Below are 57,671 nucleotides of genomic sequence, written 5' to 3'. Positions count from 1 at the left end.
GACGGTGATGCGGCCTCGCGCGGTGACGTAGGCGCCGCGGATCCCCGGGGGGACAACGGCGACGCTCCGCACGGGAACGGTGAGCGGCCCTGCTCCGGAGGACAGCAGTCGTGCGGTGGCGGGCAGGAGTGCGGCGGGGACCGGGGCGGTGACGGGTCCTGTGCCGCGGCGGGCTTGCAGCACGGGGTGGCGGCCGGGGACGGGGGCGTCTACAGCACGTCCGTGCCGGCGCTGGTCGCGGGCGGGATGCTGATCGCGGCTGCCTGCTGCGGTGCCGCGTACCGGCTGTGGGGCGGGTGGCCCCGTCGGCTGTGGGGCGGGAGGCCCGGCGCGGACGGATGACCGGTCCCCGGCCGGGTACTCCGGAGCGGCCACTCCGGCACCGTACGCACGACCCGGACCGGACAGCACACGGCACCACGGACTGCGCGGAGGCGGACATGCGGCGGACGGATCCCGGGGCCCACGGACCGGCGAACGGCAGTTCCACGGAGGAGAGCGGGCCGGCGTCACCCGAAGGCCACGGTCCCGTCCGCTACGGCCCGCCCCTGCCCGACGACGGGCTGCCCGTCCTGCCCGAGCTCGCCTCCGTCCTGGCCGCCGCCGCGAACCTGGGTGCGGAGGAGCCCGTCGGCGGCGGACCGGCGCTGCTGGACGCGGCCTGCGGCTACTGGGAACGCCGTGGGCTGCCCGCCCCGCCCGGCCGCGTGACCGCCGGACCCGGCGCCCCCGCCCTGCTGCTGGCGCTCACCGCGGCCCTCGGCGGCGACGTCCTGGTGCCGCGTCCCTGCGCCGCCTGGTGGGCGCCGTACGCCCGGCTCCTCGGCCGGCCCGTCTTCCACGTGGCCACCCCGGCCGAGTCCGGCGGTGCCCCCGACCCGTACGCGCTGCTGGAGACCGTGCGCCGGGTCCGGGACGAGGGCGGCGACCCCCGGCTGCTCGTGCTCTCCGTCGCCGACGACCCCACCGCCACCGTCGCCCCTCCCGAACTGCTGCACGAGACCGTCGAGGCCGCGACCGGCGCGGGACTGCACCTGGTCAGCGACGAGACCTGGCGCGACACCCTGCACGCCCCGGACGCGACGGTGCTGCTCAGCCCCGCCGAGATGCTCCCGGACCAGGTCACCGTCGTCACCGACCTGGCCGGTGCCCTGCTGCCGGCCGGCTGGCCGGCAGCCGTCGCCCGGTTCCCGGAGAGCGTCGGCGGCAGGGCCCTGCACGCGCGCGTGCTCGACATCCTCACGGCGGTGGGCGCCCGCCTCGCCGCACCGGTCGCGGTCGCCGCGCGGTACGCGCTCGAGGAGCCCGAGCCGGTCAGCGCGCGCCGGGAGGCCGTCGTACGGCTGCACGCGCGTGTCGCCGCCGCCGCACACGCCGCGGTCCTCGCCGGCGGCGCGCTGGCCCGTCCCCCGCAGGCCGGCCGCCACCTGTATGCCGACCTGGAACCGCTGCGCGCCGCGCTCGTCGGCCACGGGGTCGGCGACGCACAGGAGTTGGAGGACTTCCTCACCGCCCGGCTCGGCATGCCGGCACCCGGCGGCCACCGCTTCGGCGACGACCTCGGCGCGCTGCGCGTCCGGCTCGCCACCGGCCCGCTGCTGGGCGGCACCGACGCGGAACGCCTGGAATGCCTCACGTCACCCGCACCGTTGGAACTGCCACACGTGCAACGCGCGTTGATGTCCCTGGAGTCGGTACTCGACGATCTCCGCGACGACGCTCAGCGATGGGAGCCTCCTCGATGACGCAGCAGACGCATGAGTCAGGGCCCGCGACGACGACTGCCACCACGACGACTGCCACCACGACGACCGTTCCGACGGCGACCGTTCCGACGACGCCTGCTCCGACTACGCCTGCTCCGACAGTGAGCGTTCCGACGACGACCGCTCCGACCACGACTGCTCCACCCTCGACCGCTCCGACGACGACCGCCCTCACCACACCTGCCACGGCCCCCGCAGAAGCCGGTCCCGGCAGGGCCCCGGCTCCGTACGCGCCGCCGTTCCCGCCACTGGCCGACCCCCGACCGCTGGGCGAACTCCGGGTCTGGCCGCGGACCTTCCACGACCGCCTGACCGCCCCGCTGCCCGGCCTCAAGGCCATGGCCCGGTTCGCCCGCGAGGGCTCCGTGCGCCCCGGCCGCGAGGGCCTCGCCGACGTCGGCCGGCTGCCCTATGCACCCGGCCCGCTGCCCCGCACCGACGCCGGCACTGTCGCCGTCACCTGGGCGGGACACGCCAGTTGGGTCGTCCGCATCGGTGGCCTGACCGTCCTCACCGACCCGGTCTGGTCCCGCCGCATCCTCGGCACCCCCGCCCGCGTCACGCCGGTCGGCGTCCCCTGGGAGACCCTGCCGCACGTCGACGCGGTCGTCATCAGCCACAACCACTACGACCACCTGGACGCCCCCACCCTGCGCCGCCTCCCGCGCGACACCCCGGTGTTCGTGCCGGCCGGGCTCGGCCGCTGGTTCCGGCGCCGCCGCTTCACCACCGTCACCGAGCTGGACTGGTGGGAGGCGGCCGAACTGTCCGGGGTCCGCTTCGACTTCGTTCCCGCCCACCACTGGTCCAAGCGCACCCTCACCGACACCTGCCACAGCCTCTGGGGCGGCTGGGTTCTCACCGCCTCCGACGGCGGCCGCGTGTACTTCGCCGGCGACACGGGCTACGGCCACTGGTTCTCCCGCATCGGCCGCCGCTACCCCGGCATCGACCTTGCCCTGATGCCCATCGGCGCCTACAACCCCCGCTGGTGGCTCAGCGACGTCCACCTGGACCCCGAGGAGGCGGTCCGGGCGACGGAGGACCTGGGGGCCCGGCGGATGGCCCCGATGCACTGGGGCACCTTCATCCTCTCCGCGGAGCCGGTGCTGGAACCGCTGACGCGGGTACGGGCGGCTTGGGAGAAGGCGGGGTTGGGGCGAGAGGACCTGTGGGATCTGCCGGTCGGGGGATCGAGGGTTCTGGAGCGGACCTCAATCGGCAGCGCCGTCGCTTAGAGCGCCCCGGCAGGGGCGCGGGACACCGCGCGAGCCACCACGACGCACCCGCGCCCCGCGACGCACCGTCACCCGGCAGACCGGACCCGCCGCCACACACTCGGCGCCACACCGATGGCCACCGTCAGCCCCACCGCCGCCGCCACCCCTTCCCACGGCTCCGGGAACAACGACCCACCCAGGATCCCGATCACCTGATACGTCACCGCCCACGCCAGGCACGCCGCCACGTTCCCCCGCGCGAACCGCCGCAGCGGCCACTCCGCCAGCAGACACGCCAGCATGACGGGTATCCGGCCGGCCGGCACCAGCCGGGACAGCACCAGCACGGCGACCCCGTGCTCGGCCAGCTTCTCCTGCGCCTGTGCCAGCCGCTCCTCCGGCGCCCGCGCCCGGATCGCCTCCAGCCACCGCGACCCGTTCTTCGACCGCAGCCCCCGCCGTCCCAGCCAGTACAGCGCCGCATCCCCCAGGAAGGCCGCCAGCGACGCCGTCACGAACACCAGCGCCAGCGCGAACGGCGCCGTCTGGTGAAACGCCACCACCGCCGCCGAGCTCACCAGCGCCCCCGTCGGTATCACCGGCACCAACGCCCCGATCAGCACCAGCAGGAACAGCGTCGGATACCCGATCGCCTGCTGCGCGGACTCGGTCGACGTCGACGAGGTCGCCGCGGTGGAGCCGGCGGCGGCCGCCACGACCACCAGCAGTCTCACCGCGCGACCTCCAGCCGCACGCTCTCCCCGTGGCCGAGCCTGTGCACCGCCACCTGCGGCGCGTACTCGGCCGCGAGGCGCACGAACTCGTCGCCGGGCGCATGGAACTCGTGCGGGCGTACCCCGTCCATGCCGATCGGCCAGTACGTCCCGTAGTGCACCGGCACCGCGCTGCGCGGTCCCAGCAGCGCCAGCGCCCGCGCCGCCCGCCCGGCGTCCAGGTGGCCCTCCCCGAGGTACGGCCCCCATCCGCCGACCGGCAGCAGGGCCACGTCCACCGGACCGACCGCCTCGGCCATCCCGTCGAACAGCCCGGTGTCCCCGGCGAAGTACGTGCGCGCCGCGCCCTCGACGACGTATCCGAGGGCGGGGGAGCGGTGCGGTCCGACCGGCAGCCGGCGGCCGTCGTGCCGCGCGGGCACGGCCCGTACGACGAGGGGACCGACCGGTATCTCGTCGCCGACCTCCACCTCGGTGATCCGCAGCCGACGGAGGCGGCGGAGCGCGGGGACCGCCCGTGGTGCGCCCCGGGGCACAAGCAGGCGCGTGCCCGGGGCGAGCCCGGCGAGCGAGGGGGCGTGCAGATGGTCCGCGTGCAGGTGGGAGACGAGCACGAGGTCCGCGCGGCGGGCCTCGGGCGGCGGCGGGGCGCCCCGGCGGCGCCGGAGGTGGGCGAGCCGGCGCGCGAACAGAGGATCGGTGAGCAGGCGTGTGCCCGAATCCTCGATCGTGCAGGTGGCGTGACCCCACCAGGTGATCTCCACCGGCACCTCTTTGCCTCCTTCGCGCGACTCCCCGAAGCCTACGTGCAGGAGTAGGGTCGGCGGCGAAACCCGGAGGTGAGGGGGACGCCATGGGACAGGTGCGGGGTGCCTCCGGCGGGCTCGTGCCGGTGCGGGTGACCGCGATCGCGAGTCTGACACCGCTGGAGGAACTGGAGATCGACCCCTTCCTGGTCGACTCCCGCAGCCAGCACGCGATGTGCGCACGCTGGGCCGTCGAGCACGGCTACGTCATCGCCCGCGAGCTCCTGGTCCGCGGCCTGCGCCCCGACCACAGCGCCCTGTGGACCGGCGTCCGGCCCGGCCTCGACGTCTTCGTCGCCCCGAGCAGACGGGTCCTGGAGAGCGCGCTGTCGTCGGTCGAGGACTTCATGGCGGAGTGCGCGAGACGCGGGGTCCGGGTGGAGACGGTGGGCCGGGCCGAGCCGTACTACGACGCCCAGATGAAGGCCCGGGTCCACCGCAGGCTGTCGATGCCGACGGCGGGCTACGACGGACGCTAGGCGCCCCGCGGGTGGTCTCCGCAGGAGGGCTCCGCGGGTGGTGCCGCGATGTGGAGGGCTCCGCTGGTGGTGCCGCGATGTGCCGTGGATCGTCTGCGGCGCCGTCGTGGCCGGCCGCGCTCACGCGGCGGCGGCCGTACGGCGACACAGCCGCGGCCGCGCTCACGCGGCGGCGGCGGCCGTACGGCGACACAGCCCGCGCCCCCCGCCGGGCGCACCCCGCGGCGACGGCGGGGATCCGGCGGTGCCGCCCTCGGCAATCGACGTCGCACGCATCCGGTGCCCCTCCATGTGAAAGTGTTGACGCCGGTGGACCCGCAGCCGGCGGGGTCGTGGACGTGAGGTCGGTGGGGCGTGCGGTGGCGGCGGGTCGTCAGTCAGGTCGGACGGAGCGTCACGGTCTGGGCGGTGTCCACCGTCACCATGCTGGTCCTCGCCGGCCTCCTGCCGGACTTCCAGCTCCAGTCGCCCGACGGTGACAGCGCCACCCGGATCGCCATGACCGCCGCCCTCGGCGCCGGCGCCTTCGGTGTGCTCTCCGCCGTCGTCTGGCCGCTCCTCGTACGGCTGCTGCTGCTCGTGCCCGCCCTCGTCCTCGGCCTGCTGGTCTTCTTCCTCAACGGCTCGCTCCTCCTCGTCGCCCTGCGCATCAACCCCTCCGGGCAGAGCGAGGCCGCGCCGGAGACCGCCGTGATCGTGGCCGCCGTGATGTCCGCCGTCGCCTCCGCCACCGGCGGTGCCCTCGCCGTCCGCGACGACGACGCCTACGGCCACCGGCTCTCCCGCCTCGCCATCCGCCGCCGCAGATCCCAGCCGCCCTGCCCGGCCACCCCCGGCACCGTCTTCCTCCAACTCGACGGAGTCGGCCACGACGTGCTCACCGCCGCCGTCGCCAAGGGCCTGATGCCGACGGTGGCCGGCTGGCTGGGAAGGGTGCACGGGGAGCCCACCCACCGGCTCACCCCCTGGCGCACCGACTGGTCCAGCCAGACCGGCGCCAGCCAGCTCGGCATCCTGCACGGCTCCAACTTCGACGTCCCCGCCTTCCGCTGGTACGAGAAGGAGCACCGGGAGGTGATGGTCTGCAACCGGCCGACCAGCGCCGCCGAACTCCAGCGCCGGGCGATCGAGCGCACCGCCGACGGGGGACTGCTCACCCTGGACGGCGCCAGCCGCGGCAACCTCTTCAGCGGCGGCGCCGACGAACAGGCCCTCGTCCTGTCCATAGCCACCCGCCGCCGCGGCCGGGAGAACCGCTCCCGCGCCGGTTACTTCGCGTACTTCGCCGACCCGGCCAACGCCGTCCGCACCGCGCTCTCCTTCTTCGCCGAGGTCGCCCGCGAGATCGGCCAGTCCACCGCGGCCCGCCTCCGCAGGCAGCGCCCGCGCGTCGGGCGCGGCGGCCTCTACCCCTTCGTCCGCGCCTTCGCGACCGTCGTGGAACGGGACGTCGTCGTCGCCGCGGTCATGGGAGACCTGCTCGTCGGCCGCAGCGCCGTCTACGCCGACCTGGTCGCCTACGACGAGGTCGCCCACCACTCCGGCCCGCACAGCCGGGACACCGAGAAGGTCCTGCAACGCCTGGACCGCGCCCTCGCCCTGATCGAGAAGGCCGCTGAGCACGCCCCCCGGGAGTACCGGATCGTCGTCCTCTCCGACCACGGCCAGAGCCCCGGCGAGACCTTCCACACCCGCTACGGCCTCAGCCTCGGCGACCTGGTCCGGGCCGGCTGCGGACTGCACGTGCCGCGCAGGGCCGAGCGCACCCACAGCGGCACGGAGGCGCGGGCCGCGGTCCGTGCGGCGCTGCGCAGGCCGGTCGAGGAGAGCGGCGAGAAGCACCGGCCCACCCGCCGCTCGGAGCCGGTCGTGCTCGCCTCCGGCAACCTGGGCCTGGTCTCCTTCCCGGACGTACCGCACCGGATGACCAAGGAGGAGATCGACGCGCGCCATCCCGCGCTGCTGCCGACGCTCGCCAACCATCCCGGCGTCGGGTTCCTGCTGGTGCGCAGCGCGGAGCACGGTGGGGTGGTGCTCGGCGCCTACGGCGCGGAGATACCCCTCAACCGGCTGGACGGCTCCGCCGGACCGCTCGGCGTCTTCGGGCCGGGGGCCGCGGATGCCGTACGGCGCACGCACTCCTTTCCGCACACCGCCGACATCATGGTCAACTCGTGGTACGACCCGGAGAGCGGGGAGGTGCTGGCGTTCGAGGAGCAGATCGGGTCGCACGGGGGGCTGGGGGGCGCGCAGGGGCGGCCGTTCCTGCTGTCGCCGGTCTGTGTGTCCGAACCGGTGGGGGAGGGGCAGGAGCTCGTGGGGGCCGAGGCGGTGCACGGGGTGTTGCGGCGGTGGCTCATGGAGGCGGACGGGCCGCAAGTGCCGCTGGAGGAAGGCGAGAGAGCCGCGTAGTTCGTTCACCGCGCGGGCCGGTGGGGGCTGGTCGCGCAGTTCCGCCCCCAGCCTTCGGCCGGGGGTACCCCCGGCGCCCCTGACGGGGCGCTCTCGCCGGCCTCCAGATAAATCGGCTGCGTTCGTCATGTCCCCGGCTCACACTGTTCGAGTCCCACACCTCTCGAACACCCCCAAGGAGCAGCCTCTTGCAGGCAGCCGTGACCGTCACGCCCTCCCGTATCCCCGAACTCCTCCTCGGTCTCGCCACCGTCCGGCCCGTCTTCATCTGGGGCGCCCCCGGCATCGGGAAGTCCTCCCTGGTGCGGGAGTTCGCCGAATCGCTCGGGCTGGAGTGTGTGAGCCTGCTGGGTACGCAGCTCGCGCCCGAGGACCTGATCGGGGTTCCGCAGATCCGGGACGGGCGGTCCGTCTTCTGCCCGCCGGAGGCGATCGCGCGGGACGAGCCCTACTGCCTGTTCCTCGACGAACTGAACGCGGCCACCCCTGATGTGCAGAAGGCGTTCTACTCGCTGATCCTCGACCGGCGGATCGGGAACTACGAGCTGCCCAAGGGCTCGATCGTCATCGGCGCCGGCAACCGGGCCACCGACAACGCCCTCGCCCGGCCCATCGCCTCCGCGCTCGTCAACCGGCTGGCCCACGTCCACCTGGAGGCCTCCGCGCACGACTGGCTCGCCTGGGCCGCGGCGGGCGGCATCCATCCGTGGATCCTCGACCACCTCACCGACCGCCCCGACCACCTGTGGTCCAAGCCGCCGAAGACCGAGGAGCCGTTCTCCACCCCGCGCTCCTGGCACATGCTCTCCGACGCCCTGCACTCCTTCGGACCCGGGCTGGACGAGGAGACGCTGAAGGTCCTGGCGCACGGCATGCTGACCCCGGCGCACGCCACCGCCTTCTGCGGATACGTCAAGATCGTGCGCAGCCGGTTCGGGATCGAGGCGATCCTGAAGGGGGACGCGGGGTGGCCGCCCCGGATCGAGGACCGCGACCTGCTGTACTACCTCGCCGAGTCGTTCCGGGGACGGCTGGTCAAGGAACTGCCCGCCGACAGGGAGCACATGTCGGCGAACGGCCGGCAGACCGCCTACCGGGCCAAGTCGCTGCTCGTGCAGCTGGCCGAGATCTCCGTCGAGGTCGCCCAGACCGTCATCGCCTCCGACGCGGACGGCAACCCGGTGCTGCCCGCCTGGTTCCTGATCGAGGCGGCCCGTGACATGCCCCGGCTGGTGGAGGCCCGGCGGTGAGCCGAGCCGCGGCCGCGCGCAAGAAGCAGGACCCGGCCGCCGAGAACTTCGCGGCCGGTGTCGAGCTGCTGCGCGCCAATCCCGCCCTGCGGGCGGTGGAGTTCACGATCTGCCGACACGAGAAGTGCGAACTCGCCCCCCGGGAGGGCCTGGTGCGCGCGGACTCCGACGGGGTCCTGCACGCGCACGCCACCCGGCGTGCCGAACCCGCCGAGTGGGCCTGGGCGTTGGCGCACTGCACCATCCATCTGGGCTTCGGCCACCTCCCCGCCGCCACCGGCCCGCGCACCCAGCCGGACCGCTACGACCTCGCCGCCCGCTGCACCGTCGTCAACCGCTTCCTGGAGACCTTCCCGATCGGTGCGGCCCCCGACCACCTGCCCGCCTCCTACCCGGAGGGCGACGAGGAGCGGCTCGCCGCCGGCTGGCGCCGGACCGGCTCCGTCCCGGCCGCGTACGAGCGCGGCGGGACGAACGGCGGTGAGCCCGACCAGCTCCTCCTCTCCTGGAGCAAGTGGGCCGGTCAGGTCCCCGACTGGCAGGTGGGGTTCGCGCACGCGCTGACCCGCACCATGTCCCGGGCGATGGACCTGGCCGGCGGCCGCCGCGCCTCCATGTCCGGGCCGCCGACCCCGCTGCGCCCCTGGGAACAGGCGCTGAGCTGGTTCGTCTCCTCCTACCCGCTGCTCGGCGGCATCGCGGCCGGCATCAAGCTGGTCGCCGACGCCGAGCTGGCCCGCGCCCACGACATCGCCGTCGCCGCGGTCAACCCCGAGGCCGGCGAGATCTACGTCAACCCGCTGCGGACGATGGACGACGAGGAGTGGCGGTTCGTCCTCGCCCACGAGATGCTGCACGCCGCCCTGCGCCACGGCGACCGCCTCGGGACCCGCGACCCCTACCTCTTCAACATCGCCTGCGACTACGTCATCAACGGCTGGCTGGTCGAGATGCGCGTCGGCACCATGCCCGAAGGACTGCTGCACGACGCCGGGTTGCAGGGGCTCTCGGCCGAGGAGGTGTACGACCGGATCGCCGTCGACCTGAGGAGGATGCGGCGGCTGGCCACGCTGCGCGGCAAGGGGCGCGGTGACGTGCTGGGCGCGCCGCTCGGGCCGCCCGGTGCGTACGTGGACCTCGACGAGTTCTACCGCCGGGGCCTGTGCCAGGGGCTCGACCTGCACCAGACGCAGGACCGGGGCCTGCTGCCCGGCGGGCTGGTCGAGGAGATCCGCGCGCTCAGCCATCCGCCGCTGCCGTGGGACGCCCGGCTCGCCCGCTGGTTCGACGAGTTCGTGCCGCGCCCGGAGGCCGTACGGTCGTACGCCCGCCCCTCGCGCCGGCAGTCGTCCACCCCGGACATCCCGCGGGCCGGCCGGTACTTCCCGCCCGAGGAGGTCGCCCGCTGCACTTTCGGCGTGGTCCTCGACACCTCCGGATCCATGGACCGCACCCTGCTCGGCAAGGCGCTCGGCGCGATCGCCTCCTATGCCGAGGCCCGTGACGTACCGGCCGCACGCGTCGTCTTCTGCGACGCCGCGGCCCACGACGCCGGCTACCTCCCGACCACCGAGATCGCCGGCCGGGTCCGGGTGCACGGCCGCGGCGGTACGGTCCTGCAGCCCGGCATCGACCTGCTCCAGCGCGCGGACGACTTCCCGCCCACCGCGCCGGTCCTCGTGATCACCGACGGCTGGTGCGACGTCCTGCGGGTCCGCCGCGAGCACGCCTATCTGGTCCCGGACGGACGTCGCCTGCCGTTCACTCCCCGTGGGCCGGTCTTCCGGGTGCGCTGAGCCCGGATGTGATCGGATGGGGGCGAGCGAACCGGTTCATTCGCCTTCATCGCCGAAAGGAACAACCGTGGCTACCACGCGCACCGCACACACCGTCTGGGAAGGCAGCCTGACCGAGGGCAACGGTGTCATCACCTTCGACTCCTCCGGTATCGGCGAGCAGCCCGTCACGTGGGCCTCGCGCTCGCAGGAGGCGAACGGCAGGACCAGCCCCGAGGAGCTGATCGCGGCCGCCCACTCCAGCTGCTTCTCCATGGCGCTGTCGCACGCCCTGACCGGTGCCGGCACGCCGCCCACCAGGCTGGTCACCAACGCCGACGTCACCTTCCAGCCGGGCACCGGCATCACCGGCATCCACCTGACCGTCGAGGGCACCGTCCCCGGCCTGGACGCGGACGGCTTCGTCGCCGCCGCCGAGGACGCGAAGAAGAACTGCCCGGTCAGCCAGGCCCTGGCCGGCACCACCATCACCCTGGACGCGAAGCTCGCCTGAGCGCCGTACCCGCCGCGATGCCGCGCCACCCCGTCCGAGGGGGGCGCGGCATCGTCGTTCACGGGGTACCCGGCATTGACAACAGCTCGCTCAAGTTTTGTGCTGGAGTCGGGGCAGCGCCCGGGCGGAAAGGGGACGGACATGGCACGTGCGGTCGGTATCGACCTCGGTACGACGAACTCGGTGGTGGCCCTGCTGGAGGGCGGTGAGCCCACCGTCGTCGCCAATGCCGAGGGGGCGCGCACCACCCCGTCGGTCGTGGCCTTCGCGAAGAACGGCGACGTGCTGGTCGGCGAGGTCGCCAAGCGGCAGGCGGTGACCAACGTGGACCGCACGGCGCGCTCCGTCAAGCGGCACATGGGCGACGCGGCCTGGCGGTTCCCGGAGAGCGGGAGCGTCGACGGCACCCGCTTCCGGGCCCAGGAGCTCTCGGCGCGGGTGCTGCAGAAACTCAAGCGGGACACCGAGGCCTACCTCGGCGAGGACGTCAGCGACGCGGTGATCACCGTGCCCGCGTACTTCGACGACGCCCAGCGGCAGGCCACCAAGGAGGCCGGGGAGATCGCCGGCCTCAAGGTGCTGCGGATCATCAACGAGCCGACGGCCGCCGCGCTGGCCTACGGCCTGGACCGCGGCGAGGAGCAGACGGTCCTCGTCTTCGACCTCGGGGGCGGAACCTTCGACGTGTCGCTCCTGGAGATCGGCGACGGCGTGATCGAGGTCAAGGCCACCAACGGCGACACGCACCTGGGCGGCGACGACTGGGACCAGCGGATCGTCGACCACCTCGTGAAGCGGTTCAAGGGGCAGTACGGCATCGACCTGAGCAACGACAAGATGGCCGTGCAGCGGCTGCGCGAGGGCGCCGAGAAGGCGAAGATCGAGCTGTCGTCGTCGACGGAGACGTCCATCAACCTGCCGTACGTCACCGCCTCGGCGGAGGGGCCGCTCCACCTGGAGGAGAAGCTGACGCGAGCCCAGTTCCAGGAGCTCACGGCCGACTTGCTGGACCGCTGCAAGAAGCCCTTCCACCAGGCGGTCAAGGACGCGGGCGTGCAGGTGTCGGCGATCGACCACGTCATCCTGGTCGGCGGCTCCACCCGGATGCCCGCCGTCACCGACCTGGTCCGCGAACTCACCGGCAAGGACCCGCACAAGGGCGTCAACCCGGACGAGGTGGTCGCGGTCGGCGCCGCCCTCCAGGCGGGTGTCCTCCGCGGTGACGTCAAGGACGTGCTCCTCCTCGACGTCACCCCGCTGTCCCTGGGCATCGAGACCAAGGGCGGCATCATGACCAAGCTCATCGAACGCAACACCACGATCCCGACCCGGCGTTCGGAGATCTTCACGACCGCGGCCGACAACCAGCCCTCGGTGGGCATCCAGGTCTACCAGGGCGAACGTGAGATCGCCGCGTACAACAAGAAGCTGGGCGTCTTCGACCTCACCGGCCTGCCGCCCGCGCCGCGCGGGGTGCCGCAGATCGAGGTGGCCTTCGACATCGACGCGAACGGGATCATGCACGTCTCGGCGAAGGACCTGGCGACCGGCCGCGAGCAGAAGATGACCGTGACCGGTGGCTCGGCCCTCCCCAAGGACGACATCGACCGCATGATGCGGGAGGCCGAGCAGTACGCCGAGGAGGACCGCAAGCGCCGCGAGGCCGCGGAGACGCGGAACCAGGCCGAGCAGCTCGTCTACCAGACCGAGAAGTTCCTCCGGGAGAACGAGGAGCGGGTGCCCGGCGCCACGAAGGCCGAGGTGGAGACGGCGGTCACCGAGCTCAAGGCCCTGCTGGAGCGGGACGCCGACACCGGAGAGCTGCGCCAGGGGGTGGAGAAGCTGGCGAGCGTGAGCCAGCAGATGGGGCAGGCCATGTACGCGAACGCCTCAGCCTCCGGCGGTTCGGCCGACGAACAGCGGGCGCCTGAAGCCGACGAGGAGGGAGTGGTGGACGCCGAGATCGTGGACGACGAGAGGGGTGCGGCCGGGTGAGGCACCGCCGGGCCCCGCCGTCGTGGCCGAACGCCGTCGCGGCGGAGAGAAACCCTAGTTCTGCAGCTGCCTGGGGTCTCTCGACCGGTACACCACGTAAGGGCGGAACAGGTACTGGAGCGGGGCGCTGAACATGTGGACCAGGCGGGTGTAGGGGACCAGGGCGATGAGGACCATGCCGATGACCGCGTGGACCTGGTAGAGGACCGGGACGTCCGCCATCGGCGCCGTCTGCGGCCGGAGGATGAAGAGGCTGCGCGCCCAGGGGGCGACCGTGGCGCGGTAGTCGTAGCCGTCGCCGGAGGCGTGGCTCAGCTTCGCCGTCATGCCCAGCACGATCGCGGCGACCAGGAAGAGGTACATGACCTTGTCGTTCGCCGTCGTGGCGCGGAAGACGGGTGCCCGGGTGCGGCGGCGGGAGAGGAGGAGGGTCAGGCCGGCGACCGCGAGGACGCCGGCGAGCGCACCGCCGTAGAGGGAGAACAGGTGGTAGGTGTGTTCGCCGACGCCCAGCGACCGCGTCCAGGACGCCGGGACGAACAGGCCGACGACATGGCCGGCCAGGACGAACAGGATGCCGTAGTGGAAGACGGGGGAGGCGATGTCCAGCAGCCTCGACTCGTAGACCTGGGAGGAGCGGCTGGTCCAGCCGTACTTGTCGTAGCGGTAGCGCCAGACGAGGCCGGCGACCAGGAAGGCGAGGGCGACGTAGGGCAGGGCGCCCCACAGGAGGGCGGTCATGGGCGGGCTCCGCTGGGTGCGGTCGGCAGGGCGGCGCAGACCGCTTCCAGGACGCATGCGTAGGGCGTACCGAAGTCGGTGAGCCGACAGCGGAGTTGGGCCAGGCAGTCGCGGTGCTCGGTGAGCAGGTCGGTGTTGCCGGTGCGGGCCGTGAACTCCAGGACGGCGGGGAGGAAGTCGGGCAGCTCCTCACCGGTGAACTCCATGCCGTACGCCTTGTAGACGTCCTGGAACCGGACCAGGGACATGCCCCGGCGGCGGGTGTCGCCGTCGCGCCACCAGCTGAGGTAGAGGCTGTGCCGGTTCTTGAAGTCGAAGACCTGCACGTAGTGCGCGGCCAGCTCCTGCGGTGGGGTCACCGTGGCATGGTCGGTGAACTCCCGCAGCTGCGGGGCGGCTTCGCGCAGCAGCGGCAGCCGGGCGACGAAGTCGTCGTCCGGGTAGGTGAGACAGAGCGCCGCCGCCTGGTAGAACACCGCGTCCGAGGGCATCAGTCCTCCTTCGCCTCGTCGGGAGTGTCGGCGGCCTGCCGTCTGCGCAGGATGTGGAAGTTCTCCACCGACACCAGAGGGAGCAGTTTGCGTCCCGAGTCCTGGCCGAACGGGCCGTCGCCGCCCATGCCGGGGCCGCCGTCGAAGTCGAGGCTGCACCCGTCGGGCAGCACCGACTCCTCCAGGCGGCGGGCGTCGCCGACGGCCGCCGTCGGGATCACGTACCGGTCCTCGTACGTGGCGACCGCCAGCAGCCGGTACATCGCCTCGATCTCCTCCGGCCGCATCCCGACCGCGGCGGCGATCGCCGGGTCCGGCTCCTCGCCCAGGTTGAGCTCCCGCATGTGGGAGCGCATCGCCGCGAGCTTCTCCAGGCAGGCGCGGACCGGGGCGGGGTCGCCCGCGCTGAACAGCTCGGCCAGGTAGGCGAGCGGGATGCGCAGGGTGTCGATCGCGGCGAACAGGTTGTCGGCGTCCTCGCCGTCGTGGCCGGTCTCGGAGAGCGCGTCCACGACCGGGGACAGCGGCGGGATGTACCAGACCATGGGCAGCGTGCGGTACTCCGGGTGCAGGGGCAGCGCCACCCGGTACCTGCTGACCAGCGCGTGGACCGGGGAGCGACGGGCCGCCTCCGTCCAGTCGTCGGGGATGCCCGCCGCCGCGCAGGCCAGCCGCACGGCCGGGTCCTCCGGGTCGAGGAAGACGCCCAACTGGGCCTCGTACAACGCCTTCTCGTCCTTGGTCGCGGCCGCCGCCGTCACCTTGTCCGCGTCGTAGAGGACCACCCCGAGGTAGCGCAGCCGGCCCACGCAGGTCTCCGAGCAGACCGTCGGCAGGCCGGCCTCGATCCGCGGATGGCACAGCGTGCACTTCTCGGCCTTGCCGGTGGCGTGGTTGAAGTAGACCTTCTTGTACGGGCAGCCGGTCACGCACATCCGCCAGCCCCGGCACCGGTCCTGATCGACCAGCACGATGCCGTCCTCGGTCCCCTTGTACATCGCGCCGGAGGGACAGGAGGCCACGCAGGACGGGTTGAGGCAGTGCTCGCAGATGCGGGGGAGGTAGAACATGAAGGTCTGCTCGAACTCGAACCGCACCTTGTCCGACGCCTGCCTGCGGGCGCGCTCGACCATCGGGTCCAGGTCGCCGTGGGCGGGGGCGCCGGCCAGGTTGTCGCCCCAGTTCGAGGACCACCCGATCTTCATGGGCTTGCCGTCGAGCAGGGAGACCGGGCGGGCCACCGGGTAGTCGTCACCGAGCGGCGCGTCGGTGAGGTTGCGGCACTCGTACGTCCAGGGCTCGTAGTAGTCCTTGATCTCCGGGAGCCGCGGGTTGGCGAAGATTCCGGCGAGCTTGTGCAGCCGGCCGCCGGCTCTGAGCTTCAGCGCGCCGCGCCGGTTCAGTTCCCAGCCGCCGCGCCACCGCTCCTGGTCCTCGTAGCGGCGCGGGTAGCCCTGCCCCGGACGGGTCTCGACGTTGTTGAACCAGACGTACTCCATGCCCCGCCGGTTGGTCCAGGCCTGCTTGCAGGTGACCGAACAGGTGTGGCAGCCGATGCACTTGTCGAGGTTCATGACCATCGCGATCTGGGCCATCGGACGCATCAGTACTCGACCTCCTGGGCGCGGCGCCGGATCACCGTCACCTCGTCGCGCTGGTTGCCCGTCGGGCCCAGGTAGTTGAAGGCCCAGGACAGCTGGGCGTAACCCCCGATCAGGTGCGAGGGCTTGAGGAGGAGCGGGGTGAGCGAGTTGTGGATGCCGCCGCGCATGCCGGTGGTCTCCGTCCTCGGGACGGCCACCGTGCGCTCCTGGGCATGGTGCATGGAGATCGTGCCGGCCGGCATCCGGTGCGAGACGACCGCCCGCGCCACCACCACGTCGTCCCGGTTGACCGCCTCCACCCAGTCGTTGTCCCCGACCCCGATCGCGTCCGCGTCCTGCGGGGACATCCAGATGTTCTGGCCGCCCCGGGAGAGCGCGAGCATGAACAGGTCGTCCTGGTACTGGGAGTGGATCGACCACTTGTCGTGCGGGGTCAGACAGCGGACCGTCACCTCCTGCTGCCCGTCCGGGCCGAGGCGCGGTTCGCCGAACAGCCGGTTCATGTCCAGCGGCGGCCGGTAGACGGGCAGCGCCTCGCCGAGCTCGTGCATCCAGTCGTGGTCGAGGAAGAAGTGCTGGCGGCCGGTGAGCGTGTGCCAGGGCTTGAGGTGCTCGGTGTTGAGGGTGAACGCCGTGTACCTTCGGCCGCCGGACTCGCCGCCCGACCACTCCGGCGAGGTGATCACCGGCACCGGCGCGGCCTGCGTGTCGGCGTACGTGACCCGCCTGCCCTCGTGCTCGGCGGCCAGCTGGGCCATCCGCTGCCCGGTGCGCTGCTCCAGGGTGCGGAAACCCTGGGTGGCGAGACGGCCGTTGGTGGTGCCGGAGAGCGCGAGGACGGCATTGGCCGCCTTCACCGCCGTGTCGAGAGCGGGCCGGTCCTGATGTCCGGTACCGTTCAACTGCCGAAGCCGGGCCACCTCTTGAGCGGGATCGAGGGCGATTCCCTTCGCCGGCAGACCGAGTTGCTCCACCAGTGGGCCGAGCGCCGAGAACCTGGCGCCGACCGCCGGGTAGTCCCGCTCGACCACCACCAGGTTCGGCATGGTGCGTCCGGGCACCGGCTCGCACTCCCCGCGCTTCCAGTCCCGCACCACCCCGCCGGGCTGCGCGGTCTCACCCGGGGTGTCGTGCTGCAGCGGCGCCGCCACCAGGTCCCTGCGCACCCCGAGATGACGCACGGCCAGCTCGCTCAGCCGCTCCGCGAGCGCCTTGAAGGTGTCGAAATCGGTGCGCGCCTGCCAGGGCGGGTCCACGGCCGGGGTGAAGGCGTGCACGAAGGGATGCATGTCGGTCGACGACAGGTCGTGCTTCTCGTACCAGGTGGCGGCCGGCAGGACGACGTCCGACAGCAGGGTGGAGGAGGTCTGCCGGAAGTCCAGGGAGAGCAGGAGGTCGAGCTTGCCCTCCGGCGCCTCGTCCCGCCAGGTCACGTCCCGGGGGCGCCGGCCCGGGGGTGCCTCCTCGGCGCGCAGGGAGGAGTGCGTGCCGAGGAGGTGCTTGGTGAAGTACTCGGCGCCCTTCGCCGACGAACCGAAAAGGTTTGCCCGCCACAGGGTCAGGACGCGCGGCCAGTTCTCCGGGGCGTCCGGGTCCTCGCACGCGAACTTCAGGGTCCCCGCCCTGAGTTCGGTCACCGCCTCGGCCACGGGATCGCCTGACACCTCGCCGAGTGCGAGCGGATTACGGTCGAAGGTCGGGTACGACGGCATCCAGCCCGAGCGGGCCGACAGCGCCAGGCAGTCGGCGCCGGTCATCCCGGCGAACCTGCCCGCACCGAGCGGCGAGGCCAGGACGTCGGCGCCGAACCGGTCGTAGCGCCACTGGTCGGTGTTGAGGAACCAGTAGGCCGTGCCGATCATCTGGCGCGGCGGCCGGGACCAGTCGTTGGCGGAGGCCAGGCAGGCCCAGCCGGTGACCGGGCGGCACTTGTCCTGACCGACGTAGTGCGCCCAGCCGCCGCCGTTGCGGCCCTGGCAGCCGGTGAGCTGGAGCAGGGCCAGGAACGCGCGGTAGATGGTCTCGGAGTGGAACCAGTGGTTGGTCCCGGCGCCCGTCACGATCATGCAGCGGCCCTTGGAGCGTTCGGCGGTCCGCGCGAACTCCCGGGCGATCTTGACGCACTTGGCGGCCGGAACCGAGGTGTGCCGCTCCTGCCAGGCGGGGGTGCCCGGGGCGTCCGCGTCCTCGTAGTGGGTGGGCCAGGAGCCGGGCAGACCGTGGCGCCACACCCCGTACTGGGCGAGCAGGAGGTCGTAGACGGTGGTCACGAGGGGCCCGTCCGCACCGCCCAGCCGGGTCGCCGGCACCGCCCGTCGCAGCACGTCCCCGCGCCCCTCGCCGTGGTCGCCGCCGTCCGTGTCGAAGCGGGGGAGCAGCACCTCCACCCCGGCCGCGACCGCACTGCCGTACAGGGTCAACTGCGGTTCGATGTCACCCAGTTCCAGGTTCCAGCGGCCCTTGCCCGAGTCCGTCCAGCGGAAGCCGAGGGAGCCGTTCGGGACGACCGCGCGCCCGGAGGCGGCGTCCAGGACGACCGTCTTCCACTCGGCGCCGTCGCCCTCCTGGCCGAGGTCGGTGGCGCGCAGGAACTTGTCCGGCACGTACGCGCCGTCCCGCTCGGTGAGCGTCACCAGGAACGGCAGGTCGGTGAACTTCCGTACGTAGTCCGCGAAGAACGGGGTCTCGCGGTCGACGAAGAACTCCTTGAGGATCACGTGGCCCATCGCGAGGGCCAGCGCGCCGTCGGTGCCGGGGTGCGGGTGCAGCCACTCGTCGGCGAACTTGGCGTTGTCCGCGTAGTCGGGGGAGACCACCACGACCTTCTGGCCGCGGTAGCGGGCCTCCGCCATCCAGTGCGCGTCCGGGGTGCGGGTCACCGGGACGTTCGAGCCCCACATCATCAGGTAGGCCGCGTCCCACCAGTCACCGGACTCCGGCACGTCCGTCCGGTCGCCGAAGACCTGCGGCGAGGCCACCTGCAGGCCGGCGTACCAGTCGTAGGACGACAGCATCGGGGCGCCGATCAGGGAGTGGTAGCGGGCCCCGGCCGCGTGCGACACCATCGACATCGCGGGGACGGGGGAGAATCCGGCGATGCGGTCCGGGCCGTACGCCTTGATCGTGTGCACCTGCGCGGCGGCGACGATCTCCAGCGCTTCGTCCCAACTCGCCCGCACCAGCCCGCCCTTGCCGCGCGCCCGCTGGTAACGGCGGCGGCACTCGGGGTCGTTCTGGAGGTCCGCCCAGGCCAGCACCGGGTCCGCGAGCCGCCGCTTCGCCTCCCGGTACATCTCCAGGAGCACGCCCCGGACGTACGGGTGGCGGACGCGGGTCGGCGAGTACGTGTACCAGGAGAACGCGGCACTGCGCGGGCAGCCGCGGGGCTCGTACTCGGGGCGGTCGGGGCCGACCGACGGGTAGTCCGTCTCCTGGGTCTCCCAGGTGATGATCCCGTCCTTGACGAACACCTTCCAGCGGCACGAGCCGGTGCAGTTCACCCCGTGCGTGGAGCGCACCACCTTGTCGTGGCTCCACCGGTTCCGGTAGAAGGCGTCCGCCTCCCGGCCGCCGGTCAGGGCCACGCTGTGCAGATCCGGCGCGGGCGTACCGGGCCGGAAGAACCTGGCGGCGCTCAGCAGCGCCGCGCCCGGCTCCTTCGGTGGTGTCCGCGTGTCGGTCACGTCCGCTCCCTCGCTCACCCTTTGCTTCGACGCTAGGGGCGGGCGCTGGAACGCACCTGTTCAGGGCACCCGGACGGGTCAGACCTTGCGGGCGACACCGCCGTACACCGGCACGATGCCCTCCGCCTGGACGGCCACGTCCTGCGGCTCCGGACGCCAGCCGGAGACCGGGATCACTCCCGGGCCGAGCAGCTCCAGGCCCTCGAAGAAGCGGGAGAACGCGGGCAGCGCACGCGGGTGGAACGGCGTCCCGCTGCGCCGGAAGTTCGCGGCCGCCTGCTCGATCGCCTGCGGGCTGAGGTCGGGGGTGACCTGGGAGAGGATCAGGTGGCTGCCCGGCGCGAGCGCCTCGACGTACCTGCGCAGCAGGCCGTAGACGTCGTCGCCGTCCGGGTCGTCGTCGAGGTAGTGGGTCAGCGCCACCAGCGACAGCGCGACGGGCTCCTTGAAGTCCAGGGTCTCGGCGGCACGGGCCAGCAGGGTGTCGACGTCACGGACGTCGGCGTGCACGTACGCGGTGCTGCCCTCGTCCGTGCCCCGCAGCAGCGCCTCCGCGTGGCGCAGCACGATCGGGTCGTTGTCCGCGTACACCACCTTCGACTCCGCGGCCACCCCCTGCGCCACCTGGTGCAGGTTCGGCTCGGTCGGGATGCCCGTGCCGATGTCCAGGAACTGCCGGGTGCCGGACTCGGCGACGGTGCGCACCGCCCGCTGCATGAACCGGCGGTTGGCACGCGCCCCGCGCAGCACGGTGCCGTCCACGGCGAGGATCCGCCGGGCCAGCTCCTCGTCCACCGGGTAGTTGTCCTTGCCGCCCAGCCACCAGTCGTACACCCGCGCCGGATGCGGCCGGCTCGTGTCGATCGAGGTCGGGGCGGGCTCGGGTGCGGTCACGGTCTGTGCTCCTCGGATCAGAGTTTGTCGCGGTACTCGCGCAGCAGTTCCTCGGTCCGGTGTGCCGAGGCCGCGCGGGCCGTCATGTGGTCCAGGACCTCCCGGTGCGCCCCGACCTCGTCGCGGGAGTCCAGGTACAGGGCGCCGGTCAGGTACTCGGTGAAGACCATGTCGGGCAGCTCGGGCTCGGCGAACCGGAACAGCGTGAACGGCGCGTACGTCCCCGGGTGCGGGCCGCTCGCGAACTCGGCGATCTGGAGGGTTATCCGGTCCCGTTCGCCGTAGGCGAGAAGCTTGTCGATCTGCTCGCGCATCACCGCGCAGTCGGTGCTCACCGGCCGCCGCAGCACCGTCTCGTCCATGATCACCCACAGGTGGGGCGGATCGTGCTGCTCCAGCAGCCGCTGCCGGGTCATGCGCAGCGCCACGTGCCGCTCGACGGCCGCGGGATCGCTGTGGCCGATCGTCCCGGCCTCCATCACGGCCCGCGCGTACGCCTCGGTCTGCAGCAGGCCGGGCAGGAAGTGCGGCTCGTAGGAGCGGATGACCCGGGCGGCTCCCTCCAGGCTCACGTACAGGCTGAACCAGTCCGGGAGCACGTCGTGGAACCGCTGCCACCAGCCCGGCTGGTTGGCCTCCTCGGCCAGCCGCACGAACGCGGCCTGCTCCTCCTCGGCCACCCCGTACGTCTCCAGCAGCACCTGGAGGTACGGGATCTTCAGCGCGACCTCGGCCATCTCCATCCGCCGCACGGTCGCCTGCGCCACCCGCAGCACCCGTGCCGCCTCGTCCCGGCCCAGACCGGCCGCCTCGCGCAGCTCCTGCAGCCGCTTGCCGAGCACGACCTGCCCCACTGTGGGCGCAGCACGCCGCTCACTCACGCCACGCCTCCCCTACGTGCCCAAGTACGGGGAGCAGTGTGTCACGCGATGCCGCGTCGCACACCTGGTCGAGGTAACAACTTCCGTCAACTTACCAACGAGTTCAAGTACTTGGCGGTCGCCGGGTCCGCGGGCAGGAACGTCTCGATGGCCAGCTCGGCGACCGTCACGTCCATCGGGGTGTTGAACGTCGAGATCGACGACACGAACGACAGCACCCGGCCCGCGTGCTCGATCCGCATCGGCAGCGCGAAGTACGCGACGGGATCGGCGGGTTCACCGTCGTCCGTGCCGGCCGGCACCGGATAGGCGGCGACCTCCTCGTACAGCTCGCGCAGCGCATCGGAGCGATGCAGCGCGATCTGGCGTTCCATCTGTGCCAGCAGATGGCTGCGCCACTCACGCAGGTTGCGGACGCGCGGCGCCAGCCCCTCCGGATGCAGGGTCAGCCGCATCGCGTTCGGGGCGGGCGCGAGCAGCGACTCCGGGACGCCCTCCAGGAGCATGGCGATGCCCCGGTTGGCGGCGACCACCGTGTACGTGGCGTCCACGACCAGCGCCGGATACGGCTCGTAGCCCTGGATCAGCCGCTCCATGCCGTCGCGCAGCGCGTCCAGCGCCGGGTCGTCCAGCGGGGTCTCCGGGTAGTGCGGGGCGTAACCGGCCGCCAGCAGCAGCGCGTTGCGCTCCCGTACCGGCACGTCCAGGTGCTCGGCCAGGCGCAGCACCATCTCCTCGCTCGGCCGCGACCGGCCCGTCTCGACGAAGCTGATGTGCCGGGCCGAGGAGTCGGCACGCAGTGCCAGCTCAAGCTGGCTCATCCGCCGCCGCTCCCGCCACGCGCGCAGCAGGGGGCCGACGCCCTGGCCGTCGGGGGCGGTACGGGAGGCGGCGGGGCCGAAGGCGACGAGGGTCATGCCGACGACCGTAGCCGAGGACCCGGACACGCGACCGGCCTGGCCGCCAGGAAGGCCCGGCCGTGGCAGGCTGACCGCACGTACGCCACTCGCCCGCACCCGGGAAGGAAGCCGCACCATGGCCGTCGCACCGCTGTCGCAGAAGGAGATCGAGGACCGGCTGGCCGAGCTGCCCGGCTGGTCGCTGGCCACCGACCGGCTCGCCCGCGTCTACCGGCTCGACTCGCACTTCGCCGCCGCCGCCCTGGTCGTGCACATCGCCCGCATCCAGGACGAACTCGACCACCACTCCGACCTCACCCTCGGCTACAACACCGTCACCCTCACCGTGAACACCCACAGCGTGGGCGGCGCCGTCACCGCCAACGACTTCGAACTCGCCCACAGGGTGGAGGACATCGCCCCAGGCCACGGCGCACACTGAGCCATGTGCTCGACTACGACAAGGAAGCCGGGACCTACGACGCGACCCATGGCGGCGAGGCCCGCGCCGAGGCGGCCGCCCACGCCGTCCTGTCCCTGATCCCGGACAGCACCGGCAGCCTGGACGGTGCCGAAGACCGCCCCGCCCATCTCCTCGACCTCGCCTGCGGCACCGGCCTCGTCACCCGCAGGCTCGCCGCCGCCCGCCCCGCGCTCCGGGTGACCGGCGCGGACCGCGCACCCGGCATGACGCGGCTGGCGGCGGCCCGGCTGCCGGGCTCGGTCCTGCTCGCCGACAGCCGCCGACTCCCTTTCCCCGACGCCGTGTTCGACGCCGTCACGACCGTCTGGCTGCTCCACCTCATAGCGGACGGCACCGAGGTCCGCGCGGTCGTCGCCGAGTGTGCGCGGGTGCTGCGGCCCGGCGGGGTGTACGTCACCACCGTCGACAAGGCCGCGGCGCACGACGTCGGCAGCGACATCGACGCCGTCCTCGCCGCCCGCCCGCGCCGCCCGGCGTCCGACGCCGCCGCGGACGTGACCGCGTACGCCCTGGCGAGCTGCCTGCTGCCCGCCGGACAGGCCGCCTTCACCGGCGTCGGCCAGGGCCGCAGCCCCCGTTCCACCCTCGCCGACCTGCGGCGCGGCTGGTTCACGATGCTCCCGCCGGACGATCCCCGCGCCGACGGGTTCGCCGCTCGGCTGGCGGCCCTGCCCGACCAGGACCTCTGCCGCCCCGACCCCCGCTTCGCGGTACGGGCGTTCAGGAAACCGGCGGCCCGCTGACGTCAGTCGTCCAGTTCCGTCGCTTCGCAACCAACCAACCGGCCGTGGCGAGGCCGGGACGGCACCGAGGGCGCGTGCCCGGTGCGCACGCGCCCTCGGGTGTGTCAGGCGACGGTGCAGGTCCGGCCGCCCAGTTCGAAGGTCGTGGGTCCGGCGTTGGTGCCGGACCAGGTGCCCGTGAAGCCGAAGGAGACCGAGGAGCCGGCCGCCACCGTGCCGTTCCAGCTCACGTTCCTGGCCGTCACGGTCGCGCCGGACTGGGTCCAGTCGGCGTTCCAGAGCCGGCCGATGGTCTGGCCGCCGGGGAAGGACCAGCCGAGGGACCAGCCGTTCCATGCCGCGGAGCCCGTGTTGGTGAGCTTGACGTCCGCCTGGAAGCCGCCCGGCCACTGGTTGGTGACGGTGTAGGCGACCGTGCAGGCGCCGGAGGGGGTGGGATCGGTGCCTCCGCCACCACCCCCACCCCCACCCCCGCCCCCGCCGCCGCCTCCGCCGGTGTCGGACGTGTCGCCGTAGATCACGCCCCGGCCGTTGGTCGAGACGTAGACCCGGCCGTACACCCGCGGGTCACCCGTGATGGCCGCGCCCGTCCAACCCCACTGGTGGGCGTCGTCGTTGATACGGGTCCAGCTCGCGCCCTCGTCCGTGGAGCGGAAGATGCCGCGCACCGAGCCGATCCTCGCGCTCGTGTAGAGGGTCTGGTACGAGGCTCCCGTCGCGGCCTTCCCGAATCCGATCGTGTCGGCCTGCTCGACGTTCGTGAGCTTGGCGAAGGAGGCGCCGCCGTCGGTGGAGTGCCACAGCCCGTATGCGCCGTCCGTCGCACCGCCCGCCAGCCACACGTCGCCCTTCGTCCCCGGCAGGGCCTTGAAGCGTACGCTGTCACCGCTCGGCAGACCCGTCGCGGCGGAGGCCGTGAAGGTCGCGCCGCCGTCCGAACTGACGTAGAAACGTCCGGACTTGAAGCCGTAGAAGGTCTTCGGGTCGGCTCGGTCGGACTCGACGACGGCGCCCGCCGGGATTCCGCTCGACGCCGACCAGGACGAGCCGAAGCCGGTCGTGTACTGCACGCCGGTCCCCGCCGGACTCCACACGAACCGGCTCCCGTCCGAGGCGGCGGCGACCGTGCCGCCACCGCTCACCCCCGAAGGGTCCGTCCCGCCGAACCAGTCGGCGCCGTTGTCCGTGGAGAAGGCGATGTGCGGCCCGGAGTCCGGATTCCCCACCCGGACCACGGTGCCGGGGTTCGACTCGGCGAAGTCCAGGCTGGTCGTGGTCGTGAAGGTGGGGAAGGTGTACATCATCGACGGGACCTTGGTCAGGTCCGTGTGACGGAAGCCGCCGATGTCACCCAGCGCGCTGAAGAGCTGGGCGCCGCCGGACGGGGGAGCGGCCAGGTCGTTGACCGAGGTCTCCTCCAGACCCCGCACCATGGGCCTGACCGTGAACTGGCCGCCGCTGTCCCACTTCGTCAGGTCCTCGGTGCCGAACAGTGTCGCGCCCGTGCCGTACATCATCCGGTCCGAGTCGAACGGGTCGATCTCCAGCGACTCCGTCATCCACCCGAGTTTCGGGCTCTGTTCGGGCGGCGACGGGTTCGCGCCGAAGGTCAGCCAGGGGGAGGACGAGACGTCGATCGTGTACCGGTTCGAGCGGTTCGGGTACGACGTGTAGTCCCAGGCCCTGGACCAGGTCGCGCCGCTGTCCGTGGAGCGGAAGATCTGGGTGTCCGGCCACCACGAGCTGTACGCCGTCGCCATCACCGTGCCGGGGTGCTGGCGGTCGACCGTCAGGCCGGAGAAGCCGTAGGAGGTGTCGGCCTCCGCGACCGGGCTGATGTCCGTCCAGGTACCGGTCGCCGTCGCGTACCGCCACAACCGGCCCTTGCCGCCGTCGTAGGGACCGCCTTTGTCGCTGTAGGCGAGGTAGAGGTAGCCGTTCTTCGCGTCCAGCACGCCCTTGTGGGCGAGGTACCCGGTCGGCTGACCGGCGAGCCTCGTCCAGGTCGCGCCCGCGTCCGTCGAGCGGTACACCGCGTTGTCCTTGTCGGCGACCCCGACGTAGATCGTCTTCGTCGCCGTACCGGCCGTACCGGTCGACTCGTCGAAGGTGACCCACACGATGCCCTGGTTGTCGGAGGTGTAGCTGGTGGTGTCGGTCGGATCCTGCACGTAGTCGCCGACGTCGGGGAAGTTCGTCACCTGCGCCCAGGTCACCCCGGAGTCCGTCGACCGCCACAGTCCCTTGCCGCTGGGCGCGCCCAGGTACAGCACGCTGTCCTTGTGCGGGTCGATCGCCAGCCGCTCGCCCATGCCCCGCCCCGGCATGTTGCCGCCCAGCTTGAACGGCAGGTCGGTCTTCTGCCAGCTCGCGCCCCGGTCGGAGGAGCGCAGCACCGCGCCGTTCGTCGGGTCCCAGCTGTTGGTGTACGTCCCGACGGCCGCGTACACCTTGTCCGGGTCGACGGAGTCGGAGGCCAGGCTGACGACACCCGTGTGCCCCCACTCGTCCCAGCCGACCGAGTCCAGCAACGGCGTCCAGGTCTTCGTCGACTCCTGCCAGCGGTAGGCACCGCCGATGTCGGTACGGGCGTAGGCGAGGTTCTTCTCGGAGCGGTTGAACACGATGCCGGGGACGAATCCGCCGCCGTCGATCCGCGCGTTGCTCCAGGTGTAGGTGTCGGCGGCGACTGCGACCTGCGCGGTCTCATGCGCGGCGAGCGCGGGCGGGGTGCCCGCGAGCAGACCGGCCGCGAGGGCGAGTACAGCGGTGAGGGTGCGGGTTCTTCGCACGGGGTTCCTTTCCAGGAGGGCAAGCGCTTTCTCTCAGGTGTGGGAGATGCCGGGCGACCCCCTGTGCGGGTGGGGATCGACCGGCCGGTCGGCCCCGCCGTCAGGTGACGGGGCCGCGCACGCGGAACTCTTTCGGGCGGTTCCTGAGGGCACCCCGGCCGAAGGCTGGGGCAGGAACTGCGCGACCAGCCGAAACGGACCCGCAGCCGAACCACGGCCGTACCCTCGTCGCGCCCGGCGGGGACTATTCGAGAAGCTCCGCGTACGACCCCATGGCCAAGGCGATGTCCGCCTGGGCCCAGAACCGGTGGTACGTGAACACGGGCGCGGCCCCGCCCGCCAGATAGCTCTGGATCTTCGACCACGCGGGGTCGTTCTGGTAGAAGCTCCGCAGCGACGCGAACGTCGACGACGAACTGATCGCGTCCCCGTTCGGCATCTTCCCGCTCCACCCGCTCGGCACGTACACGCTGTCGTCGAAGCGGTTGTAGTCGGCCCGCGTCTCCGGCACCGCGATCCCCAGGCTGTCCTGGTAGTTGTTCCACATGCCGTCGAGCAGCGCCTTCGCCGTCGACTTGGCCGCGGCGTCACCGGACTTGGCGGCGTAGTACGTCAGCGTCTTCGCGTACGCGGCGGCGACGCCCACGTCGTTGGTGTAGTCGGAGACCGTGACGTGGAGGCCGCTGTTCGACCCGGGGTTCGACGCGTTCCAGGTGTCGGGCTGCCCCGACCACTGGAGCGTCGACGGGATCAGGTACGTCCCGTCCGGGTTGATCGTGGTCTTGGACAGCGCCCACGCCACCCACTTGTCGAGGATCGCCTTCGCCGTGGCGTTGCCGGTCTGCTGGTAGTACTCGGCGACCCGCTCCATCGACCAGGCCTGGAAACCGAACCACTGGTTGGACGGCGGGTCGTGGTAGACCGGCTCCCAGTCGTAGTACATGCCGTAGAAGGTCGACGTACCGGACGGCGGGCTCGCGTACCGCCCCTGCCAGCTGTTGGTCGCGCCGCCCGCGATGGCACCCTCGGACGACTGCAGCCAGCGGTAGAACTCCAGCTGCCGGGTCAGTGACGTGCCCCAGTCCGCCGCACCCGTGGCCGACTTGGGCTTCAGGTCGGCGTACGAGCTGAGCGCGTAGGCGGCCAACGGGTTCTGGTAGCCGCCGTGCACGTGGCTGGAGCCGATCCGCCAGGCCCACCCCGCGTTGGTGTCGGTCGCCCCGCCCCACGCGTAGTACCAGGAGAGCAGGTAGTCCGAGGCGTCCTTGCCGGTGCCGGCCGCGCAGGTCGTCGGGCCCACGCAGTTGCCGATCTTCTTGAAGTACTTGTCGTACATGGCGTAGCGCAGGTAGTCGCCCATCTTGGCGGCCTTGCCGACGGTCGCCGAGACGTCGCTGCCCTTGCCCTGCTGTTTGGCCCACACGTCCGCCCAGTACGCGGCCTGCACCGCACGCGCGTCGGCGTCCGGGGCGTCGGTGTACTTCCACTGCTTGGCGTAGGAGGAGTCGCCGGTGAACAGGTCCAGGTACCCGTTCTTTCCGCCGTACTTGAAGGCGTCGCAGGTCGGCTGCGGGACCGTCTCCCACACCGACTCCTGCGGACCGCGCTGGAAGGTGTTGATGTACGACGGGCCGTCCGCGGTGGGACCGGCCTCGCATCCGCCGCCCGGCGTGTCACCGTAGCCGTAGACGTTGTCGACGTCCTCCAGCCAGTGCATGCCGTACACGTCGTCCGTCCCGTAGGCGGACTTCAGTTCGGCCGCGATGGGATCCGATCCCACCGACACCGACGTGTCCAGCTTCGCCGGGTACTGGTCCGGCGTGTCCTCCTCGGGTGCGTAGGTGGCCGGTTTGGAAGCGTTGTAGAAGGAGTTGGTGGGCTGGTCGGCGTGGGTGGGGATCATGTACTTCTCCATGAGGGCCCACGCGCCGTTGAACTTGGACCAGTCGCCGGTGACCTTGCCGTACATGGCCTGCAGCCACAGGAGATAGCTGTACGCCTCCGAGGTGGTCTCGTGGCCCTGGTCCGGGGCCTCGACGATGAGCGTCTCCACCGAGTGGTAGGGGATGCCCTCGGGGGAGAAGTAGCCGTTCGCCGGGTTGGTGATCTTCCCGTAGAGGTCCAGGAACCGCGCGTCGTACGCGCTCGACGCGGCCAGCTCGGTCACGGTGACCGTGGCACCGGTGTAGCCGGACGCCGACGCGGTGAAGGTGGCGGTGCCGGTGCCGGCGGAGTCCGCGGCCACCGTCACGTTCTGCGCGGTGCTCCAGTTGGACGGCGTGAAGGTGAGCGACGATCCGGCGCTCACCGAAAGGCCGGTGTTGCCGGCCGTGCGGGCCACGGACACCGTCACGTTGGCGGTCGGCTGCTTCGACAGGCTCACCCCGAACCGGCCCGTCGCGCCCTGCTGGATGCCCAGCTGGGTAGGCGAGGCCACCACCGCGGGACCCGCGGCGACCGTGATGCCCACCGGTGCCGAGGACGCGGACGCGCCCAGACTGTCGTACGCCTTCGCCACCAGGGAGTGACTGCCTACGGCCAAACTGGAGACCGCGAGCGAGTACGGCGCCGACGTGTCGGTGCCCAGCAGCGTGGTGTCGTCGTAGAACTCCATCTTGCTGATCGTCGCGCCGTCGGCCGCCGCCGCGGTCGCCGCCAGCGGGATCGCGTCGCCCTGGGTGTAGACGGCGCCCGCGCTCGGGCTGGTCAGTACGGTGATGGGCGGCTGGTGTGCGCCGGCGCAGGTCGTGCCGTTGACGGCGAAGCCCGTGGGGGCCGCGTTGCCGCCCGTGTACGAGAACTGCGCGCCCGTCGACACCGCCGCGCCGGCCGCGATCGTGCCGTTGTACGACGCGTTCTGCACGGTGACCGAGGTGCCGGACTGGGACCAGGTGCCGTTCCAGCCGCTGACCAGCTTCTGGTTGCCGGTGTACGCGTAGGTCAGCGTCCAGCCGTCGATCGCGTCCGTACCGCGGTTGGTGAGGGTGAGGTCGGCGGTGAAGCCGGTGCCCCAGTCGTTGGTCTTGTAGTCCACGCTGCACTGGACGGTCGCCGCCTGGGCGGGAGTCGTGCCCGTCGCGAGCATGGACAGCGGCAGGGCGAGGGCCGCGACGACGGCCGTCCACAACCGTCGCACGGCTCCGCGCCTCCGCTCGGGATGCATGGCATATCCGGGTCGCATGTGCTGGTTCCTCCTTGCGCTTGCGGCTCGGGGAGAAGTCAAGGCTTGAACCAGTGGGAGCGCTCCCATAGTGGGGACGTGGCATGGTGCGGTCAAGGCCGTTGAAGAGTCGAAATGATTCGACGATCCCATTGCGGAAAAGGCAGGCAACTCCCCTGTTCTTCGCCCGCACTTGGCGCTACCTTCCTTCGCACCAGTGGGAGCGATTCCGTTCAGTCGACGCGTCCGTCACGACGCGCCCGAGCTGCAAGGAGTCGCTCATGCGACACCCCCCACGTTCAGTTCTTTTAGCCGTCACCGGTGCGGTCGCGCTCGTCGGCGCCGCACTGGTGCCGGTGGTGTCGGCGTCCGGTGCGACGCCGGCCTGCACCGTGGAGTACACGGTCACCAGCCAGTGGGACAGCGGTTTCCAGGGCTCCGTGACCATCACCAACAACATGGCCGCCGTGAGCAGTTGGAGCCTCGGCTTCGATTTCGCGAACGGTCAGAAGGTCACCCAGGGCTGGAGTGCCAAGTGGTCCCAGTCCGGTACGACGGTCACCGCCGTCAACGAGAGCTGGAACGGCTCCCTCGCCACCGGCGCCGGCGTCAGCGCAGGGTTCCTCGGCTCCTGGTCGGGGAGCAACGCGGTACCGACGGCGTTCAGGCTCAACGGCACGACCTGCAACGTCGATTCCGGGCCCACACCCACGCCGACTCCGACGCCGACGCCGACCGAGCCGCCCACCGGCGGGGCGGCCCCGGCCCTGCACGTCTCCGGGACCAAGCTCGTGGACGCCGCCGGCACGGCCCACCGCCTCCTCGGCGTGAACCGCTCCGGCGGCGAGTTCATGTGCGTGCAGGGCTACGGCATCTGGGACGGGCCGGTGGACGACGCGGCGATCAAGGCGATCGCCGACTGGAAGGCCAATGCCGTCCGCATCCCGCTCAACGAGGAGTGCTGGCTGGGCCTGTCCGACGTCAAACCGGAGTACGCGGGCGCCAACTACATCGACGCGGTGAAGGACCTGGTGGCCCGGGTCGAGTCGTACGGCCTCACGCCGATCCTCGAACTCCACTGGTCCTACGGGCAGTACACCGGGAACTCGGCCGGCTGCTCCGACGTGCACGCCACCTGCCAGAAGCCGATGCCGGACGCGCAGTACAGCCCGTCCTTCTGGTCCTCGGTGGCCGGCACCTTCAAGGACGACCAGGCGGCCGTGTTCGACCTGTTCAACGAGCCCTACCCGGACCGGGCGACCTCGACGGTCTCCCAGGCCTGGCAGTGCTGGCGGGACGGCGGCACCTGCCCCGGGATCGGCTACGAGGTGGCCGGGATGCAGGACCTGGTGGACGGCATCCGGGGCGCCGGCGCCAGGAACGTCATCATGATCGGCGGGCTCGCGTACTCCAACGACCTCAGCCAGTGGCTGGCGTACAAGCCCACCGACCCGGCCGGCAATCTCGTCGCCGCCTACCACGGCTACAACTTCAACACCTGTGCCAGTGAGAGCTGCTGGAACTCCACCCTCGCCCCGGTCGCGGCCCAGGTTCCGCTGGTCGCCGGGGAGATCGGCGAGAACACCTGCTCGCACGCGTTCGTCGACCAGGTCATGAAGTGGTTCGACGACCGCGGCCTCTCCTACCTGGGCTGGACCTGGAACACCTGGGACTGCTCCGCCGGCCCCTCCCTGATCTCCGACTACAGCGGTACGCCCACGGCGTACGGCGTCGGACTGCGCGACCACCTGCGGGCCATCAACCCGTGACCACCGCCACCGAAGAAGCACCTCCATCGAAGAAGCACGTCCACCGAAGAAGAAGGATCCCGCACTCATGAGTCGTACCAGAACAGCGGTTTTCGCCGCCCTGGCGCTCGTCGCCGGGGTGTCCGGGCCGGCCGTCGCCGTGACCCCGGCCGCGGAGGCGGCGATCTCCGCGATTCCCTGCACCGTCGACTACAAGATCCAGAACGACTGGGGCTCCGGCTTCACCGCCGCCGTCACGGTCACCAACAACTCGGCGGCGAAGTCGAGTTGGTCGGTGAAGTGGTCGTACGCCGGAAACCAGCAGGTGAGCAGCTACTGGAACACCAAGATCACCCAGAGCGGCTCGGCCGTCACCGCCGGCAACGAGTCCTACAACGGCACACTGGCGACGGGCGGTTCCGTCAGCTTCGGGTTCAACGGGACCTACAGCGGCACGAACGCCATTCCGACCTCCTTCACCCTCGACGGCGTGACCTGCAACGTCGACGACGGCACCGGAAGCGGTGGCGGCGGAGGCGGCAACGGCGGCGGCTCCGGGACCCGTGTCGACAACCCGTACTCCGGCGCCAAGGTGTACGTGAACCCGGAGTGGTCCGCGAAGGCCGCCGCCGAACCCGGCGGCACCCGCGTCTCCAACCAGCCCACCGGCGTCTGGCTCGACCGCATCGCCGCGATCAACGGCACCGGCACCAGCATGGGCCTGCGCGCCCACCTCGACGCGGCGCTCGCCCAGAAGGGCAGCGGCGAGGAAGTCGTCCAGCTGGTCATCTACGACCTGCCCGGACGCGACTGCGCGGCCCTCGCCTCCAACGGCGAGCTCGGCCCGACGGAGATCGACAAGTACAAGACGCAGTTCATCGACCCGATCGCGGCGATCCTCTCCGACAGCAAGTACGCCTCGCTGCGGATCGTCACCACCATCGAGATCGACTCGCTGCCCAACCTGGTCACCAACACCGGCAGCCGCGCCACCGCCACCGCCAACTGCAACACCATGCTGGCCAACGGCAACTACGTGAAGGGTGTCGGCTACGCCCTGGCGAAGCTCGGCGCGATCCCCAACGTCTACAACTACCTCGACGCCGGCCACCACGGCTGGCTCGGCTGGGACGACAACTTCGCCCCCGCCGCCCAGCTCTTCTACCAGGCCGCCAACGCCGAGGGCGCGACCGTCGACGACGTCCAGGGCTTCATCACCAACACGGCCAACTACAGCGCCCTGAAGGAGAACAACTTCACCGTCGACGACACGGTGAACGGCACCTCCGTCCGCCAGTCGAAGTGGGTCGACTGGAACCGCTACGTCGACGAGCTGTCCTTCGCCCAGGCCTTCCGCACCGAGCTGGTCTCGGTCGGCTTCAACTCCGGCATCGGCATGCTGATCGACACCTCCCGCAACGGCTGGGGCGGCAGTGCGCGGCCGACCGGCCCCGGCGCGAAGACCAGCGTGGACACGTACGTCGACGGCGGCCGCTACGACCGCCGGATCCACGTCGGCAACTGGTGCAACCAGGCCGGAGCTGGCCTCGGCGAGCGCCCGCAGGCCGGCCCGGCCGCCGGGATCGACGCCTACGTCTGGATGAAGCCGCCGGGTGAGTCCGACGGCTCCAGCAGCGCCATCCCGAACGACGAGGGCAAGGGCTTCGACCAGATGTGCGACCCGACGTACACGGGCAACGCGCGCAACGGCAACAACATGTCCGGCGCCCTGCCGAACGCTCCGCTGTCGGGGCACTGGTTCTCGGCGCAGTTCCAGCAGCTGATGGCGAACGCGTACCCGCCGTTGTCGTGACGGCCGGCTGAGGTGAGATCGCCGACTGCGGGCCGTGTGTGGCTGGTCGCGCAGTTCCTCCCCCAGCCTACGGCCGGGGGTGCCCCCAGCGCCCCTTTGGGGCGCGGGGGTTCAGGCTTCGGCGGATCGTGTGCTCCACCGCCGAGTAGTCGCCGTCCGCCCGCTCCAGCTCGTAGGGGACGGCCGGCATCAAGGGCGGCTGTGCCATGAAGCGGGGGCGGGTGCCGTGGTGGGGCTGGGCCGCGTGCACCAGGAAGGGGTGGCAGAGGTAGACGTCGCCCGGGCGGCCGGTGGCGTACGCGAGGGGGCGGTGCGCGGAGGCCTCGACGACCTGCGGGGCGATCTCCAGCATCGAGACGCCGTCCTCGCCGTACGGCTCCAGGACCGCCGGGATGTCGAGGTGCGAGCCGACCCGGATCCGGGTGGGCGCGTCCTGCTCGGTCACCTCGGAGAAGAGGAAGAGCATCAGCAGCGCGCGGTCGCGGGAGCGCAGGTTCGTGTAGTACCAGCGGGTCTCGACGCCGTCCGGGAGGTAGCTGCCCTCTATGTGCCACCCGGCGTCGTCCGGCTCCTGCGGGTGCGGGAACCGCAGCGGAAAGCTCCCCAGCGAGTACCGGGGGACCCAGCGGCCCTCGCCGACCAGCAGATCGAACGCCCTGTGCAGTTCCACGGAGTTGGCGGCCGCCGCGAACGGGCCCTGCGCCATGCCGCCCACCCACACCACGGGGTCCTTCCAGCTGCCCGGATCCTCCGGGTCGTACCCCGTCTCCCGCCACAGCAGCCGGGCGCAGTCCTCGGCGACGCGCGGCGGGAACGCGCCCTCGATCTTCACGAAACCGTGCGTCGTCGCACCCTGGCGGCATCCGGACGAGAGGCTGATCCCATGGCGCACGACCACCACCACGCGGACACCCGTAAGCACACCCACTCCCACGACCACAACCACGCCCACTCCGGCACCGACCTCGACTGGGCCGAGATGGCCGGGCACCTGGAGTCGCAGGCGGAGCTCTTCGCGCCCCTGTACGAGAGCGCGTTGAGCTGGCTCGGCAAGGAGGTCACCGAGCCGGGGCTGATCGTCGACGTCGGCAGTGGGCCGGGGGTGGTGTCGTGCCTGTTCGCCGAGGTGTTCCCGGGCGCGCGGGTGCTGGCCGTCGACGGCAGCGAGCCGCTCCTCGACCGGGCCCGGGCCCGCGCCGAGCGGTTGGCCGTGGGTGACCGCTTCGGTGTGCTCGCCGGTGAACTCCCGGAGGTGCTGGAAGAGTTGGACTACCCGGCGGACCTGCTGTGGGCCGGGCACAGCCTGCACCACCTCGGGGACCAGCGGGCCGCGCTCACCGCCTTCGCCGAGCGGCTGGCGCCCGGCGGCACGCTGGCCGTCCTCGAAGGGGGCCTGCCCAGCCGCTTCCTGCCCCGCGACATCGGCATCGGCCGGCCCGGGCTCCAGGCGCAGCTGGACGCGCTGCAGGAGGAGTGGTTCACGCGGATGCGCGCCGAACTGCCCGGCTCGGTCGCCGAGACCGAGGACTGGCCGACGCTGCTGTCCGCCGCCGGCCTCAAGTACGCCCGTACCCGCAGCTTCCTGCTCGACCTGCCCGCTCCCGCCTCGGACCGGGCCCGCGCCTACGCCGTCGAGATCTTCTCCCGGTTGCGCGACACCTTCACCGACGGACTCCACGCCGAGGACCGCGCCACCCTGGACCGCCTCCTCGACCCGGCCGACCCGGCGAGCCTGCACCGCAGGTCCGACCTGTTCGTCCTCGCTGTCCGCACGGTGCACACGGCGGTACGGCCCGTCTGACCGGAACGGCCCGGTACCGCACGGTACCGGGCCGTCCGCCCTCCCCGGGCTGTGGCGCGGCGCAAGCGCCTCGGTCAGTTGTTCGCCAGGAACTGCTTGGCCAGCGAGTCGCCGAGGGTCACCGCCGCGCTGTGACTCTCTATGGGGGACACCTTGGAGTTCTTGAACAGGATGTAGGTCACGCCGGAGTCCGCGCCGCCGGTCGCCGGGTCGGGGTCGATGCCGAGCGCCTTGGCGGTGGCGTACGAGGCCTCGCCGATGATCTTCGTGGGGCCGGTGTCGCCGACCACCGCGTACTCGACCTTGTTGTTGTAGATCACGGCGACCACGCCGCCGCCCTTGATGCCGGCACTGGAGTAGTTCCAGATGCTGCTGGAGCTGGGGACCACGATGTACGGCAGCGACTCGGCCTTCAGCGGCTTGCCGTCGGACTGGTGGAAGGCGGTGTCGTCCTGGTACCAGGGGTCGCGGTCCTCGTTGCAGTTGGTCGTGCGCTGCCCGTCGCAGTCGATGTCCATGTCGGCCTTCCAGAAGACCGCGCCGTTCTTGCCGCAGACGGGAATCGTGGCCGACGTCTCGTCGTCGGTCTTGTACTTGCCGCTGGAGATCTGGGAACAGGACTTCACCTTGGCGAGCAGGTCGGCCGCGCTGACCGAGCCCTCCTGGGCGGACTTCGGTGCGACGGCGCCGGACGCGCTCGCGGGCAGCACTCCGGCGGCGAGCAGTGCGGCCCCGGAGGCCGCGGCGAGGGTCAGTGTTCGGATGCGCAGTGTGGGGGGCCCTTCTGTTAGGAAAGTTTCCTGACCGGGTCGCGTACAAGGTGGACCCGGCTGCATGTCCGCGTCAACCCCTGGATGTCCACTCGGTGATTTCTCGCGCATTGCGGTGATATGAGCCCCGCGGAACACTGGTGGGGCAGGACATTCCGGATATTTGCGCAGGAGCCGTGCGGAGGTCGAGCGGTGGCTCCCGTGGCTCCTGGGAGGCGAGGGGTCATGTTCGTACGCACGGTGTACGTCACCGGCGATCCGGCCAAGCTCGAAGCGGCCGTCAGGGCACTGAACAGCGAAGGGCGCGAACTGCTCGAAGAACGTCCCGAGTACCGGGGCGCGGGCGTCTTCATCGACCGGGAGCTGGGCAAACTGCTCGCGGTGAGCTGGTGGGGCACCGAGGCGGCCCGGCGTAACAGCGACCAGGTGATGCGCCAGCGGCGCAGGCCGATGCTGGAACCGTTCGCCGGCACCGTCGCCGTCGAGAACTACGAGGTCGCCGTCTTCCACGCCGTGCAACAGCCGAGAACGGCCGGTGGCATGCGCTCCACCCGGGTGGAGTTCGACCCCGCCGACACGGACCTGTTCGCCGAGACCTTCCGCTCCTCGGCGGTGCCCCGGCTGGAAGCGCTGCCCGGCTTCGCCCGGTGCTCCTTGTTCGTCGCCCGGCAGCGGGGCCGGGGCATGGTCGGCTCGATCTTCGTCGACCGCGCGTCGATGGCCGCCTCACGCGCCGGCCAGGCCGAGGCCCGGCGCGCGGACGCGGCCAAGGCGCGCGTGACCGTGGTCGGCCTGGAGGAGTTCGAGGTCCTGCACGCGGACGTCCGCCCCGACTGACGGGCCCCGCGGGGGAGTCGGGAAACACGAACGGCCGCCCCGCCGTGTGGACGGCGGAACGGCCGCTCGCGGGCCGGGCTCGGGCTCAGCCCACGTCGAAGGTGGCCGGGTCCGGGCCGATGCGCCGGTCCTCGTTGAGCGCGCTGATCGCCGCGAGGTCCTCGGTGTCCAGGCTGAAGTCGAAGACCTGGATGTTCTCCCTGATCCGGGACGGGGTCACGGACTTCGGGATCACGACGTTGCCGAGCTGGACGTGCCAGCGCAGCACGACCTGGGCCGGAGTGCGGTTGTGCTTCTGCGCGATCGCGACGATCGCCGGCACCTCCAGGAGGCCCTTGCCCTGGCCGAGCGGTGACCAGGCCTCGGTGGCGATGCCCTGCTCCTCGTGGAACTCCCGGGACGCGTGCTGCTGCAGATGCGGGTGCAGTTCGATCTGGTTGACCGCCGGGATGACCGACGTCTCCGCGATCAGCCGCTCCAGGTGCTCCGGAAGGAAGTTGGAGACGCCGATCGCCTTGATGCGGCCGTCGGCGTGCAGCTTCTCGAACGCCTTGTACGAGTCGATGTACTTGCCCCGGCCCGGCAGCGGCCAGTGGATGAGGTACAGGTCCAGGTAGTCCAGGCCCAGCTTCGCCAGCGACGCGTCGAAGGCGCGCAGGGTGGCGTCGTACCCGTGGTCGGCGTTCCAGAGCTTGGTGGTGACGAAGATGTCCTCGCGCGGCACGCCGGACGCGGCGATCGCCTTGCCGGTGCCTTCTTCGTTGCCGTAGATCGCCGCTGTGTCGATGCTGCGGTACCCGGCCTCCAGCGCCGTGGCGACGGCCCGCTCGGCCTCGTCGTCCGGCACCTGCCACACGCCGAAGCCCAGCTGGGGCATCTCGACGCCGTTGTTGAGGATTTTCGGGGGGACCTTGCTGCTCACGAGCTCTCGATCCTTAGGTTGTCGACAGGTGGTACTCCCATCGTCAACGATCACCGGGCCCGACGCATTCCTGACCGCGGAATCTGCCGGAACTGGCCGGTGGCTCAGCCGCCGCGGGTGGAGATTGGCCGGAAATGCATCCGACGTTATGGGTCCGGACCATTGACCGCGGCCCGTCTCTGCCGAGACTCTGGTGCGCATCGTCGGACCTATCACTGAACCCGGTACAGGGATGTGAACATCCTTGTGGGTTTTCCGATCGATCCCTGTGAGAGGAGACCCCTCTCTCTGCACTCTGAGATCCCCCCAACCTCAGGAAAGCAGGTATCCACCCCATGAACGAGACGACCTCCGAGGACCGTCAGTCGGAGCCCGCCGCCCCGCAGACATCGGATGAAAAGGTCTGGCGAAGCCCTGGTTACCAGGTCGTGGAGACCGCCCTGGAAGTGACCGGCTACGCCCTCGGCGACCGCTGATCCGTCCTGGGTGAGCCATCATGACCGTCACCGCCGTCCACGCCGGGACGGCCGCCGACCCCTGGCCGGTCCCGGAGTTCACCGAACGGCTGCGCGCCGTCACCGCCGACCGCTACCACGACCGGCACCCCTTCAACCAGCGCATGCACCGGGGTGAGTTGACCCCGGCCGAACTGCGCCGCTGGATCACCAACCGCTTCCACTACCAGCGCCACATCCCCGTCAAGGACGCCCTGATCCTCGCCAAACTTGACCGGCCGGCACTGCGCCGTCCATGGCTGCGGCGCATCCGCGACCACGACGGCAACGCCGAGGGCGAGGGCGGCATCGAGCGCTGGCTGCGCCTCGGCGAGGCCGCCGGGGTCCCCCGCGAACAACTGTGGGACAGCTCCCGGGTGCTGCCCGGGGTGCGCTTCGCGGTCGAGGGGTACGTCACCTTCTGCCGGCTGCGCCCCGCCCTGGACGCGGTCGCCGCCTCCCTCACCGAACTGTCCGCGCCCGGTCTCATGCGCACCCGCATCACCGCCTTCGAACGCCACTACCCGTGGATCGACCCGGCCGGCCTCGGCTACTTCCGCACCCGCGTCGACCAGGGCGCCCGGGACGGCGCGGAGGCCCTCGCGCTGGTCCAGGCCTGGGCCCGCACCCGCGAGGAGCAGCAGCGCGCCGTGGCCGCGCTCGCCTACAAGTGCGAGGTGCTGTGGGCACTGCTCGACGCCGTCGACCGCGGGGACACCGGTGGCTGGGGCGACGCCCGGGACGGCGGCGGGCCATGACCTGGCGGCCCGTCCTCGCCCGCGCGGTCGTACTGCGCCACGACCGGGTCCGTGGCACGGACCTGTTGCTGCTGCCCGAGCGCGTGGTCGTGCTGCACGGCCGGGCGGGCGGGGTGCTCCGGCTGTGCGACGGCAGCCGGGCGGTCCCGGAGATCGTCGCCGAACTGGCCGAGGCGTTCCCGGGCGCCCCGGTCGCGGCCGAGGTCCCGGAGTTCCTGACGGCGTTACGGAAGGAGGGATGGCTGCGATGACGACCCCGGAGCCGGGCAGACCGGCGCCGCCCTGGGCGCTGCTCGCCGAACTCACCCACGCCTGTCCGCTGCGCTGCGGCTACTGCTCGAATCCTGTCCGACTGATCGGTCGGTCAGCGGAGCTGGAGACCGGGCAGTGGAGCGAGGTGTTCCGGCAGGCTGGTGAACTGGGCGTCGTCCAGACCCACCTGTCCGGTGGCGAGCCGCTGCTCAGACGTGATCTGACCGAGTTGGTCGGCGCCGCCGACACCGCCGGCCTGCACACCCAGCTCGTCACCAGCGGACTCGGGCTGAGCGAGCGGCGGCTGGCAGAGCTGGTCGGCGCCGGGCTGCGCGGTGTGCAGCTGTCCGTGCAGCACGCGGAGCCGACCGCCGCCGAACGCATCGCCGGCGCCCGCTCGTTCGCGGCAAAGGAGCGCGCGGCCCGGCTGATCCGGGCGGCGGGCCTGCCCTTCGGCCTGAACGTCGTCCTGCACCGGGGCAACCTGGACGCCGTCGAGGACCTGATCGCGCTCGGTGTGGCCTGGGGCGCGGACCGGATCGAGCTGGCCAACACCCAGTACCACGGCTGGGCGGCCCGCAACCGCGCCGCGCTGCTGCCGCTGCCCGGCCAGGTCGAGCGGGCCCGCGAGGCGGTCCTGCGCTGGCGCCGGCGCCTGGACGAACCGGAGCTGGTCTGGGTCGCCCCCGACCTCCTCACCGGCACGGCGAAACCCTGCATGGGCGGCTGGGGCCGGATCTCGCTCACCGTCACCCCCGACGGCACCGTCCTGCCCTGCCCGGCCGCGGCCACCCTGCCCGGCCTCGACCCGCCCCATGTCAGGGACCGTGAACTGGCCTGGATCTGGGCGGAGTCGAAGGCGTTCAACGCCTACCGGGGCGAGTCCTGGATGCGCGAGCCCTGCCGTGGCTGCGCCCTGCGCACCACCGACTTCGGCGGCTGCCGCTGCCAGGCGTACGCGCTCACCGGAGACGCCCGCAACACCGACCCGGCCTGCCGCCACGCCCCCGCCCACCACCTCGTACCCCGGCGCCGGACCTCCGAGGCCGCCGCCCCCAGAGAAGCCCTTGCAGAAGGAGGACCATGAAACGCCTGCGAGTCGCCCTCGCGGCCGTCGCCCTCACCACCGCCCCCCTGGTCGCGCTCCCTGCGGCCGTCCCCCCGCCCGCCCTCGCCGCGGCCGTCGCCCCGGCCAGGCCGGCCGCGGCCACCGACTGGTCCACCGCGGTCGTCGACTCCACCATGGCCCGCTACACCCCGAGCACCATCGGCGGCTGGTCCTACCCGGTCGGCCTCTACCTCTACGGCCAGTACCTCACCTACCGGCGCACCCACGACCCCCGCTACCTCACCTACATCAAGAACTACGTCGACCGGTTCGTGAAGAGCGACGGCTCCATCGACCAGTCCTTTAACAGCCTGGACAGCATGCAGGCGGGCCGGCTCCTGGTGATTCTGCACCACGAGACGGGCCAGGACCGCTATCGCAAGGCGGCCAAGAAGATCCGCGACCGTCTGAACACCTACCCGCGCACGAGCGACGGCGGCTTCTGGCACGCCGACACCAGCAGCCGCGCCCATCAACTCTGGGCGGACGGCGTCTACATGGTGAACCCGTTCCTCGTCGAGTACGGCAAGGAGTTCGGCGACAGTGCCTACACCGACGACGAGGCGGCGAAGCAGCTGTACGTCTACGGCAGTCATCTGCAGGTCGCGAACGGACTGCTCAAGCACGCCTACGACGAGTCGAAGACCGCCAGTTGGGCCGATCCGCAGACCGGCCTCGCCCCCGAGCACTGGTGCCGGGCCGTCGGCTGGTACTCCATGGCGATCGTCAATGTCCTGGACGCCATTCCGGCGAACCAGGCCCGGCGTCCCCAACTCCTGGCCATCTTCCGCAAGCTGGCCGCCGGTCTGGAGAAGTACCAGGACCCGGCGACCGGCCGCTGGTTCCAGGTGATGGACAAGGGAAACCGGTCCGACGACTGGACCGAGACCTCCTGCTCCAGCATGTTCACCTACGCCCTCTCCCGCGGCGTCCAGCAGGGCTACCTCGACCCGCACTACGCCACCGTCGCGCACCGCGGCTACCAGGGTGTGCTGGCAGAGCTCTCGGTCGGCTCCGACGGCCGCACCAACCTCGCCGACATCTCCATCGGCACCAACGTCGGCGACTACGCGTACTACATCGCACGTGACCGGGCCACCAACGACTTCCACGGTCTGGGCGCCTTCCTGATCATGAACGAACAACTGCGAGGTGACTGAGTGTCATGAGCACAACATCGAGGAGGGCTCTTCTCGGAGCCGCGCTCGCCGGAGCCGCGGGAGCGGCCGTCGGTCTGCCGGCCACCGCCGCACACGCGGCGTCCTGGCAGCTGAAGTGGCAGCCGTCGGCGAGCAGTGACGGCCTGGGCGCGTTCGAGACCGTCGAGGACGACCGCGCCGACTCCCACCCCGCCGGGCATCCGCACATCTTCGCCACCGGCAACAACTGGCGCTTCAACATGCACATGGTCGACCGCGACACCTCGACCGACCGCCAGCGCCAGGAGGTCACCGGCCTGCGCACGAGTTCCAGCAGCTACCTCAAGTGGAACCAGGGCCAGACCTGGCGGGTGACGTACTCGATGTACATCCCGAGCTCGCTGAAGGCGACCACCACCTTCACCCACATCATGCAGATGAAGCAGCCCGGCTCCGGCACCTCGCCGATCGTCACGCAGTCGCTGCGCCGGGTGAACGGCAAACAGACCATCGAGCTGAACCTCGCCACCGACGGCATCATCGTCGGCCGTGCCGACCTCGACCCGCTGCACGACACATGGACCGACGTCGACTTCCAGATCAAGGTCGGCAACGGCTCCGCGGGTTCGGTCCGCTGGATCCTCAAGTCCGGCGGCGCCACCGTGATCGACGTCTCGAAGACGGGCGTGGACACCTTCCTGGCCGACCGGGTGCGTCCGAAGTGGGGCATCTACCGCTCCCTGGGCGACACCTCGGGTTCGCTCCAGGACACCTATCTCCTGCTCACCAACCTCCGCGGCTACCAACAGGTGTGAGGAACCGCCACCATGAAACCCCCCACCGCCGAGCGGCGCAGTGCCGCCGCAATCATCCTGTTCGTCCTCGCCGTCGTCCTCGGCCTCTCCCACCCCGCGGCCCTCGCCGCCCCGCAGACCGCCGCACCGCGTGCCGGCGCCGTCTACGACGTGCGTGACTACGGCGCCAAGGGTGACGGTTCCACCAACGACAGCCCTGCCATCGACAAGGCCATCACGGCCGCGAACGCGGCCGGCGGCGGCACCGTCCGCTTCACCGCCGGCACCTACAAGTCCAAGAACACCCTCCACATGAAGAGCCATGTGACGCTCCAGCTCGACAAGGGCGCCACCCTCCAGGGCTCCAGCGCGGACACCTACGACAAGGCCGAGTCCAACCCGTACGACTCCTACCAGGACTACGGGCACAGCCACTTCCACGACGCGATGATCTACGGCGACAAGCTCACCGACATCGGCTTCGTCGGACAGGGCGTCATCGACGGCGCGGGCAACCTGATCACCGGCAACCCGAAGACCGGTGAGGCCGACAAGATCATCTCGCTGACCCGGTGCGACGGCCTGCGGCTCGGCGACGGCCTCACGCTGCGCCGCGGCGGCCACTTCGCGGCCCTCATCAACGGCTGCACCAACGTGACCTCCGACCACCTGACGATCGACACCGCGAGCGACCGCGACGGCTGGAACGTCATCTCCACCACCAACGCCACGATCACCAACGCCACCATCCACGCCAACGACGACGCCCTGGTCTTCAAGAGCGACTACGCGCTCGGCGCCAAGCTGCCCAACGGGCATGTGCGGGTGAGCGATTCGCTGCTCGGCGCCAAGTGCTGCAACGCCCTGATGTTCGGCTCGGAGACCTGCGGCGACTTCTCGGACTACCAGTTCGAGAACATCCGCATCGACGGCGCCGACAAGTCCGGTCTCGGCATGGTCTCCATGGACGGCTCGAAGATCTCCGACGTCCACTACCGCGACATCACGATGACGAACGTGCACTCGCCGATCATGGAGAAGATCGGCACCCGCAAACGCTGCGGCAACAGCCCGGGTGTCGGATCGATCAGTGATGTCACGTACGACAACATCACCGCCACCGGCAACAGCCCCTCCTTCAGCCCGACCCTGTGGGGCGAGTCCGGGCACCGCATCAACGGCGTCACCTTCAACAACGTCAACATCACGGTCCCCGGCGGCAACGGCACCATGTCCACGGGCGTGCCGAGCAACGACTCGACCGACTACAACCCGAAGAGCATCGGCACCCGGCCCGCCTACGGCTGGTACCTGCACAACGCAGACAACGTCCAGTTCACCGACAGCTCGGTCAAGTTCGCCTCGAACGACGGCCGGCCCGCGTTCGTCGCCAACGCGGCAAGCGGCATCCGGCTCACCCGGTTCACCGCGCAGAAGGGCAGCAACTCGCCCTTCGACGTGGGCTTCCAGGACGTCACCGGCGGCTGCCTGACGGACAGCCACAACACCTCCGGCGGCGCCCTGCGGGTCTCGGGAGGCCAGGACTGCGGCAGTAGTGCGGCAGTGAAGCCGCTCGACCTGGAGAACCCCCGCCAGGACTTCCTCCGCGCCTCCGTCGGCGGCCTGTTCCTGCACTGGGGCCTGCGCACCGCACCGGCCCACACCAGCTGCACCGCCTGGGAGAACGACGTCACCAACGGCGGCTGGACCCCCGACTACTGGGTGAAGGAGGCCCAGAAACTGCACACCCAGTACCTGGTCCTGGCCACCTTCCACAGCCGGCTGGGCTACGCCCGCCCCTGGCCCTCCAAGATCCCCGGCTCCTGCTCCACCAAGCGGGACTTCCTCGGGGAGCTGATCACCGCCGCCAAGGCCAAGGGCATGAAGGTCATCCTCTACATGACCAACGACCCGCAGTGGCACGACGAGGGCGGCCACGAGTGGCTCGACTCCGCCGCGTACTCCGCCTACAAGGGCAAGAACGTCGACCTGACCACCAACGACGGCTTCGGCCAGTTCAGTTACGACAACTTCTTCGAGGTCATGGACCGCTATCCCGACCTCGGGGGCTTCTGGATCGACAACGACAACTCCTACTGGGAGAGCCACAACCTCTACCAGCAGATCTACGACAAGCGCCCGAACTACACGCTCAGCAACAACAACGAAGACACGCCGATCATGGACATGATCAGCAATGAGCAGAAGACGGGCATGACGCCGTCCTACGACTACCCCCAGGCCGTCTACACCGCCCAGCCCCGCCTGACCGAGGCCGACTTCAAGCTGCCCTCGACCGGCGCCTGGTGGTACGACGGCTCCGACCCGTCCGTCGACAAGATGCTGACCCTCGGCCGCCTCGTCACCAACGTCGGCTCCTCGGTGAAGGCCCTGATGGCCGAGACCGCCCAGGTCAACGGGAAGTTCCCATCGAACCAGGCCGCCTTCAACAACTTCGCCGACTCCTACCTCGACCCCATCTGGGAGTCGTTGCACGGCACCGAGGGCGGCGGCTACATGTACGGCGGCCTCAAGCCCGGCGCCTGGAACGACGGCGCGTACGGCGTGACGACCATCGCCAAGGACGACGCGAACCGGCAGTACATCCACGTCCTGACCCCGCCCAGCACCAGCACGCTGCGCGTGCGGGACAACGGCTACCGCATCGCCTCCGTCACCAACCTCCGCACGGGAGCGCCCGTGTCGTGGTCGCAGTCCGGCGGCGTGCTCACCCTGAACGGGCTCGGCAACTGGGACCCGTACGACACGGTCTTCAAGGTCACGACGGCCGGCCGCCAGGGCATCCTCACCGGCGTCAAGGTCAGCGCGAGCGCCTCCGCGAGCGGGCACGCCGCGTCGGCGGCCGGTGACGGCGACTACCTCACCTACTGGGACAACAACAAGACGCTGCCCGTGAACCTCACCTTCGACCTCGGCTCGGCCAAGAAGGTGCAGTACATCGGGCTCAACCAGCGCGAGGACTCCGTGGCCTACGCCCGCTCGGACACCGAGCAGTCCGCGCGGATCAAGGACTACAAGGTGTACGTCAGCAACGACGGCACCAACTGGGGGAGCGCGGTCAAGACCGGCCAGCTGCCCAGTCGCCGGGGCATCCAGGGCATCGACCTGACCGCGGCCAACGCCCGCTACGTCCGGCTCGAGGTCGACACCACCTGGGCGGCCTCCAGCGACACCACCCGCTACAAGCGACTGCGGGTCGACGAGGCGTGGATCGGCACGTCGTACGCCACACCCGAGAACGGGGGACAGTCGTGATCCGGTTCAGATCGCTCACGGCCGCGGCGGCGGGCCTGCTCATCGCGGCGGCGGTGCCGCTCGTGGGTACCGCCCACCCGGCGGCCGCCTCCGACAACGGCCAGTCCGCACGGCCCGCCATGGGCTGGTCCAGCTGGAGCTTCGTGCGCCGCACGCCGACCGAGGCGAAGATCAAGGCGCAGGCCGACGCGCTGGTCTCCAGCGGCCTGAAGGACCACGGCTTCGTCTATGTCAACCTCGACGACTTCTGGCAGAAGTGCGACTCCAACGGCTTCACCGTGGACGGCTACGGCCGCTGGGCCGTCGACACCGGCAAGTTCCCGGACGGCATCAAAGGGGTGGCCGACTACGTCCACTCCAAGGGCCTGAAGTTCGGCTTCTACGTCACCCCCGGCATCGCGAAGAACGCCGTCACCAAGAACACGCCGATCGAGGGCACCTCGTACCACGCGAAGGACATCGCGGACACGTCCACGACCGAGAAGAACTACAACTGCAAGAACATGTACGCCATCGACTACTCCAAGCCGGGCGCGCAGGACTTCGTCAACTCCTGGGCCAAGCAGTTCGCGTCCTGGGGTGTCGACTACCTGAAGATCGACGGGGTGGGCAGCGCCGACATCCCCGACGTCCAGGCCTGGGACAAGGCGCTGCGGGCGAGCGGACGGCCCATCAACTTCGCCCTGTCCAACAACCTGCCGATCGCCGACGCCGCCACCTGGCGGAAACTGGCGAACAGCTGGCGCACCCAGGGTGACGTCGAGTGCTACTGCGGGCCGGGGAGCAACGGCAGCGGCTATCCGCTGACCGACTGGTCCCACGTCTCCAAGCGCTTCGACTCGGCCGCCTCCTGGCAGCAGTACGCCGGCCCCGGCGGCTGGAACGACCTGGACTCGCTGGAGATCGGCAACGGCGACCAGGTGGGCCTGACGGCGGACCAGCGCCGCTCGCACTTCACGCTCTGGTCGATGGCGGCGGCCCCGCTGCTGCTGGGCACCGACCTCACCCAGCTCGACCCCGTCGACAAGGCGATGCTGACCAACGACCGGCTGATCGGCGTCGACCAGGACGGGGTCGCCGCGAAGCGGATCGTGAGCAGCGGTGTGAAGCAGGTCTGGAGCAAGAAGGAGAGCGACGGGCAGTACGTCGTGGCCCTGTTCAACACCGGTACCTCGGGCAACGCCACGGTGAGCGTGAACTGGTCGCAGGTCGGCTTCAGCGGCTGGGGCGACGTGACCGACCTCTGGTCCGGATCCCACAAGGGCGTGATCGCCGACTCCTACAGCGCGACCCTGCGTCCGGGCGAGACCAGGCTCATCCGGGTCAAGCCCGTCAACTCCCTGAAGACGGCGGCCGCTTCGCCGGGATTCGCCGTGGCCCCCTACGAGTACCTCGGCTGGGGCAGCCCCCAGAACCCGACCTCCGTGATGTCCGCGACCGGCGTCAAGTGGTTCACGCTCGCCTTCATCCTCTCCGACGGCACCTGCAACCCGAAGTGGGACGGCTCCCGCCCGCTGACCGGGGGCAGCGACCAGTCCACCATCAACGCGATCAGAGCGGCGGGCGGTGACGTCGTCGTCTCCGTCGGCGGCTGGAGCGGGAACAAGCTCGGCGAGAAGTGCTCCAGCGCCTCCGCGCTCGCCGGCGCGTACCAGAAGGTGATCAACGCCTACAAGCTGAAGGCACTCGACATCGACATCGAGAACACCGAGTGGTCCAACGCGACCGTGCGGCAGCGGGTCGTCGACGCGCTGAAGACGGTGAAGGCGAACAACCCGGGCCTGAAGACCGTCATCACCTTCGGCACCACCTCCAGCGGCCCCGACTCCACCGGCACCGACATGATCAAGCGGGCCGCGAACTCCGGTCTGGCGAACGACGTCTGGTGCATCATGCCGTTCGACTTCGGCGGCGGCACCACGAACATGGGCAGCCTCACCACCAAGGCCATGGAAGGCCTCAAAGCGCAGGTGAAGTCGGCGTACGGCTACAGCGACGCCACCGCCTACACGCACATCGGGCTGTCGTCGATGAACGGCAAGACCGACGACTCCGGTGAGCGGGTCAGGGTGGCCGACTTCAAGACCATGCTCGCCTACGCCCAGCAGCACCACATCGGGCGGCTCACCTACTGGGCCGTCAACCGCGACCGGGCCTGCGGCTCGGGCACCGACGGCGACGCCTGCAGCGGCGTGACGCAGCAGCCGTACGACTACCTCAAGGTCTTCACCCAGTACACGGGCTGAGGGGAACATCCGTGAACATCAGAAGAGTTCTGCCGTACGGCGTCGCGGCGGCCCTGGCGCTGCCGCTCGCCGGACTCGGCCAGGGCACCGCGCTGGCCGCCCCCGACTACCAGGCCGAGGACGCGACGATCTCCCAGGGCACCGTCGCCACCAACCACACCGGGTACACCGGCACCGGATTCGTCGACTACACCAACGTCAACGGCTCCTACGTGGAGTTCACGGTGAGCGCGGCCTCCGCCGGCACCTCCGCCCTCACCCTGCGCTACGCCAACGGGACCTCCACCGACCGGCCGATGGACATCTCCGTCAACGGCACGGTCGTCGCCTCCGGGGTGTCCTTCCCGGCCACCGCCGACTGGAACACCTGGGTCACCAAGACCGTCAACGTCCCGCTGAGCGCGGGCACCGACAAGATCAGGGCCACCGCCACCACGGCCAACGGCGGCCCCAACCTCGACCGCGTCAGCCTCGACGCGGCCGCCGACACCCAGGCCCCGTCCCGCCCCGGGCAGCCCAGCTGCTCGGACATCGGCGAGGACGCGCTCACCCTGGCCTGGGGCGCGGCCACGGACAACGTGGGCGTGAGCGCGTACGACATCTACGAGCACGGCAACAAGATCAGCGAGGCGCCGGGGAGCTCGACCTCCAAGGCGCTGACCGGGCTCACCCCCAACACCGACTACAACCTCACCGTGATCGCCCGCGACGCGGCCGGCAACACCTCGCCCGCCAGCCCGGTCGTCGACTGCACCACCAAGCCCAGCTCCGACACCATCCCGCCGAGCAAGCCGGGCACGCTGTCCGCGAGCAACGTGACCGCGAACAGCGCCGACCTCAAGTGGGGCGCCTCGACCGACGACAGGGCGGTCGTCGCCTACGACGTGCGCAGCGACACCACCGTCTACGACACCGTCACCAGCGGCACGTCCACCACGCTCACCGGACTCGCGTGCAACAGCCCCTACAGCCTGAACGTCGTCGCCCGGGACGCGGCCGGCAACGTCTCCGAGCCCGGCAACACCGTCACCTTCACCACGAAGGCGTGCGCGACCGACGGTGGCGTCCCCTCCTCGATCGCGACGCTCTCCAGCGGCTGGACCATCCCCTGGGGCACCTACTGGATGCCCGACGGCAAGACCGCCCTGGTCACCGAGCGGGACGACTTCAAGGTCTGGAAGGTCACCAAGGACGGCACGAGGACCCAGGTCGGCACCGTCCCGAACGCCGTCACCACCAACGGCGAGGGCGGCCTGCTCGGCGTCGCCGTCGACCCCAAGTGGGAGACCAACCACTACGTCTACTTCATGCACACCGCGGACGAGGGCAACCGGGTCGTGCGCATGACCTACGACGGCACCAAGCTCAGCGACTACAAGATCCTCCTCCAGGGCATCAAGAAGAACCGCTACCACAACGGCGGCCGGCTCCTCTTCGGCCCCGACGGCTACCTCTACGTCTCCACCGGGGAGGCCCAGACACCCGACCTGGCCCAGGACAAGAACTCCCTCAACGGCAAGATCCTGCGCATGACGACCGACGGGAAACCGGCCCCCGGCAACCCCTTCGGCAACTACGTCTACAGCCTCGGCCACCGCAACCCGCAGGGCCTCGCCTTCGACCGCAACGGGCGCCTGTGGGAGGCCGAGTTCGGCAACAGCTCCAAGGACGAGCTGAACCTGATCAAGCCGGGCGCCAACTACGGCTGGCCGACCTGCGAGGGCACCTGCTCGGTCGCCGGGATGACCAACCCCAAGGCCACCTGGAACGTCTCCGAGGCGTCCCCGAGCGGTATCGCCATCGTCCGCAACGTCGTCTACATGGCCTCGCTGCGCGGCGAACGGCTCTGGCGCATCCCGATCAACGGCGACACCGAGAACGTCGGCACCCCGACGGCGTACTACGTGGGAACCTACGGCCGGCTGCGGACCGTGACCAAGGTGCCGGGCGCCGACCAGCTGTGGCTGTCCACCACCAACTGCGACAACAACGGAAACGAGCCGGACGGATCCGACAAGATCTTCCGGGTCAACATCAGTTGATCGGATGTCAGGCCCGGTACAGGGCCTCGACCTCGTTGGCGTAGGCGTTCTCGATCGCCTTGCGCTTCAGCTTCAACGACGGGGTCAGCAAGCCGTGTTCCTCGGTGAACGGCTGGGCGAGGATACGGAACGTACGGATCGACTCGGCCTGCGAGACCAGGGTGTTGGCGGCCACCACCGCGCGCCGCACCTCGGTCTCCAGGTCGGCGTCCCGCACCAGCTGGGCCGCGGACATCTGGGGCTTGCCGCGCATGGTCAGCCAGTGCTCGACCGCCTCGGTGTCGAGGGTGACCAGGGCGGCGATGTACGGGCGGTCGTTGCCGACGACGATGCACTGGTTGACCAGCGGGTGGTCCCGCACCCGCTCCTCCAGGACGCCGGGGGAGACGCTCTTGCCGCCGGAGGTCACCAGGATCTCCTTCTTGCGGCCGGTGATCGTCAGATAGCCGTCCTCGTCGAGGGAGCCCAGGTCCCCGGTGGCCAGCCAGCCGTCGTGCAGGGTGGCGTCGGTGGCCTTCTGGTTGTTCAGGTAGCCCTGGAAGACGTTGCCGCCGTGCAGCCAGATCTCCCCGTCGTCCGCGATGTGCACGGTGGTGCCGGGGATGGCCTGGCCGACCGTGCCGTACCGGGTGCGCTCGGGCGGGTTGGCGGTGGCGGCCGCCGTCGACTCCGTCAGGCCGTAGCCCTCGTAGATCTGCACGCCCGCGCCGGCGAAGAACAGGCCGAGCCGGCGGTCCATGGCCGAGCCGCCGGACATCGCGTTGCGGATCCTGCCGCCCATCGCCGTGCGCACCTTGGCGTAGACAAGCTTGTCGAAGAGCTGGTGCTGCATGCGCAGCGACGCCGACGGTCCGGGACCGGTGCCCCAGGCCTTCGCCTCGACGGCGTCCGCGTACTTCACCGCGATCTCGACGGCCTTCTCGAACGGCCCGCCCTTGCCGTCCTTCTCCGCCTTGCGCCGCGCCGCGTTGAACACCTTCTCGAAGATGTACGGCACGGCGAGGATGAACGTCGGCCGGAACGCGGCCAGGTCGGGCAGCAGCGCCGCCGCGTGCAGCTGCGGCTGGTGGCCGAAGCGGACCCCGTGCCGGATCGCCGCCACCTCCACCATGCGCCCGAAGACGTGCGCGAGGGGCAGGAAGAGCAGGGTGGAGACCTCCTCGCCCTTCTTCGCGCGGAACACCGACTCCCAGCGGGCGACGACCGTGTCCGCCTCGTACATGAAGTTCCCGTGCGACAGGACGCAGCCCTTGGGGCGGCCCGTGGTGCCCGAGGTGTAGATGATCGTGGCCACCGAGTCGGGCGTGACCGCCTGCCGGTGCCGTTGCACCACCTCGTCGTCGAGGTGCGCGCCCGCGTCGTACAGCTCCTGGACCGCACCCTCGTCCAGCTGCCACAGCTGGCGCAGCTGCGGCAGCCGGTCGATGACGGTGGCGATCGTCATCGCGTGGTCCTCGTGCTCCACGATCGCCGCCGTGCACTCGGCGTCGTACAGCATCCAGAAGCACTGCTCCGCCGACGAGGTCGGGTAGACCGGCACCACCTGGGCACCGATGGTCCACAGCGCGAAGTCGAACAGCGTCCACTCGTAGCGGGTGCGGGACATGATGGCGACCCGGTCGCCGAAGCGGATGCCCCGGGCCAGGAGCCCCTTGGCGAGGGCGAGGACCTCGTCGCGGAACTCGGCCGCGGTCACATCACGCCACTGGCCGAGCTCGTCCTTGCGGCCCAGCGCGATGTGCAGCGGGTCCGTCTGGGCACGCTCGAACACGCTGTCGGCCAGACCGCCGACCGGCGGCGCCGACGCCAACGGCGGGTTGGTGAACTCGCGCAAACCCCGCTCCCCGCTCCTCGCTCCACAGTGACGGTAGTAGTGACGCTCTGCACGGCGCCGTGAAAGCTACCCCACCGGAAGACCGTTCGGGAGGGGGTGCGAAAACGAGCATTGCTCTCGTATGACCGCGTTCACGTCCGGAAAATACGCCCACATGGGGAAGGGCCGGACAGAATCCCTACGGTTCAGTAAGTTCCGCCTCCGTAATCTCCACGGAATCTGTACCACCCGATTACGGCCTCCGGCCCCTTACCCGCCGGTCACGTCCGGGGTGGAACAGCCCCCTGTGACGACTGCGCCGGGGTGGCCGATTCCGTTACTCCGTGCGTCCCGTCGCGCGAACGGTGCAGGCGGCGGGAAGCGGCCGTACGGCGGAACCCGGCGGGAGTGGCCGTGCTGGAGCTGGAATCCGACACGCTGGACCCGTTGGACGTGCAACTGCTCAGCGCGCTGGAGGTCGACGGCCGCGCCTGCGCGGCCGGGTCATGCAGGCGATCTCCGTGCCGCCGCAGGCCAGCCCGATCTCAAGCGGGCTCCGCTGGTCAGGATTGCCGCTGCCAGGGCGTCCGCCGCTGCCTGTGCCGGTGATCGCCTCGGGCCGTGTACGAGCACGAAGTCGACCTTGCCCAGTTCCGGCAGGCCCGCGCGGTCCGGGACGCGGAACAGGCCCGGGGGGATCAGGCCCTTCGAGTGGGCCATCACGCCCAGGCCCGCCTGGGCCGCCGCGAGCAGGCCGTTGAGGCTCCCGCTCGTGCAGACGATGCGCCATTCGCGGCCCTGGCGCTCCAGCGCCTCCAGGGCCAGCGCGCGGGTGATGCCCGGCGGGGGATAGACGATCAGCGGGACCGGGCGGGCGGGGTCCAGGCGGAGCCGTTCCGCGCCGATCCACACCAGGTCGTCGTGCCAGACCAGCTCGCCCGTCGGGTCCTCGGTGCGCCGCTTGGCCAGTACCAGGTCCAGCTTCCCGGCGGCCAGCTGCTCGTGCAGGGTGCCCGAGAGCTCCACCGTCAGCTCGAGGTCGACCTCGGGGTGGTCGTGGCGGAAGCCCTCCAGGATCTCCGGCAGCCGGGTGAGGACGAAGTCCTCCGACGCGCCGAAGCGGAGCCGGCCGCGGACCCGGGTGCCGGTGAAGAAGGCCGCCGCCTGCTCGTGCACCTCCAGGATCCGGCGGGCGAAACCGAGCATCGCCTCGCCGTCCTCGGTCAGCTCCACGGAGTGCGTGTCCCGGGAGAACAGCTGGCGGCCGGCCGCGTCCTCCAGGCGGCGCACATGCTGGCTCACCGTGGACTGGCGCAGCCCGAGCCGCCGGGCGGCCTGGGTGAAGCTGAGCGTCTGGGCGACCGCCAGGAAGGTGCGCAGCTGTGAAGGGTCGTACACTCGGACATGTTATCGCGGATCGCGATGGCAGTCAGAGCGGTATGCCGGATTCCCGATCAAGTGTCGGAGGAGGACGATGGAGGGGGCCCTTCCGGCCCCGGCGAGAACCCGGCCGTACCGGCCGGCACGACACCCTGACCGACCCGCAAGTGGAGCACCGTGAAACGCCTGACCTGGCCCAGTCGGATGCCGATCGACCCGTACGTCCTGCTGTTGCTCGGGACGGTAGGCCTCGCCGCGCTCCTTCCGGCCCGGGACACGGCCGCCGACGTGGCCTCCGGCGCCTCCACGGCCGCGATCGCCTTTCTCTTCTTCCTCTACGGCGCCCGTCTGTCCACCCGTGAGGCCGTCGAGGGGCTGCGGCACTGGCGGCTCCACGTCACGGTCCTGGTCTGCACCTTCGTGATCTTCCCGGTGCTCGGCCTGGCGGCCCGCGGCCTGGTGCCGGTCCTGCTCACCCATCCGCTCTACCAGGGCTTGCTGTTCCTGACCCTGGTGCCCTCCACCATCCAGTCCTCGATCGCCTTCACCTCCATCGCCCGCGGCAACGTGCCGGCCGCGATCTGCGCCGGCTCCTTCTCCTCGCTGGTCGGCATCGTCCTCACGCCGCTGCTCGCCGCCGCGCTGCTCGGCAACAGCGGCGGCGGGTTCTCCGCGGACTCGATCGTGAAGATCGTGCTCCAGCTGCTGGTGCCGTTCGTCGCCGGGCAGCTGCTGCGCCGGTGGATCGGGGACTTCATCGCCCGGCACAAGAGGATCCTCGGCCTGGTCGACCGCGGCTCCATCCTGCTCGTCGTCTACACCGCGTTCAGCGAGGGCATGGTCCGGGGCATCTGGCACCAGGTCAGCGCAGTCCGGCTGGCCGGGCTGCTCGCCGTCGAGGCCGTGCTGCTCGCCGTGATGCTCCTGCTGACCTGGTACGGCGCCAAGGCGCTCGGCTTCGGCCGCGGGGACCGCATCGCCATCCAGTTCGCCGGGTCGAAGAAGTCCCTCGCCTCCGGGCTGCCGATGGCCAGCGTCCTCTTCGGCGCCCACGCCTCGCTGGCCGTGCTGCCGCTGATGCTCTTCCACCAGATGCAGCTCATGGTGTGCGCGGTGATCGCCAAGCGTCGCGCCCACGACCCGGAGGCCCAGGAGGAGGCCGCGTCGCCGCCCGCCCCGGCGGCCCAGTCACGTCCGGCGGTCGGCACGGGGACGACCGGCCGCTGAGCCACCGGTCAGGGGATCGGCCCGACCCTGACCGGGTCCGCCCCGGGTCCCGATCGCCCGGCGGGGCCGAAGCCCCCTTCCCCCGACACGCCGCCCGCCCCGCTGTCGGCTGCGGAACGCGACCCGTTCACGGGCCTGTTGATCCGGATTTCCGGTACGGACGGCTCATGAAGGCTAACGTTCCGTCATGACCGCACCCCTGACGCTCGATCCGGCGCGCACCGCCCTCGTCCTCGTCGACCTGATGGACCGCATCGTCGCGCTGCCTCTGGAGCCCCGCAAAGGCACCGACGTCCTGCACACCGCCGAGGAGCTGGCCCGCGCCTTCCGCGCCGCCGGCGCGCCCGTGGTGCTGATCCGCGTCGAGCGGCCCTCCCTCGCCGAGCAGCCGCCGGGCAGCGGACTCGTCGCCGGACTCCGGAAGGAGGGGGACGTGGAGATCGTCAAGCGGACGATCGGCGGCTTCCAGGGCACGGAACTCGACGCCCGGCTGCGCCGGCTCGGCGTCACCCGGCTGGTGTTCGGCGGTATCGCCACCAACCTCGGCGTCGAGTCCACCGCCCGCGCCGCCGCCGACCTCGGCTACGACCTGGTCTTCGTCGAGGACGCCATGGCCGCCCTCACCGGCGCCGAGCACGAGGCCTCCGTCCGGCTCGACTTCCCGCGCCTCGGCACGGTCGTCACCGCCGCCGACGTCCGCCTCGGCCCCGCCTGACCGCCCGGTCGCTCAGACCAGCGTCCCGCCGCCGTCCACGACCACCACCGACCCGGTGCTGTACCCCCCACGCATCAGGTACAGGTACGCCTCCGCCACATCCGCCGGCTCGCCCATCCGCCCCACCGGCAGCGACTCGGCGGACGACCGGAAGAGCTCCTCGCGGACCGGCTCCGGCAGGTCCCGCCACAGCTCGGTCCGCACCACCCCCGGCGAGACCACGTTGACCCGCACCGGCGCCAGCTCCACGGCCAGCGCCCGGGTCAGCGACTCCATCGCCCCGCACAGCGCCGACGCGACACTCGAACCGGACAGCGGCCGGCGCCCCGCCGTGCCCGTGGTCAGCACCACCGACCCGCCCGGGCGGAGCGACCCGGCGCCGTACTTCACCGCCGCGTACGCGCCCCACAGCCGGGTGTCCAGGAAGCTCCGGGCCGCCGCGATGTCCGTGTCGGCCAGCGTCTCCAGCAGGATCGAGTCACCGGCCGTGTACACCAGGTGGTCGAACGCCCCGATCCGCGTGAAGAAGCCGCGCACCGCGTCCTCGTCGGACGCGTCCAGCACCTGTCCCTCGGTGCCCTCCGGCAGCACCTTCAGCGCCGCGTCGACGCTCTCCTGCCGGCGCGAGGCGACGACCACCCGTGCGCCCTCCCGCGCCGCGCCCTCCGCGACCGCGAGCCCGATACCCGAGGTACCCCCGATGACGACGACGCGCTGTCCCTGCAGAGCCATGGCTGATCCCTTTCCAAGCCGGTGTTTCCGTCCCGTTCGGACGTCTCCAGCCTGCGGTCCCGCTCCCTCGGCCGTCCAAGACCTCTTTCGGCGTCGGCGATACCCTGAAGACATCGCCACCGGGAAGGAGCCGCGGTCATGGACCTGGATCTGCGCAAGGTCCGCTACTTCACGGCGGTCGCCGAACTCCTCCACTTCGGCCGGGCGGCGGAGCGGCTGCACATCGCCCAGCCCGTGCTGAGCCGACAGATCCGCGCCCTGGAGAAGGACTTGGGGGCCGAGCTGTTCGTACGGGACAGCCACGGCGTGACGCTGACCGACGGCGGGTACCAACTCCTCGAAGAAGCCCGTCAGTTGCTGGCCGCAGCCGACGGGGCCCGGCGCCGGGTCGTGCAGGCGGCGCGCGGCCGGCGGCGGCTCGTCGTCGGTTTCCGCGCCGGTGTCGTCGTCACCCGGGCCCTGCGTGCCTTCACCGCGGCACATCCGGACGTCGAGGCCAATGCCCGCCGGGTGGAATGGGACGACCAGGAGGACCTGATCCTCGACGGCACGGTCGACATCGCCTATGTACGGCTGCCGGTCCGGGAGGCGGGTCTCGAACTGCGGCCCCTTTACAGCGAGCCCCGCGTGGCCATGCTCCCCGACCGGCACCGGCTCGCCGGGAAGCAGGAGATCTCCCTCTCGGACCTCGACGGCGAGCGGTGGCTCCGCTACAACGACCCCCGGCCCGGCGACCTGCCGCTGCGTACCATCGAGGAGAAGTTCGAGTGCGTGGCCGCCGGCACCGCGATCACGATGGTGCCGCGCTCGGCCGCCGAGCAGTACTCCCGCTCCGACATCGTCTACGTCCCGGTCGTCGACGCAGAACCCGACCGGGTGCTGCTGGCCTGGGCGGCCGGCCGTCGCTCCCCGCTGGTCGCCGCCTTCGCCGAGGCGGCGGCGCGCGTCGCGGGAGCGGGGGCCGACTCCGGCTGAGGCGCGTTTCGCGGCGCCGCGGGACACCGGACCGAGGCGGGGCCCCTGCGGCGCAGGGGGCGCTCCCCGCCGGTCGGGGCCCCGCCGCCGTGCCGCGGGGAACCGGTCAGCCCTGGGCGGCCGCGGCCCGCAGGGCGATACGGTCCTCGCCCGCGTACACGTTCATGTTGCTGCCGCGCAGGAAACCGACCAGGGTCAGCCCGGTCTCCGCCGCCAGGTCCACCGCCAGCGAGGACGGCGCGGAGACCGCCGCGAGCATCGGGATGCCGGCCATCACGGCCTTCTGCGCCAGCTCGAAGGAGGCGCGCCCGGAGACCAGCAGGATCGTCCGGGACAGCGGCAGGTCGCCGTTCTGCAGGGCCCGGCCGACCAGCTTGTCCACCGCGTTGTGCCGGCCCACGTCCTCGCGGACGTCCAGCAGCTCGCCGTCCTCCGTGAACAGGGCCGCCGCGTGCAGCCCCCCGGTCCGGTCGAAGACCCGCTGCGCGGCGCGGAGCCGGTCGGGGAGGCTCGCGAGCAGCTCGGGCTCCACCCGGACCGGGGGAGTGTCGGCTATCGGCCAGCGGGCCGTCGTACGCACCGCGTCGAGGCTCGCCTTGCCGCACAGCCCGCAGGACGAGGACGTGTAGACGTTCCGCTCCAGGGTGAAGTCCGGGAGCGTGACGCCCGGCGTGGTCCGCACGTCGACCACGTTGTAGGTGTTGGACCCGTCGACGGTGGCGCCCGCGCAGTACACGATGTTCTGCAGGTCGCCGGCGGCCGCCAGCACCCCCTCGCTCACCAGGAACCCGGCCGCCAGCGCGAAGTCGTCGCCGGGCGTGCGCATGGTGATGGCGAGGGGTTTCCCGTTGAGTCTGATCTCCAGCGGTTCCTCGGCGACGAGCGTGTCCGGCCGGGCGGAGACCGCTCCGTCGCGGATGCGGATGACCTTGCGTCGTTCCGTGACTCGTCCCATGTCCTGATCAGCCCCGGTTCTGTACGTGCTGGTAGCCGAAACGGCCCTTGATGCAGAGGTTGCCGTGGGTCACCGGGTGGTCGTGCGGCGAGGTGACCTTCACTATCTCATTGTCCTGCACGTGGAGCGTGAGGTTGCAGCCCACACCGCAGTACGCGCACACGGTCGTCGTCTCCGTCTGCCGCGACTCGTCCCAGGTACCCGCGGCCCGCATGTCGAACTCCGACCTGAACGACAGAGCCCCGGTGGGACAGACCTCCACACAGTTCCCGCAGTAGACACAGGCCGAGTCGGTCAGCGGCGCGTCGTGCTCGACGGCGATCCGGGCGTCGAAGCCGCGGCCGGAGACGGAGATCGCGAAACTGTTCTGCCACTGGTCCCCGCAGGCGTCCACGCACTTGTAGCAGAGGATGCACTTGGAGTAGTCGCGCACGTACAGTTCGTTGTCGACCCTGGGCTCCTCGTTCAGGCGGGCCGCGTCGGGGCCGAAGCGGTCCGGTTTCGCCTCGTACTCCTTGATCCACTCGGCGGCGCGTGGGGTCGTCGACATG

Annotated in this window: 46 protein-coding genes (2 of these 46 running past the window's edge); 27 read left to right on the top strand and 19 right to left on the bottom strand. The window is 71.1% G+C overall.

Annotation, left to right across the window (positions count from 1 at the left end):
* The 3 genes from JF597_RS15395 to JF597_RS15385 form a co-directional block, all read left to right on the top strand.
* Positions 1-342, top strand: partial view of a hypothetical protein gene (locus tag JF597_RS15395; protein ID WP_293994471.1) — the 3' end only. It extends 918 nt beyond the left edge of the window; the window shows 342 of its 1,260 coding nt (coding positions 919-1,260); the start codon falls outside the window, past its left edge; its stop codon occupies positions 340-342.
* Between the two features lie 98 nt (positions 343-440).
* Complete coding sequence (locus tag JF597_RS15390; protein ID WP_293994468.1) at positions 441-1,745, top strand: aminotransferase class I/II-fold pyridoxal phosphate-dependent enzyme; 1,305 nt, start codon at positions 441-443, stop codon at positions 1,743-1,745.
* Positions 1,742-3,004, top strand: coding sequence for an MBL fold metallo-hydrolase (locus JF597_RS15385; protein WP_293994466.1), 1,263 nt, complete (start codon positions 1,742-1,744; stop codon positions 3,002-3,004). Before JF597_RS15390 ends, JF597_RS15385 begins: the two co-directional genes overlap by 4 nt.
* A 68-nt stretch (positions 3,005-3,072) precedes the next feature.
* Here the strand turns inward: JF597_RS15385 and JF597_RS15380 are convergent, their stop codons facing one another.
* Entirely contained in the window at positions 3,073-3,714 is a 642-nt protein-coding gene (locus tag JF597_RS15380) for a VTT domain-containing protein (protein WP_293994593.1), read from the bottom strand.
* 2 nt (positions 3,715-3,716) lie between these two features.
* Positions 3,717-4,490 carry an MBL fold metallo-hydrolase gene (locus JF597_RS15375; RefSeq protein WP_293994464.1) on the bottom strand — a complete coding sequence of 258 codons (774 nt, stop codon included), beginning with the start codon at positions 4,488-4,490 and terminating at the stop codon, positions 3,717-3,719.
* Between the two features lie 83 nt (positions 4,491-4,573).
* Here JF597_RS15375 and JF597_RS15370 point away from each other — a divergent pair, with 83 nt between their 5' ends.
* From JF597_RS15370 to dnaK, 6 genes are all read left to right on the top strand, one after another.
* Positions 4,574-5,005: a hypothetical protein gene (locus JF597_RS15370; RefSeq protein ID WP_293994462.1), complete on the top strand. Its 432-nt coding sequence runs from the start codon at positions 4,574-4,576 to the stop codon at positions 5,003-5,005.
* 354 nt (positions 5,006-5,359) lie between these two features.
* Positions 5,360-7,417 (top strand): alkaline phosphatase family protein, encoded by a 2,058-nt coding sequence (locus JF597_RS15365; protein ID WP_293994460.1) that lies wholly within the window; start codon positions 5,360-5,362, stop codon positions 7,415-7,417.
* A 188-nt stretch (positions 7,418-7,605) separates the two neighbouring features.
* Positions 7,606-8,667 carry a MoxR family ATPase gene (locus JF597_RS15360; protein WP_293994458.1) on the top strand — a complete coding sequence of 354 codons (1,062 nt, stop codon included), beginning with the start codon at positions 7,606-7,608 and terminating at the stop codon, positions 8,665-8,667.
* Positions 8,664-10,463, top strand: a complete 1,800-nt coding sequence (locus JF597_RS15355) for a hypothetical protein (RefSeq protein ID WP_293994456.1) — start codon at positions 8,664-8,666, stop codon at positions 10,461-10,463. Before JF597_RS15360 ends, JF597_RS15355 begins: the two co-directional genes overlap by 4 nt.
* A gap of 67 nt (positions 10,464-10,530) precedes the next feature.
* Positions 10,531-10,956, top strand: coding sequence for an OsmC family protein (locus tag JF597_RS15350; protein ID WP_293994454.1), 426 nt, complete (start codon positions 10,531-10,533; stop codon positions 10,954-10,956).
* Positions 10,957-11,097: 141 nt separating this feature from the next.
* Positions 11,098-12,951, top strand: a complete 1,854-nt coding sequence (dnaK, locus tag JF597_RS15345; RefSeq protein WP_293994452.1) for a molecular chaperone DnaK — start codon at positions 11,098-11,100, stop codon at positions 12,949-12,951.
* A 54-nt stretch (positions 12,952-13,005) separates the two neighbouring features.
* Here dnaK and narI read toward each other — a convergent pair whose 3' ends face one another.
* The 7 genes from narI to JF597_RS15310 all read right to left on the bottom strand — a co-directional run bounded on the left by narI (position 13,006) and on the right by JF597_RS15310 (position 22,162).
* Complete coding sequence (gene narI / locus JF597_RS15340; protein WP_293994450.1) at positions 13,006-13,692, bottom strand: respiratory nitrate reductase subunit gamma; 687 nt, start codon at positions 13,690-13,692, stop codon at positions 13,006-13,008.
* Positions 13,689-14,183: a nitrate reductase molybdenum cofactor assembly chaperone gene (gene narJ / locus JF597_RS15335; protein WP_293994449.1), complete on the bottom strand. Its 495-nt coding sequence runs from the start codon at positions 14,181-14,183 to the stop codon at positions 13,689-13,691. The genes narI and narJ overlap by 4 nt, the downstream gene beginning before the upstream one ends.
* Positions 14,183-15,787, bottom strand: a complete 1,605-nt coding sequence (gene narH, locus JF597_RS15330) for a nitrate reductase subunit beta (protein WP_293994447.1) — start codon at positions 15,785-15,787, stop codon at positions 14,183-14,185. Before narH ends, narJ begins: the two co-directional genes overlap by 1 nt.
* Entirely contained in the window at positions 15,787-19,470 is a 3,684-nt protein-coding gene (locus tag JF597_RS15325; RefSeq protein WP_293994445.1) for a nitrate reductase subunit alpha, read from the bottom strand. Before JF597_RS15325 ends, narH begins: the two co-directional genes overlap by 1 nt.
* Before the next feature lie 78 nt (positions 19,471-19,548).
* Positions 19,549-20,364: an SAM-dependent methyltransferase gene (locus JF597_RS15320; RefSeq protein WP_293994443.1), complete on the bottom strand. Its 816-nt coding sequence runs from the start codon at positions 20,362-20,364 to the stop codon at positions 19,549-19,551.
* Between the two features lie 17 nt (positions 20,365-20,381).
* Positions 20,382-21,245, bottom strand: a complete 864-nt coding sequence (locus JF597_RS15315; RefSeq protein WP_293994441.1) for a helix-turn-helix transcriptional regulator — start codon at positions 21,243-21,245, stop codon at positions 20,382-20,384.
* A gap of 86 nt (positions 21,246-21,331) precedes the next feature.
* Positions 21,332-22,162: a helix-turn-helix transcriptional regulator gene (locus tag JF597_RS15310; RefSeq protein WP_293994439.1), complete on the bottom strand. Its 831-nt coding sequence runs from the start codon at positions 22,160-22,162 to the stop codon at positions 21,332-21,334.
* Positions 22,163-22,280: 118 nt separating this feature from the next.
* Here JF597_RS15310 and JF597_RS15305 point away from each other — a divergent pair, with 118 nt between their 5' ends.
* Together JF597_RS15305 and JF597_RS15300 are read left to right on the top strand one after the other, a co-directional pair.
* On the top strand, positions 22,281-22,586 hold the full coding sequence (locus JF597_RS15305; RefSeq protein ID WP_293994436.1) for a 4a-hydroxytetrahydrobiopterin dehydratase: 306 nt from the start codon (positions 22,281-22,283) through the stop codon (positions 22,584-22,586).
* A gap of 5 nt (positions 22,587-22,591) precedes the next feature.
* A complete protein-coding gene (locus JF597_RS15300; RefSeq protein WP_293994434.1) occupies positions 22,592-23,371 on the top strand; it encodes a class I SAM-dependent methyltransferase in 780 nt (259 codons plus the stop codon).
* A 104-nt stretch (positions 23,372-23,475) separates the two neighbouring features.
* On the opposite strand, the gene JF597_RS15295 is transcribed toward JF597_RS15300, so the two are convergent.
* Together JF597_RS15295 and JF597_RS15290 are read right to left on the bottom strand one after the other, a co-directional pair.
* A complete protein-coding gene (locus JF597_RS15295; RefSeq protein ID WP_293994432.1) occupies positions 23,476-26,163 on the bottom strand; it encodes a cellulose binding domain-containing protein in 2,688 nt (895 codons plus the stop codon).
* 244 nt (positions 26,164-26,407) lie between these two features.
* Positions 26,408-29,326: a glycoside hydrolase family 48 protein gene (locus tag JF597_RS15290; RefSeq protein ID WP_293994590.1), complete on the bottom strand. Its 2,919-nt coding sequence runs from the start codon at positions 29,324-29,326 to the stop codon at positions 26,408-26,410.
* A 278-nt stretch (positions 29,327-29,604) separates the two neighbouring features.
* Between JF597_RS15290 and JF597_RS15285 the strand changes: the two genes are divergently transcribed.
* Complete coding sequence (locus tag JF597_RS15285) at positions 29,605-31,092, top strand: cellulose binding domain-containing protein (RefSeq protein WP_293994430.1); 1,488 nt, start codon at positions 29,605-29,607, stop codon at positions 31,090-31,092.
* Positions 31,093-31,159: 67 nt separating this feature from the next.
* Positions 31,160-32,884 (top strand): glycoside hydrolase family 6 protein, encoded by a 1,725-nt coding sequence (locus JF597_RS15280; protein WP_293994428.1) that lies wholly within the window; start codon positions 31,160-31,162, stop codon positions 32,882-32,884.
* Positions 32,885-32,951: 67 nt separating this feature from the next.
* Here JF597_RS15280 and JF597_RS15275 read toward each other — a convergent pair whose 3' ends face one another.
* Positions 32,952-33,764, bottom strand: a complete 813-nt coding sequence (locus JF597_RS15275; RefSeq protein WP_293994588.1) for a phytanoyl-CoA dioxygenase family protein — start codon at positions 33,762-33,764, stop codon at positions 32,952-32,954.
* A gap of 3 nt (positions 33,765-33,767) precedes the next feature.
* On the opposite strand from JF597_RS15275, the gene JF597_RS15270 reads away from it, so the two are divergent.
* Positions 33,768-34,685 carry a class I SAM-dependent methyltransferase gene (locus JF597_RS15270; RefSeq protein WP_293994426.1) on the top strand — a complete coding sequence of 306 codons (918 nt, stop codon included), beginning with the start codon at positions 33,768-33,770 and terminating at the stop codon, positions 34,683-34,685.
* A gap of 74 nt (positions 34,686-34,759) precedes the next feature.
* Here JF597_RS15270 and JF597_RS15265 read toward each other — a convergent pair whose 3' ends face one another.
* Positions 34,760-35,455 (bottom strand): glycoside hydrolase family 75 protein, encoded by a 696-nt coding sequence (locus JF597_RS15265; protein WP_293994586.1) that lies wholly within the window; start codon positions 35,453-35,455, stop codon positions 34,760-34,762.
* Positions 35,456-35,680: 225 nt separating this feature from the next.
* Between JF597_RS15265 and JF597_RS15260 the strand changes: the two genes are divergently transcribed.
* Entirely contained in the window at positions 35,681-36,292 is a 612-nt protein-coding gene (locus JF597_RS15260) for a hypothetical protein (RefSeq protein WP_293994423.1), read from the top strand.
* A gap of 85 nt (positions 36,293-36,377) precedes the next feature.
* Here JF597_RS15260 and JF597_RS15255 read toward each other — a convergent pair whose 3' ends face one another.
* A complete protein-coding gene (locus JF597_RS15255; protein ID WP_293994421.1) occupies positions 36,378-37,214 on the bottom strand; it encodes an aldo/keto reductase in 837 nt (278 codons plus the stop codon).
* Positions 37,215-37,549: 335 nt separating this feature from the next.
* Between JF597_RS15255 and JF597_RS15250 the strand changes: the two genes are divergently transcribed.
* The 9 genes from JF597_RS15250 to JF597_RS15210 are packed head-to-tail and all read left to right on the top strand — an operon-like array spanning position 37,550 to position 49,323.
* A complete protein-coding gene (locus tag JF597_RS15250) occupies positions 37,550-37,690 on the top strand; it encodes a pyrroloquinoline quinone precursor peptide PqqA (protein WP_293994418.1) in 141 nt (46 codons plus the stop codon).
* A 20-nt stretch (positions 37,691-37,710) separates the two neighbouring features.
* Entirely contained in the window at positions 37,711-38,466 is a 756-nt protein-coding gene (gene pqqC / locus JF597_RS15245) for a pyrroloquinoline-quinone synthase PqqC (RefSeq protein WP_293994416.1), read from the top strand.
* On the top strand, positions 38,463-38,717 hold the full coding sequence (gene pqqD, locus JF597_RS15240) for a pyrroloquinoline quinone biosynthesis peptide chaperone PqqD (protein ID WP_293994413.1): 255 nt from the start codon (positions 38,463-38,465) through the stop codon (positions 38,715-38,717). The genes pqqC and pqqD overlap by 4 nt, the downstream gene beginning before the upstream one ends.
* Positions 38,714-39,805 carry a pyrroloquinoline quinone biosynthesis protein PqqE gene (gene pqqE, locus JF597_RS15235; RefSeq protein ID WP_293994411.1) on the top strand — a complete coding sequence of 364 codons (1,092 nt, stop codon included), beginning with the start codon at positions 38,714-38,716 and terminating at the stop codon, positions 39,803-39,805. The genes pqqD and pqqE overlap by 4 nt, the downstream gene beginning before the upstream one ends.
* Positions 39,802-40,986, top strand: coding sequence for a glycoside hydrolase family 88 protein (locus JF597_RS15230; RefSeq protein ID WP_293994409.1), 1,185 nt, complete (start codon positions 39,802-39,804; stop codon positions 40,984-40,986). Before pqqE ends, JF597_RS15230 begins: the two co-directional genes overlap by 4 nt.
* Positions 40,987-40,991: 5 nt before the next feature.
* Entirely contained in the window at positions 40,992-41,780 is a 789-nt protein-coding gene (locus JF597_RS15225; RefSeq protein WP_293994406.1) for a heparin lyase I family protein, read from the top strand.
* Between the two features lie 12 nt (positions 41,781-41,792).
* Positions 41,793-45,035, top strand: coding sequence for a glycosyl hydrolase family 28 protein (locus tag JF597_RS15220; protein ID WP_293994404.1), 3,243 nt, complete (start codon positions 41,793-41,795; stop codon positions 45,033-45,035).
* Positions 45,032-47,281 carry an alpha-galactosidase gene (locus JF597_RS15215; protein ID WP_293994401.1) on the top strand — a complete coding sequence of 750 codons (2,250 nt, stop codon included), beginning with the start codon at positions 45,032-45,034 and terminating at the stop codon, positions 47,279-47,281. The genes JF597_RS15220 and JF597_RS15215 overlap by 4 nt, the downstream gene beginning before the upstream one ends.
* 11 nt (positions 47,282-47,292) lie before the next feature.
* A complete protein-coding gene (locus JF597_RS15210; RefSeq protein ID WP_293994398.1) occupies positions 47,293-49,323 on the top strand; it encodes a PQQ-dependent sugar dehydrogenase in 2,031 nt (676 codons plus the stop codon).
* A gap of 7 nt (positions 49,324-49,330) precedes the next feature.
* Here the strand turns inward: JF597_RS15210 and JF597_RS15205 are convergent, their stop codons facing one another.
* Entirely contained in the window at positions 49,331-51,157 is a 1,827-nt protein-coding gene (locus tag JF597_RS15205; RefSeq protein WP_293994396.1) for a long-chain fatty acid--CoA ligase, read from the bottom strand.
* Between the two features lie 483 nt (positions 51,158-51,640).
* Entirely contained in the window at positions 51,641-52,534 is an 894-nt protein-coding gene (locus JF597_RS15200; RefSeq protein WP_293994394.1) for a LysR substrate-binding domain-containing protein, read from the bottom strand.
* Positions 52,535-52,693: 159 nt separating this feature from the next.
* On the opposite strand from JF597_RS15200, the gene JF597_RS15195 reads away from it, so the two are divergent.
* Together JF597_RS15195 and JF597_RS15190 are read left to right on the top strand one after the other, a co-directional pair.
* Positions 52,694-53,743: a bile acid:sodium symporter family protein gene (locus JF597_RS15195; protein ID WP_293994392.1), complete on the top strand. Its 1,050-nt coding sequence runs from the start codon at positions 52,694-52,696 to the stop codon at positions 53,741-53,743.
* A 187-nt stretch (positions 53,744-53,930) separates the two neighbouring features.
* The gene (locus JF597_RS15190) at positions 53,931-54,458 is read left to right on the top strand and encodes an isochorismatase family protein (protein WP_293994390.1); all 528 of its coding nucleotides are present in this window, start codon (positions 53,931-53,933) and stop codon (positions 54,456-54,458) included.
* Positions 54,459-54,470: 12 nt separating this feature from the next.
* Here the strand turns inward: JF597_RS15190 and JF597_RS15185 are convergent, their stop codons facing one another.
* Entirely contained in the window at positions 54,471-55,190 is a 720-nt protein-coding gene (locus tag JF597_RS15185) for an SDR family oxidoreductase (RefSeq protein WP_293994388.1), read from the bottom strand.
* Between the two features lie 138 nt (positions 55,191-55,328).
* Here JF597_RS15185 and JF597_RS15180 point away from each other — a divergent pair, with 138 nt between their 5' ends.
* Complete coding sequence (locus tag JF597_RS15180; protein ID WP_293994385.1) at positions 55,329-56,165, top strand: LysR substrate-binding domain-containing protein; 837 nt, start codon at positions 55,329-55,331, stop codon at positions 56,163-56,165.
* Positions 56,166-56,271: 106 nt separating this feature from the next.
* Here JF597_RS15180 and fdhD read toward each other — a convergent pair whose 3' ends face one another.
* Together fdhD and JF597_RS15170 are read right to left on the bottom strand one after the other, a co-directional pair.
* Positions 56,272-57,120 (bottom strand): formate dehydrogenase accessory sulfurtransferase FdhD, encoded by an 849-nt coding sequence (gene fdhD / locus JF597_RS15175; protein WP_293994382.1) that lies wholly within the window; start codon positions 57,118-57,120, stop codon positions 56,272-56,274.
* 7 nt (positions 57,121-57,127) lie between these two features.
* A protein-coding gene (locus JF597_RS15170) for a 2Fe-2S iron-sulfur cluster-binding protein (RefSeq protein ID WP_293994379.1) crosses the window boundary here: on the bottom strand, positions 57,128-57,671 show its 3' portion. 317 nt of this gene lie beyond the right edge of the window; 544 of the gene's 861 nt are visible here — the last part of the coding sequence; its start codon lies off the right edge, out of view — the gene reads right to left on this strand; the stop codon is at positions 57,128-57,130.

Source organism: Streptomyces sp. (assembly GCF_019510245.1).
In the GTDB taxonomy this organism is placed as follows: domain Bacteria; phylum Actinomycetota; class Actinomycetes; order Streptomycetales; family Streptomycetaceae; genus Streptomyces.
Note: the sequence above shows the minus strand (reverse complement) of the source record. Positions and strands in the feature narration are given on the sequence as shown.

Excerpts from the sequence above, each read along its gene's own strand:
- JF597_RS15390 (WP_293994468.1), top strand. The coding sequence starts at position 441 with ATGCGGCGGACGGATCCCGGGGCCCACGGACCGGCGAACGGCAGTTCC.
- JF597_RS15385 (WP_293994466.1), top strand. The coding sequence starts at position 1,742 with ATGACGCAGCAGACGCATGAGTCAGGGCCCGCGACGACGACTGCCACC.
- JF597_RS15370 (WP_293994462.1), top strand. The coding sequence starts at position 4,574 with ATGGGACAGGTGCGGGGTGCCTCCGGCGGGCTCGTGCCGGTGCGGGTG.
- dnaK (WP_293994452.1), top strand. The coding sequence starts at position 11,098 with ATGGCACGTGCGGTCGGTATCGACCTCGGTACGACGAACTCGGTGGTG.
- narI (WP_293994450.1), bottom strand. The coding sequence starts at position 13,692 with ATGACCGCCCTCCTGTGGGGCGCCCTGCCCTACGTCGCCCTCGCCTTC.
- narJ (WP_293994449.1), bottom strand. The coding sequence starts at position 14,183 with ATGCCCTCGGACGCGGTGTTCTACCAGGCGGCGGCGCTCTGTCTCACC.
- narH (WP_293994447.1), bottom strand. The coding sequence starts at position 15,787 with ATGCGTCCGATGGCCCAGATCGCGATGGTCATGAACCTCGACAAGTGC.
- JF597_RS15310 (WP_293994439.1), bottom strand. The coding sequence starts at position 22,162 with ATGACCCTCGTCGCCTTCGGCCCCGCCGCCTCCCGTACCGCCCCCGAC.
- JF597_RS15305 (WP_293994436.1), top strand. The coding sequence starts at position 22,281 with ATGGCCGTCGCACCGCTGTCGCAGAAGGAGATCGAGGACCGGCTGGCC.
- JF597_RS15290 (WP_293994590.1), bottom strand. The coding sequence starts at position 29,326 with ATGCATCCCGAGCGGAGGCGCGGAGCCGTGCGACGGTTGTGGACGGCC.
- JF597_RS15285 (WP_293994430.1), top strand. The coding sequence starts at position 29,605 with ATGCGACACCCCCCACGTTCAGTTCTTTTAGCCGTCACCGGTGCGGTC.
- JF597_RS15280 (WP_293994428.1), top strand. The coding sequence starts at position 31,160 with ATGAGTCGTACCAGAACAGCGGTTTTCGCCGCCCTGGCGCTCGTCGCC.
- JF597_RS15270 (WP_293994426.1), top strand. The coding sequence starts at position 33,768 with ATGGCGCACGACCACCACCACGCGGACACCCGTAAGCACACCCACTCC.
- JF597_RS15260 (WP_293994423.1), top strand. The coding sequence starts at position 35,681 with ATGTTCGTACGCACGGTGTACGTCACCGGCGATCCGGCCAAGCTCGAA.
- JF597_RS15250 (WP_293994418.1), top strand. The coding sequence starts at position 37,550 with ATGAACGAGACGACCTCCGAGGACCGTCAGTCGGAGCCCGCCGCCCCG.
- pqqC (WP_293994416.1), top strand. The coding sequence starts at position 37,711 with ATGACCGTCACCGCCGTCCACGCCGGGACGGCCGCCGACCCCTGGCCG.
- pqqD (WP_293994413.1), top strand. The coding sequence starts at position 38,463 with ATGACCTGGCGGCCCGTCCTCGCCCGCGCGGTCGTACTGCGCCACGAC.
- pqqE (WP_293994411.1), top strand. The coding sequence starts at position 38,714 with ATGACGACCCCGGAGCCGGGCAGACCGGCGCCGCCCTGGGCGCTGCTC.
- JF597_RS15230 (WP_293994409.1), top strand. The coding sequence starts at position 39,802 with ATGAAACGCCTGCGAGTCGCCCTCGCGGCCGTCGCCCTCACCACCGCC.
- JF597_RS15225 (WP_293994406.1), top strand. The coding sequence starts at position 40,992 with ATGAGCACAACATCGAGGAGGGCTCTTCTCGGAGCCGCGCTCGCCGGA.
- JF597_RS15220 (WP_293994404.1), top strand. The coding sequence starts at position 41,793 with ATGAAACCCCCCACCGCCGAGCGGCGCAGTGCCGCCGCAATCATCCTG.
- JF597_RS15190 (WP_293994390.1), top strand. The coding sequence starts at position 53,931 with ATGACCGCACCCCTGACGCTCGATCCGGCGCGCACCGCCCTCGTCCTC.
- JF597_RS15185 (WP_293994388.1), bottom strand. The coding sequence starts at position 55,190 with ATGGCTCTGCAGGGACAGCGCGTCGTCGTCATCGGGGGTACCTCGGGT.
- JF597_RS15180 (WP_293994385.1), top strand. The coding sequence starts at position 55,329 with ATGGACCTGGATCTGCGCAAGGTCCGCTACTTCACGGCGGTCGCCGAA.
- fdhD (WP_293994382.1), bottom strand. The coding sequence starts at position 57,120 with ATGGGACGAGTCACGGAACGACGCAAGGTCATCCGCATCCGCGACGGA.